The sequence below is a fragment of the Denitromonas ohlonensis genome (assembly GCF_007625205.1).
Classification (GTDB): Bacteria; Pseudomonadota; Gammaproteobacteria; order Burkholderiales; family Rhodocyclaceae; genus Nitrogeniibacter; species Nitrogeniibacter ohlonensis.
On the sequence record NZ_VMNI01000007.1, the window covers coordinates 451,004 to 507,935 of the forward strand.

50 protein-coding genes (1 of these 50 only partly in view) are annotated in these 56,932 nt (G+C 62.6%); 34 read left to right on the forward strand and 16 right to left on the reverse strand.

Annotated elements, in window-relative coordinates:
* Positions 1 to 32 precede the first annotated feature (32 nt).
* Genes smc through galU form a run of 4 tightly spaced genes read left to right on the forward strand, consistent with a single transcriptional unit; the run spans position 33 to position 7,650 of the window.
* Positions 33 to 3,551: a chromosome segregation protein SMC gene (gene smc / locus FHP89_RS09375; RefSeq protein ID WP_144173519.1), complete on the forward strand. Its 3,519-nt coding sequence runs from the start codon at positions 33 to 35 to the stop codon at positions 3,549 to 3,551.
* An 18-nt stretch (positions 3,552 to 3,569) separates the two neighbouring features.
* Entirely contained in the window at positions 3,570 to 4,688 is a 1,119-nt protein-coding gene (locus FHP89_RS09380; protein ID WP_144173521.1) for a cell division protein ZipA C-terminal FtsZ-binding domain-containing protein, read from the forward strand.
* Between the two features lie 5 nt (positions 4,689 to 4,693).
* Positions 4,694 to 6,757, forward strand: coding sequence for an NAD-dependent DNA ligase LigA (gene ligA / locus FHP89_RS09385; protein ID WP_144173523.1), 2,064 nt, complete (start codon positions 4,694 to 4,696; stop codon positions 6,755 to 6,757).
* Complete coding sequence (galU, locus tag FHP89_RS09390; RefSeq protein WP_144173525.1) at positions 6,754 to 7,650, forward strand: UTP--glucose-1-phosphate uridylyltransferase GalU; 897 nt, start codon at positions 6,754 to 6,756, stop codon at positions 7,648 to 7,650. Before ligA ends, galU begins: the two co-directional genes overlap by 4 nt.
* Before the next feature lie 61 nt (positions 7,651 to 7,711).
* Here the strand turns inward: galU and typA are convergent, their stop codons facing one another.
* On the reverse strand, positions 7,712 to 9,526 hold the full coding sequence (typA, locus tag FHP89_RS09395) for a translational GTPase TypA (RefSeq protein WP_144173527.1): 1,815 nt from the start codon (positions 9,524 to 9,526) through the stop codon (positions 7,712 to 7,714).
* Positions 9,527 to 9,674: 148 nt separating this feature from the next.
* Between typA and FHP89_RS09400 the strand changes: the two genes are divergently transcribed.
* A complete protein-coding gene (locus FHP89_RS09400; protein WP_144173530.1) occupies positions 9,675 to 10,418 on the forward strand; it encodes an S-methyl-5'-thioinosine phosphorylase in 744 nt (247 codons plus the stop codon).
* Positions 10,419 to 10,436: 18 nt separating this feature from the next.
* Here the strand turns inward: FHP89_RS09400 and FHP89_RS09405 are convergent, their stop codons facing one another.
* The gene (locus FHP89_RS09405; RefSeq protein ID WP_144173532.1) at positions 10,437 to 13,019 is read right to left on the reverse strand and encodes a [protein-PII] uridylyltransferase; all 2,583 of its coding nucleotides are present in this window, start codon (positions 13,017 to 13,019) and stop codon (positions 10,437 to 10,439) included.
* Complete coding sequence (gene map, locus FHP89_RS09410) at positions 13,016 to 13,831, reverse strand: type I methionyl aminopeptidase (RefSeq protein ID WP_144173534.1); 816 nt, start codon at positions 13,829 to 13,831, stop codon at positions 13,016 to 13,018. The genes FHP89_RS09405 and map overlap by 4 nt, the downstream gene beginning before the upstream one ends.
* 266 nt (positions 13,832 to 14,097) lie before the next feature.
* Here map and rpsB point away from each other — a divergent pair, with 266 nt between their 5' ends.
* From rpsB to FHP89_RS09500, 18 genes are all read left to right on the forward strand, one after another.
* Positions 14,098 to 14,865 carry a 30S ribosomal protein S2 gene (gene rpsB, locus FHP89_RS09415; protein WP_144173536.1) on the forward strand — a complete coding sequence of 256 codons (768 nt, stop codon included), beginning with the start codon at positions 14,098 to 14,100 and terminating at the stop codon, positions 14,863 to 14,865.
* A gap of 43 nt (positions 14,866 to 14,908) precedes the next feature.
* Positions 14,909 to 15,802, forward strand: coding sequence for a translation elongation factor Ts (gene tsf / locus FHP89_RS09420; protein WP_144173538.1), 894 nt, complete (start codon positions 14,909 to 14,911; stop codon positions 15,800 to 15,802).
* 18 nt (positions 15,803 to 15,820) lie between these two features.
* Positions 15,821 to 16,537, forward strand: a complete 717-nt coding sequence (pyrH, locus tag FHP89_RS09425; protein ID WP_144173540.1) for a UMP kinase — start codon at positions 15,821 to 15,823, stop codon at positions 16,535 to 16,537.
* Positions 16,538 to 16,547: 10 nt separating this feature from the next.
* Complete coding sequence (gene frr / locus FHP89_RS09430) at positions 16,548 to 17,105, forward strand: ribosome recycling factor (protein ID WP_144173542.1); 558 nt, start codon at positions 16,548 to 16,550, stop codon at positions 17,103 to 17,105.
* 42 nt (positions 17,106 to 17,147) lie between these two features.
* On the forward strand, positions 17,148 to 17,936 hold the full coding sequence (uppS, locus tag FHP89_RS09435) for a polyprenyl diphosphate synthase (protein WP_144173544.1): 789 nt from the start codon (positions 17,148 to 17,150) through the stop codon (positions 17,934 to 17,936).
* Complete coding sequence (locus tag FHP89_RS09440; protein WP_144173800.1) at positions 17,929 to 18,750, forward strand: phosphatidate cytidylyltransferase; 822 nt, start codon at positions 17,929 to 17,931, stop codon at positions 18,748 to 18,750. Before uppS ends, FHP89_RS09440 begins: the two co-directional genes overlap by 8 nt.
* Before the next feature lie 85 nt (positions 18,751 to 18,835).
* Entirely contained in the window at positions 18,836 to 20,020 is a 1,185-nt protein-coding gene (ispC, locus tag FHP89_RS09445; protein WP_144173546.1) for a 1-deoxy-D-xylulose-5-phosphate reductoisomerase, read from the forward strand.
* A complete protein-coding gene (gene rseP, locus FHP89_RS09450; protein ID WP_144173802.1) occupies positions 20,020 to 21,384 on the forward strand; it encodes an RIP metalloprotease RseP in 1,365 nt (454 codons plus the stop codon). The genes ispC and rseP overlap by 1 nt, the downstream gene beginning before the upstream one ends.
* A 7-nt stretch (positions 21,385 to 21,391) precedes the next feature.
* Complete coding sequence (bamA, locus tag FHP89_RS09455; RefSeq protein ID WP_144173548.1) at positions 21,392 to 23,683, forward strand: outer membrane protein assembly factor BamA; 2,292 nt, start codon at positions 21,392 to 21,394, stop codon at positions 23,681 to 23,683.
* A gap of 32 nt (positions 23,684 to 23,715) precedes the next feature.
* The gene (locus tag FHP89_RS09460) at positions 23,716 to 24,219 is read left to right on the forward strand and encodes an OmpH family outer membrane protein (protein WP_144173550.1); all 504 of its coding nucleotides are present in this window, start codon (positions 23,716 to 23,718) and stop codon (positions 24,217 to 24,219) included.
* Between the two features lie 19 nt (positions 24,220 to 24,238).
* Entirely contained in the window at positions 24,239 to 25,261 is a 1,023-nt protein-coding gene (lpxD, locus tag FHP89_RS09465) for a UDP-3-O-(3-hydroxymyristoyl)glucosamine N-acyltransferase (RefSeq protein WP_391525577.1), read from the forward strand.
* Positions 25,258 to 25,704, forward strand: a complete 447-nt coding sequence (gene fabZ / locus FHP89_RS09470) for a 3-hydroxyacyl-ACP dehydratase FabZ (RefSeq protein WP_144173555.1) — start codon at positions 25,258 to 25,260, stop codon at positions 25,702 to 25,704. Before lpxD ends, fabZ begins: the two co-directional genes overlap by 4 nt.
* Entirely contained in the window at positions 25,701 to 26,471 is a 771-nt protein-coding gene (lpxA, locus tag FHP89_RS09475; protein WP_144173557.1) for an acyl-ACP--UDP-N-acetylglucosamine O-acyltransferase, read from the forward strand. Before fabZ ends, lpxA begins: the two co-directional genes overlap by 4 nt.
* Positions 26,472 to 26,474: 3 nt before the next feature.
* Positions 26,475 to 27,635, forward strand: coding sequence for a lipid-A-disaccharide synthase (lpxB, locus tag FHP89_RS09480; protein ID WP_144173560.1), 1,161 nt, complete (start codon positions 26,475 to 26,477; stop codon positions 27,633 to 27,635).
* The gene (gene rnhB, locus FHP89_RS09485) at positions 27,622 to 28,221 is read left to right on the forward strand and encodes a ribonuclease HII (protein ID WP_144173804.1); all 600 of its coding nucleotides are present in this window, start codon (positions 27,622 to 27,624) and stop codon (positions 28,219 to 28,221) included. The genes lpxB and rnhB overlap by 14 nt, the downstream gene beginning before the upstream one ends.
* Before the next feature lie 4 nt (positions 28,222 to 28,225).
* Complete coding sequence (locus FHP89_RS09490; protein ID WP_144173563.1) at positions 28,226 to 28,681, forward strand: CopD family protein; 456 nt, start codon at positions 28,226 to 28,228, stop codon at positions 28,679 to 28,681.
* The gene (locus FHP89_RS09495) at positions 28,678 to 29,463 is read left to right on the forward strand and encodes a TrmH family RNA methyltransferase (protein WP_144173564.1); all 786 of its coding nucleotides are present in this window, start codon (positions 28,678 to 28,680) and stop codon (positions 29,461 to 29,463) included. The genes FHP89_RS09490 and FHP89_RS09495 overlap by 4 nt, the downstream gene beginning before the upstream one ends.
* Positions 29,464 to 29,664: 201 nt before the next feature.
* Complete coding sequence (locus tag FHP89_RS09500; protein ID WP_144173565.1) at positions 29,665 to 30,168, forward strand: hypothetical protein; 504 nt, start codon at positions 29,665 to 29,667, stop codon at positions 30,166 to 30,168.
* A gap of 155 nt (positions 30,169 to 30,323) precedes the next feature.
* Here the strand turns inward: FHP89_RS09500 and bioD are convergent, their stop codons facing one another.
* The 5 genes from bioD to bioA are packed head-to-tail and all read right to left on the reverse strand — an operon-like array spanning position 30,324 to position 35,007.
* Positions 30,324 to 31,001, reverse strand: a complete 678-nt coding sequence (gene bioD, locus FHP89_RS09505) for a dethiobiotin synthase (RefSeq protein WP_144173566.1) — start codon at positions 30,999 to 31,001, stop codon at positions 30,324 to 30,326.
* Positions 31,001 to 31,786, reverse strand: a complete 786-nt coding sequence (gene bioC, locus FHP89_RS09510) for a malonyl-ACP O-methyltransferase BioC (RefSeq protein ID WP_144173567.1) — start codon at positions 31,784 to 31,786, stop codon at positions 31,001 to 31,003. Before bioC ends, bioD begins: the two co-directional genes overlap by 1 nt.
* Entirely contained in the window at positions 31,779 to 32,522 is a 744-nt protein-coding gene (locus FHP89_RS09515) for an alpha/beta fold hydrolase (RefSeq protein WP_144173568.1), read from the reverse strand. Before FHP89_RS09515 ends, bioC begins: the two co-directional genes overlap by 8 nt.
* Positions 32,519 to 33,688 carry an 8-amino-7-oxononanoate synthase gene (gene bioF / locus FHP89_RS09520; protein WP_222105345.1) on the reverse strand — a complete coding sequence of 390 codons (1,170 nt, stop codon included), beginning with the start codon at positions 33,686 to 33,688 and terminating at the stop codon, positions 32,519 to 32,521. The genes FHP89_RS09515 and bioF overlap by 4 nt, the downstream gene beginning before the upstream one ends.
* Positions 33,688 to 35,007, reverse strand: a complete 1,320-nt coding sequence (gene bioA, locus FHP89_RS09525) for an adenosylmethionine--8-amino-7-oxononanoate transaminase (RefSeq protein WP_144173570.1) — start codon at positions 35,005 to 35,007, stop codon at positions 33,688 to 33,690. The genes bioF and bioA overlap by 1 nt, the downstream gene beginning before the upstream one ends.
* Before the next feature lie 157 nt (positions 35,008 to 35,164).
* Between bioA and yaaA the strand changes: the two genes are divergently transcribed.
* Together yaaA and FHP89_RS09535 are read left to right on the forward strand one after the other, a co-directional pair.
* Complete coding sequence (gene yaaA / locus FHP89_RS09530) at positions 35,165 to 35,947, forward strand: peroxide stress protein YaaA (protein WP_144173571.1); 783 nt, start codon at positions 35,165 to 35,167, stop codon at positions 35,945 to 35,947.
* Positions 35,948 to 35,967: 20 nt separating this feature from the next.
* The gene (locus FHP89_RS09535) at positions 35,968 to 37,101 is read left to right on the forward strand and encodes a M14 family metallopeptidase (RefSeq protein WP_260851542.1); all 1,134 of its coding nucleotides are present in this window, start codon (positions 35,968 to 35,970) and stop codon (positions 37,099 to 37,101) included.
* Between the two features lie 17 nt (positions 37,102 to 37,118).
* Here the strand turns inward: FHP89_RS09535 and FHP89_RS09540 are convergent, their stop codons facing one another.
* A complete protein-coding gene (locus tag FHP89_RS09540; RefSeq protein ID WP_144173573.1) occupies positions 37,119 to 37,304 on the reverse strand; it encodes a hypothetical protein in 186 nt (61 codons plus the stop codon).
* A gap of 141 nt (positions 37,305 to 37,445) precedes the next feature.
* On the opposite strand from FHP89_RS09540, the gene gcvA reads away from it, so the two are divergent.
* Positions 37,446 to 38,369 (forward strand): transcriptional regulator GcvA, encoded by a 924-nt coding sequence (gcvA, locus tag FHP89_RS09545; protein WP_186300185.1) that lies wholly within the window; start codon positions 37,446 to 37,448, stop codon positions 38,367 to 38,369.
* A gap of 7 nt (positions 38,370 to 38,376) precedes the next feature.
* On the opposite strand, the gene FHP89_RS09550 is transcribed toward gcvA, so the two are convergent.
* Positions 38,377 to 39,717: a DUF805 domain-containing protein gene (locus FHP89_RS09550; protein ID WP_144173575.1), complete on the reverse strand. Its 1,341-nt coding sequence runs from the start codon at positions 39,715 to 39,717 to the stop codon at positions 38,377 to 38,379.
* 144 nt (positions 39,718 to 39,861) lie between these two features.
* On the opposite strand from FHP89_RS09550, the gene FHP89_RS09555 reads away from it, so the two are divergent.
* Positions 39,862 to 40,062 (forward strand): SlyX family protein, encoded by a 201-nt coding sequence (locus FHP89_RS09555; protein ID WP_144173576.1) that lies wholly within the window; start codon positions 39,862 to 39,864, stop codon positions 40,060 to 40,062.
* Here the strand turns inward: FHP89_RS09555 and FHP89_RS09560 are convergent.
* Positions 40,056 to 40,724 carry a hypothetical protein gene (locus FHP89_RS09560; RefSeq protein ID WP_144173577.1) on the reverse strand — a complete coding sequence of 223 codons (669 nt, stop codon included), beginning with the start codon at positions 40,722 to 40,724 and terminating at the stop codon, positions 40,056 to 40,058. The genes FHP89_RS09555 and FHP89_RS09560 overlap by 7 nt on opposite strands.
* Before the next feature lie 204 nt (positions 40,725 to 40,928).
* Between FHP89_RS09560 and FHP89_RS09565 the strand changes: the two genes are divergently transcribed.
* A complete protein-coding gene (locus FHP89_RS09565) occupies positions 40,929 to 41,882 on the forward strand; it encodes a restriction endonuclease (protein WP_186300186.1) in 954 nt (317 codons plus the stop codon).
* Positions 41,883 to 42,013: 131 nt separating this feature from the next.
* On the forward strand, positions 42,014 to 43,096 hold the full coding sequence (locus FHP89_RS09570) for a PQQ-dependent sugar dehydrogenase (protein ID WP_260851550.1): 1,083 nt from the start codon (positions 42,014 to 42,016) through the stop codon (positions 43,094 to 43,096).
* On the opposite strand, the gene FHP89_RS09575 is transcribed toward FHP89_RS09570, so the two are convergent.
* A complete protein-coding gene (locus FHP89_RS09575; protein ID WP_144173580.1) occupies positions 43,097 to 44,884 on the reverse strand; it encodes a GspE/PulE family protein in 1,788 nt (595 codons plus the stop codon).
* A gap of 121 nt (positions 44,885 to 45,005) precedes the next feature.
* Between FHP89_RS09575 and FHP89_RS09580 the strand changes: the two genes are divergently transcribed.
* Both FHP89_RS09580 and FHP89_RS09585 read left to right on the forward strand, forming a co-directional pair.
* The gene (locus FHP89_RS09580; RefSeq protein ID WP_144173582.1) at positions 45,006 to 45,473 is read left to right on the forward strand and encodes a CreA family protein; all 468 of its coding nucleotides are present in this window, start codon (positions 45,006 to 45,008) and stop codon (positions 45,471 to 45,473) included.
* A gap of 46 nt (positions 45,474 to 45,519) precedes the next feature.
* Positions 45,520 to 46,338, forward strand: coding sequence for a nitroreductase family protein (locus FHP89_RS09585; protein ID WP_144173584.1), 819 nt, complete (start codon positions 45,520 to 45,522; stop codon positions 46,336 to 46,338).
* Here FHP89_RS09585 and FHP89_RS09590 read toward each other — a convergent pair.
* Positions 46,325 to 48,592, reverse strand: coding sequence for a putative bifunctional diguanylate cyclase/phosphodiesterase (locus tag FHP89_RS09590; RefSeq protein WP_144173586.1), 2,268 nt, complete (start codon positions 48,590 to 48,592; stop codon positions 46,325 to 46,327). The genes FHP89_RS09585 and FHP89_RS09590 overlap by 14 nt on opposite strands.
* A gap of 253 nt (positions 48,593 to 48,845) precedes the next feature.
* Here FHP89_RS09590 and FHP89_RS09595 point away from each other — a divergent pair, with 253 nt between their 5' ends.
* A complete protein-coding gene (locus FHP89_RS09595; RefSeq protein ID WP_144173588.1) occupies positions 48,846 to 49,913 on the forward strand; it encodes a response regulator in 1,068 nt (355 codons plus the stop codon).
* Here FHP89_RS09595 and FHP89_RS09600 read toward each other — a convergent pair.
* Positions 49,895 to 50,434, reverse strand: a complete 540-nt coding sequence (locus FHP89_RS09600) for a hypothetical protein (RefSeq protein ID WP_144173590.1) — start codon at positions 50,432 to 50,434, stop codon at positions 49,895 to 49,897. The two genes, FHP89_RS09595 and FHP89_RS09600, sit on opposite strands and share 19 nt — an antisense overlap.
* Between FHP89_RS09600 and FHP89_RS09605 the strand changes: the two genes are divergently transcribed.
* A complete protein-coding gene (locus FHP89_RS09605) occupies positions 50,424 to 53,381 on the forward strand; it encodes a putative bifunctional diguanylate cyclase/phosphodiesterase (RefSeq protein WP_186300188.1) in 2,958 nt (985 codons plus the stop codon). The two genes, FHP89_RS09600 and FHP89_RS09605, sit on opposite strands and share 11 nt — an antisense overlap.
* Before the next feature lie 82 nt (positions 53,382 to 53,463).
* Here the strand turns inward: FHP89_RS09605 and FHP89_RS09610 are convergent, their stop codons facing one another.
* Complete coding sequence (locus tag FHP89_RS09610; RefSeq protein ID WP_144173594.1) at positions 53,464 to 53,928, reverse strand: tellurite resistance TerB family protein; 465 nt, start codon at positions 53,926 to 53,928, stop codon at positions 53,464 to 53,466.
* 68 nt (positions 53,929 to 53,996) lie between these two features.
* On the reverse strand, positions 53,997 to 55,661 hold the full coding sequence (gene ettA / locus FHP89_RS09615) for an energy-dependent translational throttle protein EttA (RefSeq protein WP_144173596.1): 1,665 nt from the start codon (positions 55,659 to 55,661) through the stop codon (positions 53,997 to 53,999).
* Positions 55,662 to 55,767: 106 nt separating this feature from the next.
* On the opposite strand from ettA, the gene FHP89_RS09620 reads away from it, so the two are divergent.
* On the forward strand, positions 55,768 to 56,932 hold the 5' portion of the coding sequence (locus FHP89_RS09620) for a D-amino acid dehydrogenase (protein ID WP_144173598.1). 80 nt of this gene lie beyond the right edge of the window; only the first 1,165 of its 1,245 coding nucleotides appear in the window; the start codon lies at positions 55,768 to 55,770; its stop codon lies beyond the right edge, outside the window.

A 56,932-nucleotide genomic window follows, 5' to 3' on the forward strand; every position in this document is an offset into this window, starting at 1 on the left:
CGGCCGCGCATTGTCCGCCAGATCGAACCGCCGTGAGACTGTCCCGCCTCAAACTTGCCGGCTTCAAAACCTTTGTCGATCCGACCACGGTGTTGTCCCCCGGACAGCTCGTCGGCGTGGTCGGCCCCAACGGTTGCGGCAAATCCAACATTATCGACGCCGTGCGCTGGGTGCTCGGCGAGACGCGCGCGTCCGCGCTGCGCGGCGCCTCGATGCAGGACGTGATCTTCAACGGCTCGACCACCCGCAAGGCGGTCTCGCGCGCGAGCGTTGAACTGGTCTTCGACAACGCCGATGGCAAGGCCGCCGGGCAGTGGTCGCAATATGCCGAGATCGCGGTCAGGCGGGTGCTCGATCGCAGCGGCGATTCGTCCTACTACATCAATAACATGCTGGTGCGCCGCAAGGACGTGGTCGATCTGTTCCTCGGCACCGGCCTGGGCCCGCGTGCCTACGCCATCATCGAGCAGGGCATGATCTCGCGCATCATCGAGGCGCGCCCCGAAGAGGTGCGCGGCTTTCTCGAAGAGGCCGCGGGCGTCACCAAATACCGTGAGCGCCGACGCGAGACTGAAGGCCGTCTTTCGGACGCGGGTGAAAACCTGCTGCGCCTCGACGACATCTGCCTCGAACTCGGCGATCGCATCACCCGACTCGAAGGCCAGGCCGAGATCGCCGAGCGCTATCGCCGGATGCATCACGATCATGCCCAGAAGCAACAGCTGCTGTGGCTACTCAAACGCAACGAAGCGCGTGCCGAAAGCGAGCGCGTCGTTCAGGCGCTCGAAGGCGTCAGCCGTCAGATGGAGTCCGACAGCACCCGGCTCGGCGAGCTGACTGCGGCCATCGACACCGCGCGCGGGGTGCATCAAGGCGCAAGCGAGGCGGTGCAGGTCGCGCAGAACGACTTCTTCAACGCGTCGGCCGAAGTCAGTCGGCTCGAAGGCGAGCGTCAGCATCTGGCCGACAATCGTCGCCGACTGGCGGCACGGCTTGAACAGCTCGACGGCGAACACACGCATTGGGCGACGCGCCAGGCGCAATTGATCGAAGAACAGGCCCGATGGCAGGCCTTGCTCGAGGCGGCCGATCTGCGTCTGGCGCAGGCCGAAGCACGCCACGAGGCGGCGGGCGATCGTGTGCCCGAGGCCGAGTCGCATTTTCGGACCGCTGAGGCCACGGCCGCGGCGGCGCGTCGCGAGCTGGCGCAGACCGAACAGCAAGCCCGTGTCGAAGAAACCCGCAGCGCCAGCGCCCGACGCGCGCTCGACGCGCTGCAGGTGCGTCAGGCACGGCTCAGCGCCGAAGAAGGACAGATCGCTGCACCGCCCGAGACCGAGGTGGCGCGCTGCGAGATGCAACTGGCGGCCGCCGAAGAAGCCCTGCATCAACTCATCGAAGAAAACGAAACGCTGCAAGCGGCGATGCCGGCACAACAGGCGGCGCTTAAGCGCGCAGCCGATGAAGAGCGCGAGATTCAGCGCCGCCTCACCACCGCACAAGCGCGTCACGAAGCGCTGGTTCAACTCCAGCGCAAGGTAAAGCAGCAGGGCGCGCTGGGTGACTGGCTGCGCCGCCGTGGCCTCGAAGGCGCGACCGCGCTGTGGCAACAGCTGGAAGTGGCCGCGGGCTGGGAGAGCGCCGTCGAGGCGGTGTTGCGAGAGCGCCTGGCTGCGCTGCCGGAGTCGGCCCTGGCCGATCTGTCCGCCTGGCGTGCCGAACCGCCACCCACCACGCTGGCGGTCATGCGCGCATCGACCACGCCGCACGACGATGCGGCGCCCTTGGCCGGGGCAACCCCGCTGATCGCGCATTTGCGCTGCGATGCGTCACTGCACGGCACCCTCGCGCACTGGCTGGCGGGCGTGTATGCCGTGGATGATCTGGCCGGATGGGCGGATCGACGCGACACGCTGGCGCCCGGGCAGGTGCTGGTCGCGCCCGACGGCCAATGCCTGACGCGGGACTGCTTCATCCACTACGTGGCCGATGCGCGCACGCATGGCGTGATCGAGCGCGAACGTGAAATTCACGAACTCGATGCCTTGCTCGATACCCTGGCGACCGGTCACGAGACTGCGCAAGCGGCCGTGACCGAGGCCGATCGTCTCTTTGCGCTGACGCAGGCACGTGCGACCGACTTGCGTCGTCAGCAGCAGGATCGCCAAGGCGCGGTGCATCAAGCCCAGGTGGCACTGCTCAAGCAGACCCAGGCGCGCCAGCGGGCCGAAGAGCAGCAGGCGCGTATTGCTGGCGATCTGTCTGAAATCCAGCGTGCGCTGGCGGTCGAGCAGGAGCACCTGAGCGTTGCCGGCAGCGAGTTGTCACGTTGCGAGGCGCTGGTCGAGGTGCTGCGTGAGCGCCTCGAACATGCCAACACGGTGCGCGCTGACCGCGAAGCGGCCTATCGCGAAGCGCAGAACCAGCTGCAGAGTCTGGCGCGTGACATGAGCGAAGCCGGGTTTTCGCAGCGCGAGTGCGGCGGCAAGCTCGACGACATCGCGCGCAACCTTGCGCTGGCAGCCGAGCAATTGGCGCGCATCGCTCAAGAACGTGCGGCCCGTGCGGCCGAGCATGACGCGACCGATCCACTGGCCGGCGAAGCGGCATTGCAGGCCGCGCTCGAACAGCGCGCCTCGCGCGAAACGGCACTGAGCGCGCGGCGCGATCAACTCGCTGAGGCCGCCGCCCAACTCAAGGCATTGGAAGAAGATCGTCTGCGCGTCGAGCAGGCGGCCGCACCGCTACGCGATCAGGTCGCCGAGTTGCGCCTGGCGCGTCAGGCCGCCGAATTGGCACAAGCTCAGCATCAGAGTCGCCTGGATGAAGTCGAGGCCGATGAGGCGCTGCTGACGCCGCTGCTGGCCGATGTGCGCGAAACCGCCTTGCAACGAGACGTCGCCAGTCTGGCGCGTCAGATTGATGCGCTCGGCGCGGTCAACCTCGCCGCGCTCGACGAGCTGAAAACGGCCAGCGAGCGCAAGGGCTATCTGGATGCACAGCACGCCGACCTGACCGAAGCGATCGCCACACTCGAAGACGCGATTCGCCGTATTGATCGCGAAACCCGCGAGCAGCTTCAGGTCACGTACGATACGGTCAGTGCCCAGTTTTCGACGCTGTTTCCGCAGCTGTTCGGAGGCGGTCAGGCGCGGCTGGTGCTCACAGGGGACGAGATTCTCGACGCGGGCATCCAGATCGTGGCCCAGCCACCGGGCAAAAAGAACGCATCAATCCACCTTCTGTCGGGTGGAGAAAAGGCCTTGACCGCGATTGCGCTGGTGTTTTCGCTGTTCCAGCTCAATCCGGCACCGTTTTGCATGCTTGACGAGGTGGACGCGCCATTGGACGATACCAACACTGGACGCTTCTGCGAGATGGTCAAGCGAATGGCATCACAGACCCAGTTCCTGTTCATCAGTCACAACAAGATCACGATGGAGATCGCCCAGCAGCTGGTGGGGGTGACGATGCAGGAGCAGGGCGTATCGCGTATTGTCGAAGTCGACATGGAAGAAGCATTGCGGATGGCGGATGCCGCCCCCGCGTGAGCAAAGAGCAAGGAAAACATGGCAATCAGTGAGTTGCAACTGGGTTTGATCGGAGCCGGCGTGGCCGCCGTGGTCGGCGTTCTCGCCTATAACAAATGGCAGGAGCGCAAGGCGCAAAAACATCACGAAAAGGCGTTCCGCTCGGAACACCGGGATGTGCTGTTTGAGCCCAGCCTGTCGATCGATCGATCCGACGAGACCGCCGACGCGGTGCCCGACGATGAACTGCCGCGGGAGCCCATCAGCGCACCGGTGGCACAGTCGCGGCCGACGCCATCGGCAGAAGCCGGGCGAAAAGCCCCCGAGGTGCCGGCCGATGTGGACGAACGCGTCGATTGCGTGCTGCGCATCGAGTCGATCGAGCCGCTGGTCGCCAGCCGCGTCTGGCAGGCGCAGCAGGTGGAGCTCGATGGCTTGTCGAAGCCGGTGGGCTGGTTTGCCTTTGATGAAAACAGCAATAAGTGGATCAGCCTCGATCGCAGCAGCGCCGAGGCGCATCACTGGTTCTGCTCCGCCATGCAGATGGTCGATCGGCGCGGCCCGATCAATGACTCGGACTTCACCCGTTTTGTGGACGGCGTCCAGCGTCTCGCGGATCAGTTCATGGCCATCCCGGCCTCGCCCCTGGCGCGTGCCGAGGCGCTCGGTCGTGCCGAAGAGCTGGACCGTTTCTGTGCCAGCGTCGATGTGCAGATCGGTATCAATCTGGTGAGCCGCGGCGCGGCCTTTGCCGGCACCAAGCTGCGCGGTCTGGTGGAAGCGCAAGGCATGGTGCTGCGCGGCGACGGCTTGTTCCATTCCGAAGACGACGAGGGCAACAGCCTGTTTGTGCTCGGCAACCTCGAACCCAAGCTGCTCACCGCCGACGGCATGCGCGAGCTGCAAACCCATGGTCTGACGCTGATTGTCGATGTGCCGCGTGTGGCCCATGGCGCGCAGGTGTTCGACCGTATGATGCTGGTCGCCCGTCAGCTCGCCGATGCGCTGGATGCCGACCTGGTTGACGACAATCGCAGTCCGTTTGGGCCCGATGCGGCCAAAGTCATCCGTGGTCAGATTCAGCACTTCCAGGCGCAGATGAACGAGTACGGCCTGCCCGCCGGTAGCGCGCTGGCCATGCGCCTGTTCGCTGCCTGAGCCCCATGGCTGTCCCCGAGTCAGCGGCGCAGCGCGCCGAAACGCTGCGCGTGGAGTTGTCACGCCATAGCCACGCCTATTACGTGCTCGATGCGCCCACCGTGCCGGACGCCGAGTACGACCGCCTGTTTGAAGAACTCCAGGCCTTGGAGCATGACTACCCCGAGCTTCGCACCGCCGATTCGCCGACCCAGCGGGTGGGTGGCGCGCCCTTGCCCGAGTTGGTGGCGGTCGCCCATGCGGTGCCGATGCTGTCGATCAACACCGAGACCGACAAGAGCGCCCAGGGCGCCTTATCTTTCGATGCCCGCGTGCGGCGCGGTCTTGGGTTGGACGAGAGCGACCCCGCGGTGCGTTATTCAGCCGAGCTGAAATTCGACGGGCTGGCGATCAACCTGCGCTACGAGCACGGCGTTCTGGTTCGGGCCGCCACGCGCGGCGACGGCCAGACGGGCGAGGATGTCACGCATACGGTGCGCACGATCGGCCAGATTCCCCTGCGTTTGCACGGCGACGCGCCGGCCGTGCTGGAGGTGCGCGGTGAGATCTACATGCGCCGCGACGATTTCGAGCGCCTGAACGCGACGCAGCGCGAGCGGGGCGAGAAAACCTTCGTCAATCCGCGCAACACCGCCGCCGGCGCAGTGCGCCAGCTTGACCCGGCGGTCAGCGCGCGGCGGCCGCTATCGTTTTTTGCCTACGGTCTGGGCGAAACCCAAGCCTGGACTGAACCCGCAACGCAAAGCGGCCTGCTCGATGCGCTGGCGGATTTTGGCTTTCCGGTGTGCAGCCACCGCTGTGTGTCTGACGGGCCAGAGGGGCTGATCGCGTTTCACGCCAGAATCGAAGCGATGCGCGATGCCTTGCCCTACGACATCGACGGCGTGGTCTACAAAGTGGATGACCGCAGCCTGCAGCGTGAGCTCGGTTTCGTCAGTCGCGAGCCGCGCTGGGCGGTGGCACACAAGTATCCCGCGCAGGAAGAAATGACGCGTCTGCTGGGCATTGAAATCCAGGTCGGTCGTACCGGCGCGCTGACTCCAGTGGCGCGGCTGGCCCCGGTCTTTGTCGGTGGGGTCACGGTCACCAACGCGACCTTGCACAATGAAGACGAGATCCGCCGCAAGGATGTGCGCATTGGCGATCAGGTGATCGTGCGTCGTGCCGGCGATGTGATCCCGGAAGTTGTCGGGCCTGTCGTGGCGCACCGTGATGGTTCCGAACGTGAATTCGAGATGCCGACGGTGTGCCCGGTGTGTGGCTCGCACGCGGTGCGCGGTGAAGACGAGGCGGTCGCACGTTGTTCCGGCGGGCTGTTCTGTGCAGCACAACGGACGCAGGCGATCATCCACTTTGCGAGTCGTAAAGCCCTGGATATCGAAGGCCTGGGCGACAAGCTGATCGAACAGCTGGTGGAGCAGGGGCTGGTCAAGACCCCGGCCGATCTGTTTTCGCTCACCGTCGACACGCTGGCCGGCCTGGCGCGCATGGCGCAGAAGTCCGCCGCCAATGTGGTGGCCGCGATCGACGCGAGCCGCGAGACGACGCTGCAGCGCTTTATCTACGCGTTGGGCATTCGGAACGTGGGCGAGTCGACCGCGCGTGATCTGGCGCGCCATTTTGGCGGGCTCGACGCGCTGCTCGCGGCCGATGCAGCAGCGCTCGAAGCGGTACCGGATGTCGGGCCGATCGTGGCAAAGTGCATCGTGGAATTTATAACTGAACCGCATAATTGCGAAGTGATCGCCCAACTGCGTGCCGCGGGCATTCACTGGCAGGAACATGCGCCGGCCTTGACCACCAACGGGCCGCTGGCCGGTAAAACGCTCGTCATCACTGGTACCTTACCCTCCTTGTCACGCGATGAAGCACGCGCCTTGATCGAAGCCGCTGGCGGCAAGGTGGCGGGCTCGGTCTCGAAGAAAACTGATTATCTCGTCGCTGGCGAAGCGGCTGGCAGCAAGCTGACCAAGGCCGAGTCGCTGGGCGTGACCGTGCTTGACGAAGCGGCCCTGCATGCCTTGCTGGGCGGCGACGAAACGAATTTGCTTACGGAGTCATCAACATGAAGATTGTTACCAAGGCCGTGTTTCCGGTCGCCGGCATGGGCACCCGCTTTTTGCCGGCGACCAAGGCCAGCCCCAAGGAAATGCTGCCGATCGTCGACAAGCCCTTGATTCAGTACGCGGTGGAGGAGGCTGTTGCCGCCGGCGTGACGGATCTGATCTTCATCACCGGCCGGACCAAGCGGGCCATTGAGGATCACTTCGACAAGGCCTACGAACTGGAAACCGAGCTCGAAGCCCGTGGCAAAAAGGACATGCTCGAACTGGTGCGCAACACCGTGCCGTCGCATGTCAATTGCATCTACATCCGCCAGCCCGAAGCCCTGGGTCTGGGCCATGCCGTGCTGTGCGCGGCGCCGGTGATTGGCGACGAGCCCTTCGCCGTGATTCTGGCCGACGACTTGCTCGACAACCCCGGCGGCGACCCGGTGCTCAAGCAGATGGCCTCGGTGTACAACTATCACCGCTGCTCGGTGCTCGGCACCATGAATGTGCCGCGTGAAGCCACTCGCCAGTACGGCATTGTCAGCACCGAGCGCCAGGACGGCCCGGTGCAGCGCATGACCGGCATCATTGAAAAGCCCAACCCCGCCGATGCACCGACGACGCAGGCGGTAGTCGGGCGCTACATTTTGACTCCCCGCATCTTTGATCACCTGCGCAACGTCACGCCGGGTGCGGGCGGTGAGTTGCAGCTCACCGATGCAATCGCTTCGCTACTCAAGGAAGAGGCGGTGCTGGCGCATCAGTACGACGGCGTGCGCTATGACTGCGGCTCCAAGCTGGGCTATCTGAAGGCGACCGTGGAGTTCGGTCTTCGGCATGCCGAAGTCGGCGCCGGGTTTGCGGAATTCCTTGCGACGCGGGGCGAGCCGGCTCTGGAAGACGCGAAGTAAAAGGGTTCAGCCCAAAGACAAACGGCGCCCGCGGGCGCCGTTTGTCTTTGTTGCGTTAGGCTTAGTCGCCCGACTTGCCGGCACGCTTGCGCTCGTGTTCCTTGAGGTAGCGCTTGCGCAGACGAATCGATTTCGGCGTGATCTCGACCAGTTCGTCATCGGAGATGAATTCGATCGCCGACTCCAGGGTCAGCTTGATCGGCGGCACCAGGCGCACGGCCTCGTCGGTACCCGAGGCGCGCACGTTGGTCAGCTGCTTGCCCTTGATCGGGTTGACCACGAGGTCGTTGTCGCGGGTGTGGATGCCGATGACCATGCCTTCGTACAGCGCGTCGCCCGGGCTGACGAACATCCGGCCGCGGTCTTGCAGGTTCCACAAGGCGTAGGCGACGGCGGCGCCGTCGTTCTGCGAGATCAGCACGCCGTTGCGGCGTTCGGCCATGGCGCCAGCGATCGGGCCGTAGTCGTCGAACACGTGGCTGGCCAGGCCGGTACCGCGGGTCATGGTCAGGAATTCGCCCTGGAAGCCGATCAGGCCGCGGGCGGGAATGCGGTACTCAAGGCGCACACGGCCTTTGCCGTCCGGCTGCATGTCCTGCAACTCGCCGCGACGACGACCGAGTTCTTCCATGACGCCGCCCTGGTGATCTTCTTCCACGTCGACAGTCAGCATTTCGTACGGCTCGCACTTCTGGCCGTCGATCTCACGGAACACCACGCGCGGACGGCCAACGGCCATCTCGTAGCCTTCGCGACGCATGTTCTCGAGCAGGATGGTCAGGTGCAGTTCGCCACGGCCGGACACTTCGAACACTTCGGAGTCTTCGGTGAAATTCACGCGCAGGGCGACGTTCTTGAGGAGTTCTTTTTCCAGGCGCTCGCGGATCTGGCGGCTGGTCACGAACTTGCCTTCGCGGCCGGCCAGCGGTGAGGTGTTGACCAGGAAGTTCATGGTCAGCGTCGGCTCATCGACAGCGATCGGGGGCATCGGGGCAAGCGCTTCGGGCGCACACAGCGTGACGCCGATGTTCACCTGTTCGATACCCGACACCAGAATGATGTCGCCGGCTTCGGCGGATTCGGCGGAGCTGCGGTCGAGGCCCTTGAAGGTCAGCACCTGGCCAACCTTGGCTTTGCCACGGTTCTCGTCGCCGTACATGACGATCACTTCCTGGTTCGGCATGATGCGGCCACGGCGCACACGGCCGATGCCGAGCTGGCCGATGTAGGTGGAGTAATCGAGCGAACAGATCTGGATCTGCAGCGGCGCATCGGGATCCACGTCCGGTTGATCCACATGCTCGAGAATCGCTTCGAACAGCGGCTTCATGTCGGTGCCGGGCTTGTCGGCGTCCAGCATGGCGTAGCCGTTGAGGGCGGACGCGAAAACCACCGGGAAGTCGAGCTGCTCTTCGGTTGCGCCGAGCTTGTCGAACAGGTCGAAGGTGTGGTTGATCACCCAGTCCGGACGCGAACCCGGGCGGTCGATCTTGTTGACCACCACGATCGGCTTGAGGCCCATGGCCAGCGCCTTGCGGGTCACGAAGCGGGTCTGCGGCATCGGGCCTTCGACCGCATCGACCAGCAGCAGCACGCCGTCGACCATCGACAGCACGCGCTCGACTTCGCCGCCGAAGTCGGCGTGTCCCGGGGTGTCAACGATGTTGATGTGGGTGTCGCCGTACTGAATGGCGCAGTTCTTCGACAGAATCGTGATGCCGCGCTCTTTCTCGAGATCGTTGCTGTCCATCACCCGCTCGGACAGGGCCTGGTGGGCTGCGAACGTGCCGGATTGGCGCAGAAGTTGGTCGACCAGGGTGGTTTTGCCGTGGTCAACGTGGGCGATGATGGCAATGTTACGAATGGAGCGGGACATGAAAAGCGCCGGAAGTGTTTGAAAAGGGGCGGATTCTACCATGGCCTGTCGCGTCGCAGCATGCTTCCGTCAGAAGGTGTGCACGAGTTGTTCAGTGGCTGCGTGGTAAAATCGGCGCCCATTTTCATGTGCTGCAGGAGTTCCCTGGATGCTGGCCATCATTGGCGGAAGCGGTTTGACGCAATTGGCGTCTCTTGAAATTACCCGTCGCGAAGTGGTGCGTACGCCCTATGGTGAGCCCTCGGGTGCGCTGACGTTTGGTCGGGTGTGTGATCAGGCGGTGGTGTTTCTGGCGCGTCACGGCTACGGCCACACGATTCCGCCGCATCTGGTGAACTATCGCGCCAATCTCTGGGCCTTGAAGCATGTTGGCGCGCTGGGGGTGATCTCGGTCGCCTCGGTTGGCGGCATTCGCGAAGACTTCGGGCCAGGCGTGCTGGTCGTGCCGGACCAGATCATTGATTACACCTGGGGCCGCAAGAGTACCTATTTCGATGCGCTGGACCAGCCGGTTCATCACGTCGATTTCACGCATCCGTATGATCAGGTGCTGCGTCAGCGCTTGCTGCGTGCCGCGGCGGCAGCGGGGCAGGCGGTGCACGATGGGGGCGTCTATGCCACCACACAGGGCCCACGTCTGGAGACGGCGGCCGAGATCAATCGTTTCGAGCGCGATGGCGCCGATCTGGTCGGCATGACGGGCATGCCCGAGGCCGTGCTGGCGCGGGAACTGGAATTGCCTTATGCCGCGATCAACGTGGTGGCGAACTTTGCTGCGGGTCGCGCATCGAGCGAGCAGGGCATCAGCTTCGACAGTATCGAGGTGGTGTTGCACGAGGCGATGCTGCGAGTGCGTTGCATCCTCGACAGCTTGTGCGTCGAGGATGCCTGATTGGCGACCGGTTGAGGGCTAGATCCTCAGCTTGTCTGCCAGGTCGCGCTCGACTTTCAAGGCGTGGGCGTCATTCGACAGCCCGCGCCCGGTGACCAAAAAGGTGTCTTCAACCCGTTCGCCCAGTGTGGAGATCTTGGCCGCCAGCACCGAGACTTCGTGGAAGGCGAGGGTTTCCGCGATGTCGAACAGCAATCCCGGCCGGTCGGCCGCGGTCAGCGTCAGGATGTAATGCTTGGCGCTGTCGTCGGGGCGCAGCTTGACGGCTGGCGCCACCGGGAAATGCCGCACCTTGCGTGAGAGCCGGGTGTCGGTGGGGCGATCGATCGGCGCGTCGGTGGTGAGACGCGTGATCAGCTCGTGTTCGATCAGTGCAATATGCTCGCGGTAGTGCGAATTGCCGCCGGGGTTTTGCAGCACAAAGCTGTCGAGCGCGAAGTTGTGCCGCGTGGTGTGCACCTTGGCATCAAGAATGGTGTAGCTGAGCTTGCCGAAGAAACCACACAGGCGTTTGAACAGATCGCGCTGGTCATGGGTATAAATCATGACCTGCAGACTTTCGCCGCCTTCGCTCAGGCGCGCCTTGACCACCGGTGCCGGGCTGTCCGGGCGGTGGTAGAGATGGCGCGTATGCCAGGCGATTTCATCGGCTGAGTGGCGCATGAAATACACCGAATCCAGCTTGGCCCAGAGCGCGTCTTCCGTACCGGGGCGCAGGCCGAAGTAACGCAGAATGCGCGCGGCGTCTTGCTGGCGCTCGTCCAGACCCAGTGCTTCGACGGCCGAGGCGCCACGCAACAGGCGTTGGGTGGCATGGAAGAGGTCTTCGAGCAGTCGCGCCTTCCAGCCATTCCAGACCTTCGGGCTGGTGCCACGAATGTCTGCGTGGGTGAGCAGATAGAGCGCAACGAGCCGCTCTTCGGTGCCGACGCGCTCGGCAAAGCGTTCGACCACATCCGGGTCGGTGATGTCTTCCTTTTGCGCCACATGCGACATCACAAGATGGTTTTCGACCAGCCACTCCACGAGTGTCGTATCCGCTGGCGCCAGGCTGTGTTGCTCGCAAAAGTTGCGGGCATCGACCATGCCGAGTTTGGAGTGGTCGCCGCCACGCCCTTTGGCGATATCGTGGAACAGCGAAGCAACATAGAGCAGCCAGTGGTCCGGGTAGCTCAGCATCAGCCGGGTCATGAGCGGGTATTCATGCGCATGCTCGCCCATCGTGAAGCGGCGCAGATTGCGCAACACCATCATGGTGTGCTGATCGACGGTATACACATGAAACAGGTCGTGCTGCATCTGGCAGGAAATCTTGCGCCAGGGCGGCAGGTAGTTGCTCAGGATGCCGTACTGATTCATTCGCCGGAAAGTGTGCACGATGCCGCGCCGGGCCTTGAGCAGCGAAATGAAGCGGGCACGGTTGTCGGGGTCGGCACGGAAGCGGGCGTTGATGCGCCGCCGGTTGATCCAGAGCGCGCGCAGGGTACGCGCGGTCATGCCGGTGAGTTCCGAGCGTTGTTGCAGCAGCGCGAACGCGTCGAACATGGCGCCCGGCGTGTGTTCAAAGAGGTCGTCTTGCCGGATGTCGAGCAGGTCGCGCACGCTCTGAAACTGCTCGTCGATGAAAATTGGTGCGGCCCGGTCGTGCTCAAAGAACTCGTCTCGATAGTTCAGCGAGAGCAGGGTGTTGAGTTGCGTGACCTTCTTGGCCGACAGGTAGTAGCGCTGCATCAGCACTTCGGCAGCGCGCTTGCCTGCGGTGGGCTTGATGTCAAAGGCCTTGGCGAGGTTCTCTTGATGATCAAACAGCAGCCGGTCTTCGGCCCGGCCGGCGAGCAGGTGCAGACGGATGCGCACATGCTGCAAAAAACGCTCGGCCGAGCGCAGATCATTGGCTTCGTCGGCCGTGATCAGCCGCCGACGGGCCAGATCTCGCCAGCTTTTACCCAGCCCCGCCGCTCGCGCCACCCAGCCGAGCACCTGCAGGTCGCGCAGGCCACCGGGGCTTTCCTTGCAATTGGGCTCGAGCGCATAGGGACTGTCCTGGTAGCGTGCGTAGCGTTGCTCTTGCTCACGTTGCTTGGCGGCAAAAAACGTGGCGGCGTCGAGCTCGGAAAACAGTTGCTTGTCTAGTTGTTCGAAGCGAGCGCGCGGGCCGGCCAAGAGTCTTTTTTCAAGCAGATTGGTCTGAATGGTGACGTCATTGCGCGCGGCTTCAACGCACTCTTCAACGGTGCGAACGCTGTGACCGATATGCAGGCCGATGTCCCAAAGCGCACCGACAAAGCCGGTGAGCCGGGATTCGCTTTCGGTCGAGACGGTGTCCGGCAGCAGGATGAGCAGGTCGATATCAGAGTAGGGGTGCAGTTCGCCCCGCCCGTAGCCGCCGGTCGCGATCAGCGCGATGTCGGCGGGCAGGCCGAAGCTTCGCCAGAGCGATTTGATCGCCCCGTCGACCAGGCTCGTGCGGCCCTTCAGGTAGGAGCCGGTCAGCGGGCGCTCAAGGTAATTGTCCGCGAGCTTTTTTTCGCCGTCACGGATGGTGTCGCGAACCGCGTTGATCGCGGCGCGCGTCGGAGCGACGACGGGGCGTGCGCTCATGGCAGCAGCGAATCGACCAGAGCGGGGCGGGCGGGCGTGCCGTCGGATACGGTCAGCACCTCGACGCCGGTTTCGGTCACCAGAATGGTGTGCTCCCACTGCGCCGACAGGCTGCGGTCTTTGGTGACGATGGTCCAGCCGTCGGGCAACTCAGAGATCGCGGCCTTGCCGGCGTTGATCATCGGCTCGATGGTGAAGGTCATGCCGGCCTTCAGTTCCATGCCGGTGCCAGGGCGCCCGTAGTGCAGCACCTGCGGATCTTCGTGAAATTTCTTGCCAATGCCGTGGCCGCAGAATTCGCGCACCACCGAAAAGCCGTTTTCTTCAGCATATTTCTGAATCGCAGCGCCAATGTCACCCAAACGCGCACCCGGTTTGACCATCGCAATGCCCAGCCACATGCACTCGTAGGTGACCTGACAAAGCCGTTTGGCCAGGATGGAAACGCCGGCGCCGACCTCGAACATCCGACTGGTGTCGCCGTGGTAGCCGTTCTTGATGACGGTGATGTCGATATTGACGATGTCGCCTTTTTTTAAGGCCTTGTCACCCGGCACGCCATGGCACACCTGATGGTTGATCGAGGTGCAGATCGACTTGGGATAGGGGGTGTAGCCCGATGGCGCGTAATTCAGCGGTGCCGGAATGGCCTGCTGCACGTCGACAATGTAGTCGTGGCACAGCTTGTCGAGTTCGTCCGTGGTCACGCCGGGTTTGACGTGGGGGGTGATGAAGTCGAGCACCTCTGCGGCCAATCGGCCGGCGACGCGCATGTGCTGGATGTCTTCTGAATTCTTGATGTCGATGGTCATGCTTATATGGCCGTGCTGGGGTCAGTAAAGGCGAAAGGCTATCGCATGGCGGGGCCGCCAGCAATCTTGCGCCAAAAACAGCATGTGGATGCGCTTGAGCGCTGTCATGTTGCACTGCTATACTAGCGAGCTTGCTTGATCGTGGTGATCTTGCAAGACAAATCCACACGCCCGGTTTTACACCGGAAAGGGTCTGTCCGCATGGCGGGCAGTAGCGACCGAGAGGTTGCGTCCGGGCGGAGGTTTAACCCTTTAGGAGCAGCACAATGTCTAACGTTACGATGCGCCAGATGCTTGAAGCAGGCGTTCACTTCGGTCACCAGACCCGTTTCTGGAACCCCCGCATGGCCCCGTACATCTTCGGCCATCGCAACAAGATTCACATCGTCAACCTCGAAAAGACGATGGTCAAGTACCGCGAAGCGATGGACTTCATTCGCAAGCTGTCGGCCAACAAGGGCACCGTTCTGTTTGTCAGCACCAAGCGTCAGGCGCGCGAGATTATCGCCGAAGAAGCTCAGCGTGCCGGTATGCCTTATGTTGATGAGCGCTGGCTCGGCGGCATGCTGACCAACTTCAAGACCGTGCGTCAGTCGATCAAGCGCCTGAAGGACATGGAAGCAATGGTGGAAGATGGTTCCATCGAGCGTCTGTCCAAGAAAGAAGCGCTGATGACCACCCGCGAAATCGAGAAGCTGCGCAAGAGTATCGGCGGCATCAAGGATATGGGCGGTCTGCCGGACGCTATCTTCGTTGTCGACGTTGGCTATCACAAGATTGCCATCACCGAGACCCGCAAGCTGGGTATTCCAATCGTGGCTGTGGTTGATACCAACCACTCGCCCGAAGGTGTCGATTTCGTGATCCCGGGTAACGATGACTCCAGCCGTGCCATTCGTCTGTTCGCCCGCGGCGCTGCTGATGCAGTGATCGAAGGCCGCAGCCAGGCAATGCAGGAAATCGTGGCCGCTGGTGGTGACGAATTTGTCGAAGTGGAAGTGGAAGACGGCGCTGCCGACGAAGCCCAAGGCTGAGTCTCGCACCCCCACTGATCAACTAAAGAATTCAGGAGTAAGCATGGCGGCAATTACCGCAGGCATGGTGAAAGAGCTTCGCGAGAAGACTGACGCGCCGATGATGGAGTGCAAGAAGGCACTGACCGAAGCCGAGGGCGACCTGGCCAAGGCAGAAGAAATCCTGCGCATTAAGTTGGGCAACAAGGCCAGCAAGGCAGCCAGCCGCGTCACCGCGGAAGGCATCGTGGCGACCTGGATTTCGGAAGACGGAAAGCTGGCAGCCATGGTTGAGCTGAACTGCGAAACCGACTTCGTTGCCAAAAACGACGACTTTCTCGCGCTGGGCGCCAGCCTGGCCGAGATGGTGGCCAAGCAGAACCCGGCCGATGTGGCTGCATTGTCGGCACTGGAAATCGGTGGCCAGACGGTGGAAGCCGTTCGTGCCGCGCTGGTGGGCAAGGTCGGCGAAAACATGTCGATCCGTCGTTTCGCCCGCATTCAGACCGAAGGCGCCGTGTCCAGCTACATTCACGGTGGCTCGAAGATTGGCGTGCTGATCGACGTAATCGGCGGTGACGAAGAGCTGGGTCGCGATCTGGCGATGCACATTGCCGCAGGCAAGCCGAAGGCGCTGTCGAGCGACCAGGTGTCTGCCGAGCTGATCGAAACCGAGCGTCGCATCGCAACCGAAAAGGCGGCCGAGTCGGGCAAGCCGGCCGACATCGTCGCCAAGATGGTTGAAGGCACGGTGCAGAAGTTCCTCAAGGAAGTGACGCTGCTCGGTCAGCCGTTCGTCAAGAACGACAAGCTGACCGTCGAGGCGCTGCTGAAGTCGAAGAACGCATCGGTTGGCAGCTTTGTGCTGTTCATCGTCGGTGAAGGCATCGAGAAAAAGGTCGATGACTTCGCTGCCGAAGTGGCAGCTCAGGCTGCTGCGGCCGCTGCCAAGAAGTAATCGCTGGAGAACTGCTGCATGACAACCCCCGCGTATCAGCGCATCCTGCTGAAACTTTCTGGCGAAGCCCTGATGGGTGATGATGCCTATGGCATCAACCCCGATGTGGTCTCCCGGATTGTCGGCGAAGTGGCTGAAGTTGCCCGAATGGGTGTGCAGGTGGGGGTGGTCATCGGCGGAGGCAATATCTTCCGTGGCATGGCGGGCGCAGCATCAGGCATGGATCGGGCAACCGCCGATTACATGGGGATGCTGGCAACGGTCATGAATGCCATGGCGCTGGCTGATGCCATGCGCGCCGCCGGTGTGGTGGCGCGCGTGCAGTCAGCATTGAATATCGAGCAGGTCGTCGAGCCCTATATCCGTGGCAAGGCGATCCGCTACCTCGAAAATGGCCGTGTGGTCATTTTTGGCGCCGGTACCGGCAACCCGTTTTTCACGACAGATACCGCAGCGGCACTGCGCGGCGCCGAAATCGGTGCGCAGATCGTGCTCAAGGCCACCAAGGTGGACGGTATTTATACTGCCGATCCGAAACGTGATCCGAATGCCGAGCGCTTTAGCCGGATCAGCTTCGACGAAGCCATCAGCCGCAATCTGCAGGTGATGGACGCCACGGCTTTTGCGCTTTGCCGCGATCAAAAGCTGCCGCTCAATGTGTTCAGTATCTTCAAGCCCGGTGCGCTCAAACGCGTCGTGATGGGCGAAGATGAAGGCACCCTGGTTTACTGCTGAGGACTTCGACATGATCTCTGAATTGAAATCCACTGCTGAAAAGAAAATGAAGAAGTCGGTGGAAGCGCTGAACAACGATCTCGGAAAAATCCGTACGGGTCGCGCGCACACCGGTTTGCTCGACCACATCATGGTCGATTACTACGGCAGCATGGTGCCGGTGAATCAGGTCGCCAACGTGACCTTGGTCGACGCCCGCACCATCGGTGTTCAGCCATGGGAAAAGAACATGGTGGGCAAGGTCGAGAAGGCCATTCGCGATTCCGATCTGGGTTTGAACCCCGCATCGGTCGGCGAATTGATTCGCGTGCCGATGCCGATGCTCACCGAAGAGCGTCGTCGTGATCTGATCAAGGTGGTCAAGCAGGAAGGCGAGGCCGCCAAGGTGGCGATCCGCAACCTTCGTCGCGATGCCAACAGTTCGATGAAAGACGCGCTGAAGGACAAGCTGATTTCGGAAGATGAAGACCGTCGGGGTCAAGACGAAATTCAGAAGCTGACCGACAAGTACATTGCCGAGGTTGACGCACTCCTGGTGCAAAAAGAACAGGACATGATGCAGGTTTGAGCCTGGCCTTAGCGCCGCTCGAGCCTGGATCACCCGTTCCGGATGGCAACATCCAAATTCGCGAGTTCAACGCGCTCCATTCCTGAGCGCGATGACGGCCCGCGCCATGTCGCCATCATCATGGATGGCAACGGCCGCTGGGCCCGCAAACGCTTTCTGCCGCGCGTGGCGGGTCATGTGCGCGGTGTTGAAACCGTGCGCGCCACCATCCGCAGCTGCATCGAACGAAATATTACCCACCTGACCCTGTTTGCCTTCAGTTCCGAGAACTGGCGGCGGCCTGCGGATGAGGTGTCGTTTCTCATGCAGCTGTTCATGCGCTCGCTCAAGAAAGAGATCGAGCGCATCCACGAGAACGAAATCCGTTTTCGGGTGATCGGTGATCTCAGTCGCTTTGATGACGAATTGGTCGCGATGATTCGCGACGCCGAAGCGCTGACGGCGGGCAATACCCGTTTGAACCTCACCATTGCCGCCAACTACGGCGGGCGTTGGGACATTCTTCAAGGCGTTCGCCGACTGGTTGCTGACGCGGGGCCAAACGCCGACATCACCGAAGAGGCGCTTGAGCCGTATCTGTCGATGGCTTTCGCGCCGGAGCCCGATCTGTTTATTCGCACCGGCGGCGAAAAGCGCATCAGCAATTTCCTGCTGTGGCAGCTTGCCTACACCGAACTCTACTTTACCGATGCCTTGTGGCCCGATTTCGGCGACGAGGCGTTGGATGCCGCTCTCGCGTCCTACCGTCAGCGTGAGCGTCGTTTCGGTAGAACCAGCGAGCAACTCGACGAGACGGCTCAGAAGGGCGCAGAGGGCGGCTCACGTGCTTAAGGCGCGCATTCTGACCGCCATTGTCATGCTGGCGGTGCTGTCTGTCGCTTTGACCTCGTTCTCCACGCAAGCCTGGATCGTTTTTGTGGCCGTGATTGCCGCCTTGGCCGGCTGGGAATGGGGTGGTTTGGCCGGTTGGTCGTCAACGCCACGCATCGCTTATGGGGCGGGTCTCGGCGCATTGCTTGTGCTGGTTTCGGTCATTTCCGATCTTTGGGCTGGCGCGCTCAGTGCGCCGGCCCTGCTTCCGTTTTTGCTGATATCCATCGTTTTCTGGGTGACTTTAGCCTTTCCGTGGCTACTTCGACGCTGGACGCTGGGGCGCGGTCTGGGCGCGTTTGTGCTTGGCTTCGTTGTGGTGTTGCCGACGGCGCTCGCGATGATCATTTTGCGCGAGGTGAATGTTGCGTTGTTGCTGGCGGCGATGGCCGTGGTGTGGGTGGCGGATATCGCCGCTTATTTTTCGGGTCGCGCCTTCGGCCGTCGAAAACTCGCCCCCGCCATCAGCCCAGGCAAGAGCTGGGAAGGCGTTTATGGCGCGATCGTCGGCGTCGAGCTCTATGGACTTGCGCTGGTATTCGCATTCGATTTTGAACTCTCGGTCGGTCTGATCATCCTAGGTGCGTTGGCGCTCGTCGTACTGACGGCTGTCAGTGTGGTGGGTGATCTGTTTGAGTCCTTGTTGAAACGTCAGGCCGGGATCAAGGACAGCAGTGGTTTGCTGCCGGGGCACGGCGGTGTGCTCGACCGAATCGACAGCCTCACCTCAACCTTACCCATGGTGGCGTGCGCGGTATTGCTGCTCTCCGTCTGATGCGAGGTTGGGCGTGCGCTAGAGGTGGCGCACCAACGCGGCACGACAGCAGCCACCGATATCCGAAACTCATCGTAGGCATCGTATGCAAAGCTTGACCGTACTGGGTGCAACGGGTTCGATTGGTGTCAGCACACTTGATGTGGTGGCGCGCCATCCGGATCGCTATCGGATCTTTGCGCTGAGCGGCAAGACCCAGCTGGAGCGCTTGGCGGCGCAGTGCGCACAGTTTTCAGCGCAGTATGCGGTCGTCGACGATGCCGCCGCTGCAACATGTCTCCAGGGCTTGATCGCCGAGCATGGCGCGCGCACCGAAGTACTCCATGGTGCTGATCAGCTGGCCGCGATCGCCGAGGACCCCGAGGTTGATGCCGTGATGGCCGCCATTGTTGGCGCGGCCGGGCTGCGCCCGACATTGGCCGCTGCGCGAGCGGGCAAGCGTGTGCTGCTGGCAAACAAAGAAGCCCTGGTGATGTCCGGTGCCTTGTTCATGGCCGCGGTGGAGGCGGGCGGGGCGACCTTGCTCCCCATCGACAGTGAACACAATGCCGTTTTTCAGGCACTGCCGCCGACCTATCGGCGCGACCCTGCAGCGGCCGGCGTGCGGCGGATTCTGCTTACCGCCTCGGGCGGCCCGTTCCGTGACCGTCATGTCGACACGCTCGCGGGGATCAGCCCCGATGAAGCCTGCGCCCACCCGAACTGGGTCATGGGGCGCAAGATCTCGGTGGACTCCGCCACCATGATGAACAAAGGCCTTGAGGTCATTGAAGCACACTGGCTCTTTGGTGTGCCGCCAGAGCAGATCGATGTGGTGGTTCACCGCCAGAGCGTCATTCACTCGATGGTTGAATACGCAGATGGGTCGGTGCTCGCGCAGTTGGGGAATCCAGACATGCGCACGCCGATTGCGCATGCGCTGGCATTTCCGGATCGCATCAATGCGGGCGTGAGCCCGCTGGATCTGTGCGCGATCGGCCAACTCGATTTCGAGAAGCCGGATCCCCGGCGTTTTCCGTGTTTGCCGCTGGCCTATGCCGCCTTGAGAGCCGGGCGGGGCGTGCCGGCCGTCATGAACGCGGCAAACGAGGCCGCGGTCGATGCGTTTCTTTCCGGCCGCCTCGCTTATCTGGCGATCGCCCGTGTCGTTGAATCGGTCATGGCCCGTTTGGCCAGTGCCGGTGATGGCAGTATCGAAGAACTGGAGTCGGTCGATGCCGAAGCGCGTGCGCTGGCATGTGAGTGGGTGGCCTCGGCGGAGGCTGCGTAATGTCGATTTTCGAGTACATCATTCCGTTCGTTGTCGGTTTGGGGCTGCTGATCCTCATCCATGAACTGGGGCATTACTCCGTCGCGCGCTGGTGCGACGTCAAGGTGCTGCGCTTTTCCGTCGGCTTTGGCCGCCCATTGTTCAAATGGCGCGCCGGCAAGGATGGTACCGAGTGGGTGTTGGCGCTGTTTCCGCTCGGAGGCTACGTCAAGATGCTCGATGAGCGTGAAGGCGAGGTCGCCGCGGCTGAGCTTCCCCGCGCCTTTACCCAGCAGAGTGTGTGGCGGCGGTTCGCGATTGTCGCGGCCGGACCCTTGGCCAATCTGTTGCTGGCCGTACTGCTTTACTGGGTGGTGTTTGTCGGCGGCGTCGATGAACTGCGCGCGCGGGTCGAAGTGACCTCCCCGGAAAGCGTTGCCGCGCAAGCCGGGTTCTCAAGCGGCGACGAGATCATTCAGGTCGGCGATGTGCCGATCCGTTCCTGGCAGGACTGGCGCTGGCGACTGCTCAAGGCGGTGCTGGACGAACCAACGATTGACGTGGTGGTTGTCAGTGCCGACGGCGTGCGTGTGACGCGCCGCCTCTCCCTGAACGGCATCACGATTGATGAAGCAAAGAACGACCCGGTGGCGCAACTCGGCTTTCGCCCCTACCGGCCGATGATTCCGCCGGTGGTTGGTGATATCGTCGCGGGCGGTGCGGCCGATCGCGCCGGATTGCGCGTGGGGGATCGTGTTGTTGCGATCGACCAAAAGCGCATTGAGGATTGGTCTGATCTGGTCGAGCGGGTGAGTGCCGCCCCGGGGCAGCCGATGCAGTTTGAATGGTTGCGTGACGGCGCTCGCAGCGAGGGCGTACTGACACCCGAGCCTGTCGACCGCGACGGCAAACTCGTCGGGCGCGTGGGCATTATGGTGGCGCCCTTGGCCGAAGGGCGCGAAGCGATGTTCGTGACTGTCTCGCACGGGCCGATCGAGGGCTTGGTCAAAGCGGTCGCCCAGACCTGGGAAATGAGTACCTTCAGCCTGGCCATGATCGGCCGTATGGTGACGGGCGAGTTGTCCTGGAAAAACCTGAGCGGCCCCGTCACCATCGCGGACTATGCCGGCCAAAGTGCGAAGATGGGACTCGACCATTATCTGAAGTTTCTGGCGCTGATCAGTATCAGTCTCGGCGTCCTGAACCTGCTTCCCATCCCGGTGCTGGATGGTGGGCATTTGCTGTATTATGTGATCGAAATGCTGCGAGGCGGCCCCGTCCCGGAACGCGTGATGGAGATCGGACAACAAGTCGGTTTTGCCTTACTCGTCATGCTCATGGCTTTCGCCTTTTACAACGACATCAACCGCCTGATTTCTGGCTGATTCCTCAATGAAACTGAAGCTTCTTTCCGGGCTGCTTGCCGCCCTGTACGTGGCCGCACCCGCGTTCGCGTTTGACACCTTTGTCGTCAAGGATATTCGCGTTGAAGGCATTCAGCGAACCGAAGCCGGCACGGTGTTTACCTATCTGCCGGTCAAAGTCGGCGACCGCTTTTCCGAAGGCCAGGCCAAGGAATCGATCCGTGCGCTGTTTGCGACCGGCTTCTTCGACGATGTCCGCATCGAAGTTGAAAACGATGTGCTCGTTGTCGTTGTCGACGAACGCCCCGCAGTGGCGCAAATCGATTTCTCCGGCGTCAAGGAGTTCGACAAGGAGGCTCTGAAAAAGGGTCTGAAAGACGTTGGCTTGGGCGAGTCGAGAATTTTCGATCGATCCGTGCTTGAGCGTGCCGAGCAAGAGCTCAAGCGGCAGTATCTGACGCGCGGCAAATACGCCGCGACGGTGCAAACCACGGTCACGCCACTGGAGCGCAATCGTGTGGCGGTCCGCTTCGATGTGGAAGAAGGCGATGTCGCCAAAATCCGCCAGATCAAGATTGTTGGTGCAAGCTTGTTCGAGGAAGAGGACCTGGTTGATCTCTTCGAACAGACCACGCCTGGCTGGCTGACCTGGTACACCAAGTCCGACCAGTACTCGAAGCAGAAGCTGTCTGGCGACCTTGAAACACTTCGCTCGTTCTATCTGAACCAGGGTTACCTGGATTTCAGCATCGATTCGACGCAGGTATCGATCACGCCCGACAAAAAGGACATTTACATCACCATCGCGATTACCGAAGGGGCGAAGTACTCCGTTTCCGCGGTGACCCTGACGGGCGATCTGATCCTGCCGGACGAGGTTTACAAAGACATCGTGACCGTCAAGGCGGGCGATGTGTTTTCGCGCGAAGCGCTGACCAACACCAACAAGGCCATCACCGACCGCCTGGGTAACGAGGGCTACGCCTTTGCCAACGTGAACGCAGCCCCGGAAGTGGATCGCGAGAAGCACGAGGTCGCCTTCACGATTTTTGTTGATCCGGGCAAGCGGGTCTATGTTCGCCGCATCAACGTGGAAGGCAACGATCGCACGCGCGACGAAGTCGCTCGACGTGAAATGCGCCAGATGGAAGGCGCCTGGTACGACGGCGAAAAGATCAACAAATCCAAGGTTCGCCTGGATCGTCTCGGCTTCTTCGAAGAAGTTGCCGTGCAGACGCCGGCGGTGCCGGGCACGACTGACCAGGTGGATGTGAACTTCAAGGTCAAGGAACGCCAGACCGGCAACCTGTCCTTGGGTGTCGGCTTTTCGAGTTCGGACAGCGTGGTGTTGTCAGCCGCGGTGGCGCAGCAGAACCTGTTTGGTTCGGGCAACGCGTTGAATCTGCAACTCAACACCAGTGCCAGCACGCGGACCTACTCGCTGTCCTATACCAATCCGTATTACACAGTGGATGGCATCAGTCGTGGTTTCGATGTCTATCACCGCACCTATGATGCCGACACGCTGGATCTGGCGCGCTACAAGACCGCATCGACCGGTTTGGGTCTTCGGTATGGCTTCCCGATCGCCGAAGACGATCGCATCAACGTTGGCCTGACGGTTGACCGTACCGAGGTGACCACGTTTGATGACAGCCCGGTGCAATACAAGGAATTCGTGACCGCCTTCGGGAATGAGGCAACCAGTTTGCTGGGGTCTATCAGTTGGTCGCGCGATGGTCGTGACAGCCTGATTTACCCGCGTAAAGGTATGTATCAGCGTGCCTTCATGGAAGTCGCCATTCCGCCGGCTGAGCTGCGCTATGTCAAAGCGTCGTACCAGCATCAGTACTGGCTGCCGATTGGTCAGGATTCGGCCTTCATGCTGAACGGCGAAGTAGGTTGGGCGGTTGGCTACGGCGGCAAGCCCTTGCCCTTCTTCAAGAACTTCTACGCGGGCGGCATCGGATCGGTGCGTGGCTTCAAGCAAAGCTCGCTCGGTCCGAGAATCCTCAACACCGATGGCGACCTCGATTCGGTCGGCGGCAATCGACGCCTGATCGCAAATGCGGAATACTATTTCCCCTTGCCGGGCACCGGTCGAGATCGTAGTTTCCGACTGTCGGCTTTCGTTGATGTCGGTAATGTCTGGGGTCAAGATGAGAAGCTCGAATTCACCGAGCTGCGCTATAGTGCCGGCCTTGGATTCTCCTGGAGTTCGCCGATCGGGCCGCTGAAGCTCAGCGTAGGCTTCCCGCTCAAGAAGGAAGAAGACGACAAGATCCAGCGGTTCCAGTTCCAGTTGGGTTCGGTGTTTTAACCCGGACTCCCGGTCATGATTCGGAGGTTTGCGTGAAGGTTTCCCGTTTTTCAGTCTTTGTGTTTGCAGCCCTGATGCTGGGTGCCGGTTCTGCCATGGCGCAGGCGCGGATTGGGTTCGTCAATTCCGAGCGCGTCATGCGCGAGGCGGGGCCTGCCGTCCAGGCACAGCAGCGCCTTGAAAAGGAATTCGCCAAGCGTGATGGCGAATTGCAAAGTATCTCCAAGGAGCTGCAGGCGATGCAGAGCAACCTGGAGAAGAACAGTCTGACCATGCCTGAGGCTGAGCGCCGCAAAAAAGAGCGTGAGTTCGGCGAGCTCAGTCGTGATTTTCAGCGTCGTCAGCGCGAGTTTCGTGAAGACCTGAACCAGCGCCGCAACGAGGAGCTGGCAACCGTGCTCGATCGTGCCAACAAGGTGGTCAAGAAGATCGCCGAGGCCGAAAAGTACGACATCATTTTCCAGGAAGCGGTCTACGCCAGCCCAAGCATCGACATCACCGACAAAGTGATCAAGGCGCTTGCTGAGAATCAGTGAGCGTGAGCTCATGGCGTCAATGCGTATTGATGAGATTGTCGGCCGCCTTGGCGGAGAATTGCTGGGCGCGCCCGATACACTGATCCGGGCGCTGGCGCCGCTTGAATCCGCCGGGCCGGAAGACATCAGTTTTCTGGCCAATCCGAAGTACCGCAAACAACTCGATACGACCGCCGCTGCCGCCGTTATCGTGAGCGGCGGTTTGACGCCACCCTCTGGCAAGACGTATATCGTCTGCGAATCGCCGTATCTCTATTTTGCACGTGTGGCCCAGCTGTTACACCCCGAGTCGCTACCGGTGCCTGGCGTCGCGGCGTCTGCCAGTGTTCAGAGTGTTATCCCGGCTTCGACCTGTGTCGAGGCGGGCGCGCATATCGCAGAATCGGTGGTGCTGGGCGAGCATGTTTTTGTCGGCGCCGGGACGGTTGTCGGTCGCGGCGTGCGGATTGGCAAGGGCACGCGACTGCACGCCAATGTCACCATCTATGCGGACTGCGAAATCGGCTCTGATTGCCGGATTCATTCCGGCGCCGTGATTGGTGCCGATGGTTTCGGTTATGCCCGTGAGAAAGACGGCCGCTGGGTCAAGATTCCGCAAAGCGGTCGTGTGGTCATTGGCAATGAGGTTGAAATCGGAGCCAACACCACGATTGACCGCGGCGCGATGGACGATACCGTGATCGCCGACGGCGTCAAGCTGGACAATCAGATCCAGATCGCCCACAACGTGAAGATCGGTGCCATGACAGCCATCGCGGGTTGCGTGGGCATTGCAGGCAGCACTCGCATTGGCGCGCGGTGCATGATTGGCGGTCAGGCGGGCATCATCGGCCATCTCGACATTACCGATGATGTGGTGGTGTCTGCCGGCACGCTCGTGACAAAATCAATTCGAAAACCCGGCGTTTATACCGCGAATCTGCCCCTGCAACCGCATGGTGACTGGGTGCGAGAGTTTTCGCATCTGCGCCATCTCGACGCTATGGCAGCACGGATTCGCGAACTTGAAAAACGACTGGACAAGGGAGACACCTCGTCGTGACCACACTCGATATCAATGAAATTGTGAAGTATCTACCACACCGCTATCCGTTCCTGCTGGTGGACCGGGTGATTGAACTGGAGGAGGGCAAGCGCGTGGTGGCGATCAAGAATGTCACCATAAACGAGCCGTTTTTCCCCGGTCACTTCCCGAACCACCCGGTCATGCCCGGCGTGTTGATCGTCGAAGCCATGGCGCAGGCGGCCGCCGTGTTGTCATTCAAGACCATGGGCGTCATGCCCGATGAAAACTCGCTGGTGCTGTTTGCCGGCATCGACAATGTCCGCTTCAAGCGGCCGGTGACGCCGGGTGACCAGCTGGTGATGGAAGTCGAGATCGTCAACAGCAAGCGCAACATCTACAAATACCATGGTGTCGCCCGGGTCGATGGCCTGGTCGCCGCCGAGGCCGACCTGATGTGCGCGCTCAAGACCAAGTCATGATCCATTCGACGGCAATCATTCATCCTGACGCGAAGCTGGCGGATGGGGTCAGTGTTGGCGCGTACAGCATCATCGGTCCCCATGTGGAGGTCGGTGCGGATACGCGAATCGGCCCGCATGTCGTCATCGAAGGTCACACTCGTATTGGACGAGAGAACGAGATCTTCCAGTTCTGTTCGATCGGTGGAAGCCCGCAGGACAAGAAGTACGACGACGAGCCCACACGGCTTGAAATCGGCGACCGGAACACCATCCGTGAGTACTGCTCTTTCAATGTCGGCACCTCGCAAGACGTCGGCGTGACGCGCATTGGCAGCGACAACTGGATCATGGCCTACGTGCATGTTGCCCATGATTGTCAGGTCGGTGACCACACCATTTTTGCCAACAATGCGACGCTGGCCGGTCATGTTCATGTCGGTGATTGGGCGATTCTTGGCGGCTTTACCGGCGTGCATCAGTTTGTGCGCGTCGGCGCTCACTCGTTCTGTGGTGTCAGCACCGTGTTGCTGCAGGATCTGCCGCCGTATGTGACGGTGTCCGGCAATCCCTCGCGCCCGCATGGGATCAACAGCGAAGGCTTGAAACGACGCGGGTATTCGTCCGAGTCCATCATGGCGATCAAGCGCGCGTATCGTGCGCTCTATCGTTCTGGTCTGAGCCTGGAAGAGGCGCGTAAAGTCATTGCCGAGGCCGCGGTAGAACACGAGGCGGTCAAACCATTTTCGGACTTTATCGCGGTCTCCAGCCGCGGGATTGTGCGCTGAGTCATGGGCCCTCGCATCGCCCTGGTCGCGGGCGAAGCCTCTGGTGACCTGCTTGCCAGTCATCTGATCGCCGCGCTGACGTCACGCCAGCCCGAGTTGCGCTGTGAAGGCATCGGCGGCCCAAAGATGGAGGCTGTCGGTTTCGATGCCTGGTGGCCGTACGACCGCCTTGCCGTGCATGGCTATGTCGACGCGCTGAAGCGCTATCGCGAATTGTCCCGAATGCGCCGAGCCTTGCTCGCTCGACTGCTCAAGGATCCGCCAGATGTGTTCATCGGTGTGGATGCCCCGGACTTCAACCTCTGGCTTGAACAGCAGTTGCGTCGCCGCGGTGTTCACACCGTGCACTTTGTCAGCCCCTCGATCTGGGCCTGGCGTGGCGGACGCATCAAACGGATCCGGGCGGCGATTGATCACATGCTCTGTCTGTTTCCGTTCGAGCCCGCCATCTACGAAGCGGCCGATGTGCCGGCGACCTATGTCGGGCATCCACTCGCGGACACCTTCCCGCTCGTGCCGAACAAGCAGGAAGCCCGGGAGCGCCTTCATCTGCCCCATGCAGCACCCGTCTTCGCGCTCCTCCCTGGCAGCCGGGAGTCGGAGGTGGCCAATCTCGCCCCCTTGTTCATCGATACCGCCAAGTACTTGCTGTCGCGCTATCCTGACGCCCGTTTTCTCGTGCCTTTGGCGACACGCGAAACGCGGGTGATTTTCGAGCAGGCGCAATACGCGGCCGACGCGCGTGACTTGCCGCTGAGCCTGTTGTTCGGTCACGCGGTCGATGCCATGACCGCGGCTGACGTCGTCCTCGTGGCCAGTGGCACCGCGTCACTGGAGGCCGCGTTACTCAAGCGCCCGATGGTGATTGCTTATCGCATGGGCGATTTCCAGTACCGCATGATGAAGCGCATGGCCTATCTGCCGTGGGTCGGTTTGCCCAACATTCTATGCAACGAAGGTGTCGTTCCAGAGATGCTGCAAGACAACGCGACACCCGAGGCGCTGGGCGAAGCGCTTGCGCGCTGGTACGACGACACCGACGCGCGGCATGCGCTCGCTGATCGATTTACCGCTTTGCACCACCGGCTGCGCCAGGACACCGCACAGCGTGCCGCCGACATCATTCTGCCGCTGCTCGGATCGCGCCATCATGACAACCCCTGACCCTCGCTTGATCTGCGGTGTTGATGAAGCGGGGCGTGGCCCCTTGTGTGGCTCGGTGGTCGCGGCCGCGGTCATTCTCGATCCGGCCCGACCGATCGACGGCTTGGCAGACTCAAAGAAATTGACCGAGAAGCGGCGCGAACAGCTTGCGCCGATCATCCGTGAACGTGCGCTGGCCTGGGCCGTGGCGGAGGCGAGTGTCGAAGAAATTGACCGCCTCAATATCCTTCATGCCACCATGTTGGCCATGAAGCGCGCGGTCGAAGCGCTTCAGATCGCGCCGGACGAGGTGCTGATCGACGGGAATCGCTGCCCGCAGATTGCCTATCCGGTGCAGGCGATTGTCAAGGGCGACTCGCTGGTGGCTGCGATCTCTGCGGCATCGATCCTCGCCAAGACCGGGCGCGATGCGCAAATGCTCGCGCTCGATGCGCTTCATCCGCAGTATGGGCTGGCCTCGCACAAAGGTTATCCCACCGCAGCGCATCTGGCGGCGATCCGTCAACACGGGGTGAAAGACTTTTACCGTAAAAGCTTCGGGCCGGTCCGGGCGGTCTGGTTGAATCCTCCTTTGTTCGAGACCTGACACCATGAATGTGCCGCACGTTTTCCTCTTCTTCCATTTGTTGGCCGTCATCATCTGGGTTGGCGGCATGGCCTTTGCCTACCTGTGTTTGCGCCCGGCGGCCGGTATCTTGTCCCCACCGGATCGGCTGCGTTTATGGCAGGGCGTGTTTTCTCGCTTTTTTCCGATGGTCTGGGTCGCGGTTGCAGCCATCCTCGTAACCGGCTTTGGCGGCCTGATCAATGTGGGTTTTGCAAACGCCCCGCGGGCCTGGCACATCATGATGAGTGTCGGCTTGGTGATGATCCTCATCTACGCCTACGTCTGGTTTGTGCCGTGGCAGGCGCTCAAGCGTGCCGTCGCCGCCGAGCGCTGGCCCGACGGCGCCGCGGCACTGGGACGAATTCGCCAGGCTGTGGCCGTCAATACCAGTCTGGGGCTGCTCAACGTGGCGGTCGCGACGCTCGGCTTGGCCGCATGATCGCGATTCAGTCGCGCGACAATCCGCTGGTCAAGCGCATTCATGCGCTGTCGACCTCGGGTCGCGAGCGACGAAAAACCGGCTTGACCGTTCTCGACGGCGCGCATCTGATGGCGGCCGCGCTTGATGCGGGCATCGTGTTCACCCAGATCGTGGTGAGCGAAACCGGCCTGGCGAGAGAAGAGCATCAGGCGCTGATCGCGCGGGTGGGCGCGCAGTGCCCGGTCGCCTGTCTGCCCGATCCGCTTTTCGCACATGTCAGCGCGGTAGAATCTCCCTCCGGCCTGCTGGCCCTCATGGCTATGCCCGCGCTTGATGTGTCGCCGGCCATGGTCAATGGTTCGCTGATCGTGCTCGACACGGTGCAGGACGCAGGCAATCTGGGGACCTTGCTGCGAACCGCGTCCGCCGCGGGCATCCGCCTCGCGTTGTTGACCGAGGGCTGCGCGCAGGCGTGGTCGCCGCGTGTTTTGCGCGCCGGCATGGGCGCGCATTTTCAGATGCAGGTGCTCGAACACGTCGACGTTGAAACCGCACTGGCCGGCTACACCGGAAGGATTGCGGCGACGGTGCTGGGCGCCAACAGCCAGTCGCTTTTCGCTCTCGACCTTGGCGGCCCGACCGCCTGGCTGTTCGGCGCCGAGGGGCAGGGGCTGTCCGATGCACTGAAAAGTCTGGCCACCACCCATGTGCACATCCCGATGCCGGGACAGCTTGAATCGCTCAATGTCGCGGCGGCGGCAGCGATCTGCTTGTTCGAGCAGGTGCGCCAAAACGGCTGATCTGCTGGTGGACGTGTGAGATGTGTCACATCGCCGGGCGCGATTGCGGCGTGATGTGTCAGGTTTTGTGACGAACTGCCGTGAATGTCTGTGTAGAGTTGAAGATCCTTACGAAAGTACTAGTAGAAGCTTTTACTGTGGCACGCCAATAGACGGAAGAATCCGCGCGGCGTGCAGCAGATCCACACCTGGAGACAAACGATGATGCAAGCCTATGCCAAGACGGCAAAAGGCGTGGCGGAGGTCGAAACGCGCGCCGACCGCCTCAAGCCCGCGCTCCGACGACTATTGATTCTGGTCGACGGAAAAAAACCCCTGGATGCACTCAAATCGATGATCGGCAACGATGCGATCGATGAACCACTGACACAGCTCGTGGAAGGTGGCTACATCGAGGCGATCGAGGCCGCCAATGACGCGGCGGCGGATCTGCCGGGGAGCAGCCCGCCGGCGTTTGATGTGGCCATGCTGCCGGCCGAGCGCGATGCCAAGGCGCTGGACAAGGCCCGGAATTACATGATCAACACGCTCAAGCATTTTCACGGCCCCTACACCAAACTGGACCTGATGCGCTTGGTTCAAGCCAGTGAAACCCATGCGCAGTTGCGCACGCACTACGCCGATTGGTTGCGCTGCATGCATGAATCGACCATGGCCGAGCGCCGGCTGAATGATCTGAACCGGGAGCTGTTCGAGGTTCTCTAGGTGAGTAGGCAGGCCTGTGGATCGGCCCGGCCGACGGTGGTGGCGTGAGGGGTGCCATCCGACGCTCGTGAGCGCGGCCAGCGTGCGCTGCCGATCACATCATGTCGAGGTCTGCGCCTGATGTCGCGCGGTTGCAGGTTGCGGCGAGCGGTGTGTCAGCGCGAAGGCGCTGGCAAAACCAGCGCTTGAACCGTCGCGGCGTCGCCGTCGCGATGGAACGGGACATGACCGAGACAGGGCGCGCCCAGATGCTGCTGTAGGGCATAGAGATTCTCGGTTATGCGCTGCATGTCCGGATCAATCTGGTTGGCAACCCACCCGGCCAGGCTCAGGCCGCGTGCGGCGATCGCCTCGGCGGTCAGCAGGGCGTGGTTGATGCAGCCCAGACGCATGCCCACGACGAGAATGATCGGCAGCCCCAGCGCGACCGCCAGATCGGCCGTGTCGAAGGTGTCGGTCAGCGGCACCCGAAAGCCGCCCACGCCTTCGATCAGCACCAGATCGGCTTGTGTCGAGAGTCGGCCAAACGCGTCGAGAATCTTGTCGGGTTCGATCCGAACGCCTTCGCTGGCCGCCGCAATATGCGGCGCGACGGCGGTGCGCAGGCAAATCGGATTGAGATCGGCGAGGCCCGGGTCGAAGCTCCCCGCGGCACGCAACTGCGCCGCATCCTCATTGAGCCATTCGTCTCCCACGCGCTCGGCCCCGGCAGCAACCGGCTTCATCGCGATGGCGCTCAGGCCGGCGCGGCGGGCGGTGTGGAGCAGGGCACAGGTGATGAAGGTCTTGCCAATCTCGGTGTCAGTGCCGGCAATAAAATAGGCGGTGGCCATCAGGCAGTCCTTTGCAACGCGAGCAGAATCACATCATAGGTGGCGGGCAAGCACGCGTCTGCACGGCGATGTTGTTCATAGGTGCGCTCCAGTTGCCGCCACGCCGACTTGCCCAGCGGTTTGCGCCGGCGCCCGCTGCCCACTTGATGTGCGCCGATGGCTTTGATGTCTTTCAGTAGCTGGCGGAGGCTGTCAGCCGTCGCCGCGGTGGGCGATTGCCGCGTCGCGCAGATCTGAAAACCGGCCTGAATGGCGGACTGTCGCCAGGTATCAATCGTGTGAAAGCCAATGACATGTTCGGCGTCGTCGATGCCGCGAAAGGCGTCGCGCAGCTCCCACAGCGTATGGGGTCCGAGCGTGGTGATCCATGCCAGACCCCCCGGCTTGAGAACGCGGCCAAGCTCCGCCAGCGCGCGGCCCGGATTGCACCATTGCACGGCGAGGCTGGACCAGACGACATCGATCGATTCGCTGGCCAGCGGCAGTGATTCGAGATCGCCGCACACCCGGTGTTGGCGGGGATGACACGGATGGCGCGCGAGCATGCCGGGGGCGAAATCGAGTGCCAGTGTGTTGGCGGGCTTGAGCCAGTCAATCAGTTCGACGGCGCCTGTGCCCGTGCCGCAGCCCGCGTCGAGCAGGCAGCCGACCGGGCCTTGGGGCGAATGGGTTTTGGCCAGCGCGAGGAGTTGGGCGCAGATGTCGCGTTGCACCGCGGCGGCAGCATCGTAGGTGGGCGCGGCGCGGTCGAATGCTGCGCGAACGTGGCGCTTGCGCTCAGTCATTGGCGAAGCTGTCGAGCAGGCAAGCGCAGTCGGCGGTACGCGATAAAAACGGTGCGTGCCCGGCGTCGGCAAACTCGGAGTAGCGTGCGTCGGGCAGCGATTCGGCCATCAGGCGAGCGGCGTCGGCGGGCATCAGCGCGTCGTTCGCGCCATGGAGCAGGCGCACGGGACAGGTGATCCCGGCGAGTGAGTCGCGCAGGTCGGTTTGCGCCAGAATGGCCAGGCCATCGGCGAGTCGGGCGGCATTCTCGGCGTTGACGGCGACCAGCGCAGCATTGAGCTGCCGCGTCACCTCGCGGCGCGCGGCATCGCCCAGCGCCTGCAGCGCGACAAAGCGGCGCTGAGTCTTGTCGGGCTCGGCGGCGAAGTCAGCGCAAAAACCATCGACCACCTCGGCGCTCAGGGCGCTCGGCCAGTCGGGCCGCTGCACGAAGCACGGGCTGGCGCCGATCAGGGCGATGCGCTCGACCTTGGCGGGATGGCGACGCGCCAGATCCAGCGCCACCAGTGCACCCAGCGACCAGCCGCAGACCAGCGCACCATCGGGCAAGTCGGCGACGAGGGCATCGGTCCACGCGGCAAGCGTGGCGTTTTCGGGCGTGGGCGCGGTGTCGGCGTGACCGGGGAGCGCGGGGGTAAAACACGGCCAGGCGGGGTCGAGCTGCGCGCGAAGCGGCTGCCACACCGAGGGGGTCAAGCCCCAGCCGTGGAGCAGTACAAGGGGCGGGCGACTCATTGCAAGGCTTCGATCCGGAGGAGGTTGTCAGTCAATCGGGTGATGTCGCCGGTCGTATGGGCGGCGCTGAGCGAGATGCGCAGCCGTGCTGTGCGTGGCGGGACGGTCGGCGGGCGGATCGCAGGCACCCACAGGCCTGTGTCCCACAAGGCCGTGGCGGCGCCAAGCGCGGCGGCATTATCGCCGATTTTGATCGGCTGGATGGGCGTGGATGAGGGCATCAGCTGCCACCGGCGCAGGGGCAGGGCGCCTCGCAGTTGGTGTTGAAGCGCGACGAGGCGGGCGCGCAAGGCGTCGCCGTGTTCGATCAGGTCGATGGCGGTGAGCAGCGCATGCGCCAGAGCCGGCGGCGAGCCGGTGGTGAAGATGTAGGTGCGCATGGTCTGCATCAGCCACTCGACCACGTCGGCGTGCCCTGCCACAAAAGCGCCCGATAGGCCCGCGGCCTTGCCGAGTGTGCCGACCACCAGCAAACGCCAGTGCGCCAGCCCGGCAGCGGCCAGGGCGCCCCGGCCTTGCGGGCCGAGCACACCGAAACCGTGGGCGTCGTCGACCAGCAGCCAGGCGTCGTGTGCTTCTGCCAGCGCGAGCAGTTCGGTCAGCGGGGCGATGTCGCCGTCCATGCTGAACACACTGTCGGTAATGATGAGTTTTCGGCGGGCGGTGCTGTTGGTGAGCAGGCGGGCCAGGGCCTCGGTGTCGCCATGTGCGTAGCGGTGGTGCTCGGCGCGGCTGAGCAGGGCACCGTCGACCAGTGAGGCGTGGTTGAGGCGATCGGCAAAAATGGCATCGCCACGGCCAACCAGCGCGGCGGCCACGCCCATGTTCACCATGTAGCCGGTCGAAAACACCAGCGCGCGTTCGCAGCCGGTGAACTCGGCCAGCCGGGCTTCGAGGCGCTCGTGTACCGAGTAGTGGCCGCTGACCAGATGCGAGGCGCCCGAGCCGCCGCCCCAACGCGCGGTGCCTTCGGCAATGGCGGCGGCGAGCGCAGGATGCGCGGCAAGGCCGAGGTAGTCGTTGCTGCAAAACGACAGCATCTCGCGGCCATCGACCACTGCGTGGGGGCCGCAAGGCGTGTCCAGCGTGCGACGACGGCGGATGAGTGCGCGCGAGTCGCGATCGGCCAGCTCGCCGCGCAGATGTTCCAGCAAACTCATCGCCATCAACCGATGCAGTGTTTCAGCGCCGCGGCGGCGCCGCCGACCAGGTGGGCGATGTCGTCGGCTTCGACGATGTAGGGCGGCATGAAATACACGGTGTTGCCGATCGGGCGCAGCAACACGCCCTGATCGAGCCCGGCGGCGAAAAAGCGTTGGCTGAACTCGCGTTCGACGGTATCGACATCAAAGGCGACGATCATGCCGCGCTGACGCAAATGGCGCACCGCCGGATGCTCGGCAAAGGCCTCGCGCGTGGCATCGCCCAGCAGCTCGGCGCGGGCCTTGTTGGTGTGGATGACATCGTCGGCCTTGAAGATGTCGAGCGTGGCCAGCGCGGCGCGGCAGGCCAGCGGGTTGCCGGTGTAGGAGTGCGAGTGCAGGAAGCCGCGGTGCACATCGTCATCGTAAAAGCAGTCGTAGATCGCATCGGTGCTGAGCACCAGCGACAGCGGCAGGTAGCCGCCCGAAATGCCTTTGGACAGGCACATCATGTCCGGCCAGATGCCGGCCTGCTCGCAGGCAAAAAAGCTTCCGGTGCGGCCACAGCCGACGGCGATTTCGTCGGCGATGAGGTGCACCCGATAGGTGTCGCACAGCTCACGGGCGCGGCGCAGGTAGTGCGGGTGATACATCGCCATGCCGACGGCGCCCTGCACCAGCGGCTCGACAATCAGCGCGGCGATTTCGTCATGGTGCTCGGCCAGATAGTGCTCCAGCGCCAGCGCGGCGCGTTCGGCCACGTCGGCGTCGGTCTCGCCGGGCTCGGCGTGGCGGGCGTCGGGGCTGGGCACCACGGTGCCGGCGCGCACCAGCGGGGCGTAGGCATCGCGGAAGAGGGCCACATCGGTGACTGCCAGCGCGCCCACCGTTTCGCCGTGATAGCTGCCGGCCAGGCTGATGAAGCGATCCTTGCCCGTCTCACCCTGGTTTCGCCAGGCATGCATGCTCATCTTGAGGGCGATTTCGGTGGCCGAAGCGCCGTCGGAGGCGTAGAACGCGTGGCCGAGCTGATGCCCGGTCAGCGCCGACAATCGCTCTGAGAGCTCGACCACCGGGGCATGGGTAAAGCCGGCGAGCATCACATGTTCTAGGGTTTCGAGCTGCTCGCAGATCGCGTCGTTGATGCGCGGGTTGCAGTGGCCGAACAGATTCACCCACCAGGCGCTCACGCCATCGAGAAAACGCCGGCCGGTGTCGTCGTACAGCCACACGCCTTCGCCACGGGTGATCGGCACCAGCGGCAAGGCTTCGTGGCTCTTCATCTGGGTGCACGGATGCCACACGGCGCGGCGTGAGCGGTCAAGCAGGCGGGATTGCGTCATGGGGATGGGCCGGAAGCTGCGGAATCGTTCAATACTCTGAAATCGCCGGGGCGCTGTCAAACCGGGTTTTGCGGCGGCACCGACAGGGCGTCGGCAGACAGCGCGTTGGCCGGGGCTTTTGCTACCATGAGCGCTTCCAAAGCACGACAGGCACGCCATGTATTTCGTTATTTCGCCCGCCAAATCGCTGGACTATGAAACGCCCGCGCCAAGCATCAAGCCGACCCAGCCCGCTTTTCTGGATGCGGCCGAGTCCCTCGTCGGGGTGATGCGCGATGTCACGCCTGCCGCGCTGGGCGAATTGATGCGCATCTCGGACAAGCTGGCCGCGCTGAACGTTGCCCGGTTCGCCGAGTGGTCACGCCCGTTCAACGCCAAGAACGCCAAGCCCTGCGTCTTCGCCTTCAATGGCGACGTCTATGACGGTCTTGACGCCGCCTCGCTGGACGCCGAGGGCGTGGCCTATGCGCAGCAACATTTGCGGATTCTGTCCGGCCTGTATGGCGTGCTGCGGCCGCTGGACCTGATGCAGGCCTATCGACTCGAAATGGGCACCCGATTGAAAACGCCCGCGGGCAAGAACCTCTACGAATTCTGGGGCGATCGGCCCACTGAAGCGATCAATGCGCTGCTCAAGAAGTCGTCCGATGCTGTGCTGATCAATCTCGCCTCGGAGGAGTATTTCAAGGTGATCCGGCCTGCCGCGCTCAAAGGGCGGCTGGTGACACCGGTGTTTGAAGACTGGAAGGGCGGGCGCTACAAGATCATCAGCTTCCATGCCAAGCGCGCGCGGGGTCAGATGGTGCGCTACGCAATCGACCATCGCTTGAGCGAGGTGGACGGGCTCAAGCAGTTTGATACCGACGGCTATGCGTTTGATGCCGCGGCGTCAGATGCGGATCGATGGGTGTTCCGCCGCCGCCAGGACGGCGTGCGCTGACAATCGGCAGGAGACAGAACGTGGGCGTACACATTAGCCAGGGTTTCGACAGTGGCAGTATCGAGGTGCTGAGCGCGGTGGCGCCGGACGCCATCCGTTTGCGCTTGCGCCCGGACAACGCGGCGAGCTTCTGCCAGTGGTTTCACTTTCGGGTGCATGACGTGGCCGGCGTGCCGCTGCGCATGGTGTTCGAAAACACCGCCGACGCAGCCTATCCCGAGGGCTGGCCGGATTACCACGCGGTGGCCTCATATGATCGCCGTGAATGGTTCCGGGTGCCCGGCACGCGCTTTGAAGATGGCCGTCTGATCATTGAGCACACGCCCGAACACAGCAACATCTACTACGCCTACTTCGAGCCCTACGCGCACGAGCGGCATCTCGATCTGCTCGGGCAGGCAGAGATGTCGCCCTATGCGCGGGTGCACACCCTGGGCGCGACGGTGGATGGCCGAAGTGTCGATTGTGTGGTCGTCGGAGCGCCGTCGCCTGAGCGCAAGCCGGTCTGGATCATCGCCCGACAGCACCCCGGCGAGACCATGGCCGAATGGTTTGTCGAAGGCTTGCTGGCGCGCTTGCTCGACAGCGCCGACCCGCTGGCGCGCAGGCTGCGTGAGCGAGCTTGTTTGTATATCGTGCCGAACATGAATCCGGACGGCGCGTCGCGCGGCAATTTGCGCACCAATGCGGCGGGGGCGAATCTCAACCGCGAATGGATGACGCCCACGGCCGCGCGCAGCCCCGAAGTGCTGTGCGTGCGCGAGCACATGGAAGCGACCGGCTGCGCGCTCTTCCTCGATATCCACGGGGATGAGTCCTTGCCCTACGTCTTTGTCGACGGCTCGGAGATGGTGCCCGGTGTGCCGCACAACATGGCGGCGCGGCAGGCGGTGTTTTTGTCAGCGCTTGCTGAGGCGAGCCCGGATTTCCAGACCGACGTGGGCTACACGCCCGACCGCTTTGGCGAGGAGATGCTGACGCTGGCCAGCAAATGGGTCGCGCACCGCTTCGGGTGTTTGTCGCTCACGCTCGAAATGCCGTTCAAGGACAACTGCTTGCTGCCCGATGCCCGGGTCGGCTGGAACGGTGAGCGCAGCAAGCGGCTGGGTGCCGCCATGCTGCAACCCATTCTGCGCGATTTACGAAGCGACTAGCAGCGCCGCTGGCAGGCTCAGGAGAACGCCGGGTGGCTGTTCAGCCACTGGACGGCGCGGGTGACGCTGCCGTTGATGCGGCTCACGGTGACGTCAATGTATTTTGCGAAGGTGGCGCTACGCAGTTCATGCGCCATCGCGATGTACTGCTGGGACGTGATCTTGGTGTTACTTGAACTGCCGGGGTTGGCGGTGCGTTTCATTTGTGCTGCTCCAGTTGCGTCTTCCGCTCTGAGTCGGTTGCAGACGATGAAACGCACTCTACGCAGCGTTGTGCAGCGCAACAAACGATCATTTGTGATGTGACGGATAAGTTTGACTAAACTGTACGCATGTCACTATCCATGCCACCGCTCCAGTCGCTGCGTGTTTTTGAAACGGCTGCCCGGCATCTGAGCTTCAAGCAGGCGGCCGAGGAGTTGCATGTAACACCGGCCGCCGTCAGCCAGCAGATCAAGGCGCTGGAGGCGCATCTCGGTGTGCCGCTTTTTTACCGCCTGACCCGCGCCTTGGAACTGACCGAGGCGGGTGAACGCATGTTGCCGCAGGTGAGTGACGGCCTCGCCCAACTGGCTGCAGCGGTGGAAAAGGTGGTGTTGCAGACCCCGTCGCGGAACTTGCGGATCACCGTGCCACCGGCCTTCGCCGGGCGCTGGCTGGTGCATCGACTGCAGCGTTTCACCGAAGCTCATCCCGACATTGATCTGGTGCTTGGCACCGAAGCCAACACCGTCGACGCCCCCGATCTCGAAGACGTGGAGTCGGATCTGGTCGCGCTGCGCGAAGGCGAGATCGATGTGGAAATCCGCTTTGGCCGCGGCGCCTATCCGGGCATGCGGACGGATCTGGTGATGGAGGTGTCTTATGTGCCGGTGTGCCACCCCGACCTGCTCAAAGGCAAGCGTCGCCTCAAGAAAGCGTCTGACCTGAGCTTTCATACCTTACTGCATGACGACACGGCAGCGGGGCGGTCTGAGCGGGTCAGCTGGCAGGACTGGCTGCGGGCGGCGAAAGTGAGTGGTGTCGACCCGAGTCGCGGGCCACATTTTTCGAACTCGAGCCTCGCCCTCGAAGCGGCCATGGATGGATTTGGCGTGATGCTCGGCCTCTATCCGATGGTGCAGCGGGACATCGACGCGGGGCGGCTGGTGCGCCCCTTCGATCTGGCCATCCCGTCGCGCTACGCTTACTACCTGGTCTCGCCAGAAACGACAGTCGACCGGCCGGTGATTGCCCGTTTCCGCCAGTGGTTGATGGCGGAGATTTAGGCCGCGCTCAACTTGACCGCCGGCTGCGGCTGAGAAAATGCTGGCTCATCTGTTTGAGCGAGGGATTGTTCGGCAACATCACGCCATTGACCTCCAGCGTCGGGGTGCCCACGCCGCCGTCCTTCCAGCCACTGGCGCGCAATTTGGACCACATGAGTTTTTGTGCTGAGGGGTCCGTGTCGATGAACACCTCGCGATACCGGATACCCAAATCATCGAACTGGGCGCGCTTCTGGTCGCAATAGCCGCAGGTCGTCAGCGAATACATGGTGATGTGATCACGTTCCGGGTCGTAGCCGTGTAACGCGGTGCTCTGCATGCCGCTGACGGCCGGCGCGCGCTCGATGCTTGAGGTCTGGTTGTAACGTGTTGCCGTTTCGTAAACGTCGTCGGCGAAAAAATTGAAGGCCAGAGACGACGACACCGCAACAAACACGATCGAACCAATGGCACCGATCCAGCTGGTGGGTGTGGGCTGCGGGCCGAAATTGTTGTCGCCCTTGCTGCCGGGGAGGAACATCAGCAGCAGGCTGAACAGACCGCCCACGTAGGGAATTGCGGTAATCAACACCCACCAGCCTCGCCAGTCGAAGTCATGGCAGCGCAAAATGCTCAGGCGTGCGCCGAAGAACACCGCGACCACCGCGCATAGCCCGAGCACCAGCAGACTCTCCAGACGGATACCGAGAATGGCGAGCCATATCAGTGCGCTGGTCAGGAGCATGCTGCCCGCAAAATAAGAGCGTCGGCTGATTCGGCCGCCGAAATCGGTACCGAAAAGAGGCACCGCTTCGGTCTCGACCACGGCCGCGTCACCGGCATGAATACGCAATGAACTGTGCTGCGTTGTCGACACGCCCGCTTGCGCCTCCTGTGCCTGATGTTCACGCGCCGCCAGCACTCGCGGCATGTCGCAACCGCAGTTCAGGCAGAGTGTGCGCCGGGGCTGGCGATGGCCGCATTCGGGGCAATCCATGTCGCCAGCAGGTTCGTCAGAGGTGGGCACCAGATCCAGCGCGGCAGGGGTTGCGCGAGTCGGTGGCGGGGGCGTGTCGGGCGCCATCGTCGACACGTCGGTCGCGGGGGTGGTAGCCGACGGCGGCGTGATCACCGGTTCCGGCACGTCGGCCTCGACCCGGATGCCTACGCCCATGGCCGCGAGCTTGCGACGATAGGCTTGCGCTTTTTCGGTATCCAGTCCCTTTCGGAGCGTGACACGCTTGCCGGAAAAGAGCCGCGGTGTTTGTTCTGGCGCAACTTTGAGCATCGCGGCCAACTGTGCCTTGACGACCTCAGGATCGTGGCCAGGCAGGATGTCGCCAGAAAAAACGAGTTTGTATTGAGTCATGATGTGCGCGTGCGTGTCGGCGGTGAGCGCCAGTTTAATGCATATCGAATTCCGCCAAAGCGACCGGCGTGCATCTTTTGTTCCAGATCCCGGCACAACGACACGAATGCGTACAATGCCGGCTGCCCGAGTCAGGAGAAAACGATGGAATCACGTCTGGATGCTCTGGAGTGCAAGCTCATGGCCGCCGAGGATTTGCTCGACGGTCTGAACATGACGCTATTCCGACAGCAGGAGGCGATTGCGCTGCTGCAATCGCAGGTGTTGGACCTCAAGCGCCAGCTGCAATCCGCGCAGCCCGGCAGCGCCGGCCGTCCTGAGGATGAGATCCCGCCGCACTACTGAGCGACCGCCGCCCGCAGGGGCGTATGCACACGCGCAAAGCTTCGCGGTGCGACGTATTGCAGGATTTCCTTGCCCTCGGTGTCGACAATCAGATCGAGCCCTTTGTCGGGGTAGAGCAGATGCGTCTGATGCGCGTTGGTCGCGACGCGCTCGCTCGGCGCGCCAAAGCGCGACAGCACGGCCTCTTCGTCAAGGTTCACCGAGGGAATGAAGACGATACTGTCGATCGGGCGTGTCATGGCGGTGGCTAGGTCGGCTGCACTGAGCGTGGCCTTGCGCGTGGTCGATTCCATGTATTCGGTTTTGACCGCGCGCTGACGCATGCGGTCGAGTTCGTCGCCGGCCACGGCAATGGTCAAAACCAGTTTGCCGGTGACAAACCCCAGCTGCGCACTGCTGAGATAGGCTTCGAGCGCCCCCGTTTCGCCGGGGGCGGTCACGATGGCCACCGTGAGGTCCAGGCCAAAGCGTTCGCGCGCCTCGCCAAGCGTACTTTGCTCCAGCGTGAGCCCGAATACCTTGCTGCGTCCCTGCGCATCCACCTCGATCTGCCACGGTAAGGCCGACTGTTGACTATGGATGTCATCGGCCGAGGGCATGAAGGCCAAGGGGGCCAGAATGGCCAGCACGATGAGAGACAAAATGGCGACGATCAACTTCATTTTCTGGCGGGTGCTCCGGCTGGGCTCAAGGCTTCGGATTGTCGCCTGCCCGGTCGGGTGGCGCAATCTTGCGCTGCGCATCCGGTTTTGCGAATGACATCAGCAAGTGCTGTTTGTTTGATGCGTGCCGCTATGCCAAAATCAGCGTTTTCCGCACCCAAATGAGGCGGAAAGGCAGGTCATGGTCATGCCATGGGAGAGCACATGAATCAGGCGAAAGCACGTCGGCGTGACATGCCCCCTTCGCCGCGCAAGGCGCGGACGCTGTGGCTGCTCGCGCTGGCATTGGTCGTACTTGCCGCGTTTGCCTTCTGGCAACTGGACGGTTCGTACGATGGTGCCACGATGATTGTGCCCGTCATGGCCCTGTTGGTGTCCCTGGTGCTCGGCGGCGCGGCCCTGAGCGCGCACTGGCGCAGCTCGGCAGACAAGGCGCGCAAGCGGGCCGACAAACGCCGTACGGCGGCCAGCCTGCCAAGCCAGAAGCAAGGCGGCGATGCGCCGCCCACGATGCACTCCGCGCCCACCGAGTTCGACCCCGCCGCCATGGAGGCTGCGGATCTGTCTGATTTCGACCCCGAAATGGTGCCTGCCGCCGCCCGCGTATGGACCTTGAGCCTGCTCGAGAGTCTGGAGTGGCAGCGCTTTGAAGCCTTGTGTGTCGCGTACTACTCCCGCAAGGCAATCTCACACCGCTCTGCTTCTTTGCCGCACGCGGCCGGACGCGACGTCTTTCTGTACCAGGACAAGGAACGTCTGGAGCAGGCCACCGGCCTGGTCCACGTGCGCACCCGTGGGGTGAGCTATCTCGATGTGACCCCGGTGCGAGAATTGATTGGCGCCATGACCCACGAGGCCATCGAGCGCGGCTTTCTGATGACCAACGGTTGCTTTACGCCGCAGGCCCGCACACTCGGCCGTGAGCACGGCATCGTCCTTGTGGATGGGCGCGTGTTGCTGGCCATGATCGAGCGTCTGCCGGCCGACGCACGCGATCGCCTCCATGCCATTGCGACCGAAGGCAAGTACACCACGCCGACCTGCCCCGAATGCGGCGAAAAAATGGTCTCGGCGACCGGCTCCCATGGCGATTATTGGGGGTGCCGCAATTTTCCCGATTGCACCGCGCTATTGCCTCGACTCCCGGCATTGAACTGAGCCGACGACAAACACCGCCTCACTTGCCATACTGAAACCGGGTTTTCAACGGGAGTGACGAGGTGGCTGGTTTTCGATTTCCAATACCTGCCGGCATCGCGCTGGTACTCGTTTTGCTGGCGAGCAGCCGGGTGTTTGCCGATGCGCTCCGGCTCGACTCATCCGCCGGGCCGCTGGCGGCCAGCACCGTCGCAAGCGGCCTCGACACGCCATGGTCGCTCGCATTCCTGCCTGATGGGCGCCTGCTGGTCAGCGAGCGACCCGGTCGCCTGCGTGTGGTGGCGGCGGACGGACGTCTTTCAACCCCGGTCGCCGGGGTGCCGACAGTACATGCCGAGGGGCAGGGCGGTCTGCTGGATGTGATCCTGAGTCCGGGGTTTGCGCAGGATGGGCTCATTTACTTCAGCTTCGCTCAGCCGACTTCAAACGGCGCACGAACCGCCGTGGCGCGGGCGCAACTTGAACTGTCGTCCACGCCACCTCGATTAAGCGACGTACGCGTCATTTTCGCGCAGCGGGACGACCCGGCGGGGCGTCACCATTTTGGCTCGCGCCTGGTGTTCGACGCCGCCGGCAATCTCTTTGCCACACTTGGCGAGCGGTATCACGAGCGCGATCGCGCCCAGGCGCTCGATAGTCATCTCGGCAAGATCGTTCGCATTCGGCCGGACGGCAGCGTGCCGACCGACAATCCCTTGGTGGGGCACAGCACCGCATTGCCGGAGATCTGGTCTTACGGGCACCGCAATGTGCAAGGTGCGGCCTTGCATCCGGTCACCGGGGCGCTGTGGACGCATGAGCATGGCCCGCAAGGCGGCGACGAAATCAATGTGCCGCGTGCCGGCGCCAATCACGGCTGGCCGGTAATTACCTATGGGCGCGAATATGTCACCGGATGGCGCATTGGCGACGGCACGCAACGCGCCGATGTGGCGCCGCCGGTGCATCAATGGACGCCGTCGATTGCGCCGTCCGGCATGGCCTTTTATACCGGCGACCTGTTTCCCGCCTGGCGGGGCAATCTGTTTGTCGGCTCCTTGAAGTTCGGCCTGCTGCTGCGCGTCGAACTTGACGGTGACACGGTGGTGCGTGAAGAGCGACTGCTAACCGAGATCGGTCACCGCATTCGCGATGTGCGGCAGGGGCCGGACGGCGCGCTGTATGTGCTGGACGAAACCGAGGGGCGCATCTTGCGCATCGCCCCGGCGAACTGATTATTGCGCTTCGCCGCTGGCCGGCGGGGTGGAACGCGCGATCTCTTCGATGGTGGTGGTGCCGGCGGCGATCTGTCGGGCGCCGGCGAGGCGCAGCGGGGTCATGTGCTCACGCACGGCCTGGGCACGAAAACGTGCCAGATCCATGTCGGGGCTGATGAGCTGGCGCAGCGTGGGGGTGAGCGTCATGAGTTCATACAAGCCCACCCGGCCGTGATAGCCGGTCATGCGGCATTCCAGACAACCCACCGGACCACAGGCGGTGGTTGGCAGCGCGGACTTCCACGGCGCGACCAGATCGCACCAGTCGGGCTCGTCGATCGGGTGTGGCTTGCGGCAGTGCGGGCAGAGCGTGCGCACCAGACGCTGCGCCAGTACACCAAGCAGCGTCGAACGGATAAGGTAGGGCGGCACGCCGAGATCGAGCAGACGGGTAATGGCGGAGGGGGCGTCGTTGGTGTGCAGGGTGGATAGCACCAGATGGCCGGTGAGCGCCGACTGAATGGCCATCTCGGCGGTCTCAAGGTCGCGGATCTCGCCGACCATGATCACATCCGGGTCCTGCCGCAGCAGGGTGCGCACGCCGGTGGCGAAGTCGAGCCCGATGTTGTGCTGCACCTGCATCTGGTTGAGGTGTGGATAGACCATCTCGATCGGATCTTCGATGGTGCATACGTTCACTTCGGGCGTCGCCAACTCCTTGAGCGTCGAGTACAGCGTGGTGGTTTTCCCCGAGCCGGTCGGCCCGGTCACCAGGATGATGCCGTTGGGCTGGGAGAACATCTCGCGCCAGCGCACGCCTTCGCCCTGGCTGAAGCCGAGGTCATTGAATGACTTGAGCAGCACGTCCGGATTGAAGATGCGTAGCACCAGCTTTTCGCCGAAGGCGGTCGGCATGGTCGATAGGCGCAACTCGATTTCTTCGCCATTGCCCGACTGGGTTTTGATCCGGCCATCCTGTGGCCGGCGTTTCTCGACCACATCCATGCGGCCCATCAGCTTGATGCGGTTGGTGATGGCGGCCGCGACGGGCACGGGCGTCTGATAGACGAGGTGCATCACGCCGTCGATGCGGAAGCGCACATTACACACCTCGCGTCGCGGCTCGATGTGGATGTCGCTGGCGCGCTGCTCGAAGGCGTACTGCAAGAGCCAGTCGACGATGTGGATGACCGCCTGGTCGTTGGCGTCCAGCGATTTTCGCGAGCCGAGCTGTACCAGCTGCTCGAAGTTGCCAATCCCGGTTTGCGCGCCCTCGTGCTGTGCGACCGCGTGTTTTAGCGAGCGGGCCAGGCTGTAGAACTCGGCCAGGTAGCGCACGATGTCGGTCGGGTTGGCGAGCACGCGATGGATGCGGATCTTGAGCGCCTGCTCGAGCACTGACAGCCATTCACCCTCGTAGGGCTCAGCGGTGGCGATGGTGACATCGTTGTCGCGGATCGCCACCGGCAAAATACGGAAGCGTGTGGCATAGGCATGCGAGACCAGATTGCACACCGAGGACACATCGATTTTCAGCGGGTCGATGTGGAAGTAGGTCAGCCCGGCGTCTTCGGCCAGCCACTCGGTCAGCGACTCGACGCTGAGGGTGTCGTGGGGTGCGCAGGCACGGGTGAGCCGTCGTTCGCCCACCTGCGCCAGCGGATGCTGCTCATTGCGTCCACGCATGCGCAGGGCGGTGACGGTTTCATCATGGTCGCGGCGGCTGATCTGGCCGGCGTCGAGGAGGCGGGTGAGCAAAGTGTCGACGGTGAGTCGGCCGGTGGTCGGCGTGCGTGAACGTGTCATATCATCAGGCTATCTGAAGCGGCGATTGGCGGCAATTGGCGCGTTCAGCCTTGAGAGTCGCTGAAGCGTCCCCATCTTCTACACGTTTGATTGCCTTGTTTTCAACAAAAAGGACTGGCCGATGAAAGCCGTGCTGCTCATGCTCGCCTCTGTGCTCTGGATGTCTGCGTCGTTTGCCGAAGACGTCGGCAGCGTCAACACCGAATGGAAGCTCACCGGCTCGCACAAGCTGGTGGTCGAGGCGTTTGATGACCCCAAGGTTGATGGTGTGGCCTGTTACGTGGCCAAGCCGGAGCGCGGCGGCATTGCAGGCGCGTTTGGCGTTGCCGAGGAGTTGTCGGATGTGTCGATCGCCTGCCGGCAGGTCGGCCCGATCACCTTCCGCGAGCCGCTCCCCAGGCAGGAAGACGCTTTCAGCGAGCGGCGCTCGATCATCTTCAAGGTGTTGCATGTGGTGCGCATTGTCGATGTGAGCCGCAACACGCTGGTCTATCTGACCTATACCGACAAAGTCATCTCCGGTAGTCCGCAGAACTCGGTGACGGCCGTGACGGTCGACCGGTCCCTGCCGATTCCGGTAAAAAAATAATGCCATCCACGACCTCACCTCACGCTTTGAATGGATTTTCCCCGAGATGACCGCACATCAGCCTTTGTACGACAGCCGCTACGGCGGTATGGCGCAAGCCGTTCCCGACATCAGCACCCCGGTGATTGATCAATTGATGACGCACCGCTCGGTGCGCGCGTTCCGCCCCGACGCGGTCAGCGATGCGCAGCTGAGTGCGATGATCGCCGCCGCGCAATCGGCTGCCAGCTCGTCCAATCTGCAGGTGTGGAGTGTGGTGGCGGTGCGTGATCAGGCGGTTCGCGACCAATTGGCCGAGTTTGCCGGCAACCAAGCCCATATCCGTCAGGCGCCGCTGCAACTGGTGTGGCTGGCCGACTTGTCTCGCCTTGAGCGGGTGGCTACGGCCGAGGGGCGGCCCAGCGAGGCGCTGGACTACACCGAGATGTTTCTGACGGCAGTGATCGACGCGGCACTCGCCGCGCAAAACGCGGTCGCCGCGGCCGAATCCATGGGTTTGTCGACGGTGTATATCGGCGGCATGCGCAATCGGCCCGAAGACGTGGCGCGTGTGCTCAAGCTGCCGCCCAAGACCTTTGCCGTGTTCGGCATGTGCGTGGGCCATGAAGACGATGCCCGGCCCGCCAGCGTCAAGCCGCGCCTGCCGCAGTCGGCCGTGCTACACCACGAAAGCTATTCAACCGAACAGGACGACGCGGTTGCGGCCTACAACACCGCCATGGCGCGCTTTTATGAGGCGCAGAAAATGGATGTGAAAGGCAACTGGTCCATCCACTCGGCCAAGCGCGTCGCGGGGCCGGCATCGCTGTCGGGTCGTGATCGCCTGGTGGACGCGCTGAAGGCGCTGGGCTTCAGTCTGAAATAGCGGCTGAGGGTTGGCCGAGGCGATCGGCCGCCCAGCACGCAAAGGCGTCGGCGGGCATGGGTCGCGCGTAGTGGTAGCCCTGCACCTCAGTGCAGCCGAGCGCTTTCAGGGCGTCGTGATGATGCGCCTCTTCGACCCCCTCGGCCGTCGTGCGCAGGCCCAGCCCGGCTGCCATCTGGACAATGGCGCGAACGATGCTCGCGTCGTCGGCATCCTGGCTCATGTCTGCCACGAAGGATCGATCGATTTTGAGCCGGTCGACCGGCAGGCGCCGCAGATAGGCGAGGCACGAATAACCCGTACCAAAGTCATCAATGGCAAGGCGGATTCCTTGCGCTTTGAGGTTGGCCAGCTGGCCAACCAGCGTCGCGGTATCGCCGATCAGCGTTGATTCGGTAATTTCGAGTTCGAGGCAGCGCGCACTCAGCCCGGCCTCGGCCAGCGCTGCCGATACATGCGCTTCGAGCGTTCCGTGACGAAACTGAAGTGGCGACAAATTGACCGACACGGTCAGTTCGCCCAGGCCCCGTCGCGACCAGTTTGCCGCTTCACGGCAGGCTTCGCCGAGGACCCACTCCCCAATGCCGACAATGTGTCCGGTCAGTTCGGCGACTGGAATGAAACGGTCGGGGGGCACGTTACCGAGTGTCGGGTGCTGCCAGCGGAGCAAGGCTTCGGCGCCGATCAGTGCGCCGCTGTCGAGAGTGAGGATGGGTTGATAGTGCAGCGAGAACTCGTTGCGTTCCAGGGCAGGGCGGAGACCGTTGCGGATCACCAGATCGTTCAAGACGTCGGTTGAGACGTCCAGGTGATGGCTGCGGAAGGTGTTCCGACCCGCTTCCTTGGCCTGGTACATTGCCGCGTCTGCCTTGCGCAGCAGGGCATTGAAGTCTTCGCCATCGTCAGGAAAAACCGAGATACCGATGGAGACCGACGTGACCAGTTCGCCGCTGTCGGTGTGATAGGGGGCGCCCAGGCGCTCATTGATTCGCTGCGCCACGGTTGCTGCGATCTCGAAGGCGGGCAGCTCATCGAGCAGGACAATGAATTCATCGCCGCCCTGGCGGCAGACCAGGTCCTTGTCCCCGACGCAGTGACGCAGTCGTTGCGCCACCGACTGCAAGAGCACGTCACCGGCGGCATGCCCCAGCGAGTCATTGACGAGCTTGAGGTTGTCGACGTCGACAAACAGCAGGGCGACGCGATGATTGGCTTTGCGGGCCCACGTAATGATCTGGCCGCAGCGCTCTTCGAGCACCATCCGGTTCGGCAACTCGGTGAGTGAGTCATGCGTGGCGAGAAAGCGGATCCGGTTTTGCGAGGCGTGCTGTTCGGTCAGGTCGGAAAAAATGCCGACATGCTGCACGATCTCGCCGCTTTGATCGCGGATGGCGGAGATCACCAGCCATTCGGGATAGATCTCGCCATTCTTGCGCCGATTCCAGATCTCGCCCTGCCAGTGGCCGGTGCGCTGGAGCTTCTCCCACAGCGCCACATAGAAAGCCTTGTCGTGACGCCCCGACGACAGCATGGATGGGCGTTTGCCGAGGCACTCGTCAGGGGCATAGCCTGTCGCGCGCGTGAAGGCCGGATTCACTGCCTGAATGCGATTTTCGGCATCGGTGATCACCATGCCTTCTTCGCTCGTTTCGAATAGCCGGGCGGCCAGGCGCAGTTGGGTATCCTTGGCTTTTCGCTCAAGCACGATGCCGACCAGATGTGCACCGATCGCCAACAGTTTTCGGTGAAAAGCCGTTGGCGATCGGTGCTCGAAACTGGACAGCGCAAACGAACCAATGACCTTCCCGCCGGCGCCCAGAATGGGCATGGACCAGCATGCGCAGATGTTGAAGTCTTCAGCGACCGAGCGCAGTTCTTTCCAGCGCGCATCGGTGTAGGTGTTGCTGACAAACACCGGCTCTTCACGAAACACCGCATTGCCGCAGGAACCGGCTTCCGGGCCGGGGCGTAAATTCTGGAGCTGATCGCGCGCCTCGACCGGGATGCTGGGTGCCGCCAGCACATTGAGCGCTTGAGTGTCGGCGTCCATCGTCATGACGCTGGCCACGGCATTGGGTACCAACTGCTCTTCGAGCAGGCAAAGGCGATCGATCACCTCGTGTGCCGCATCGCCACGCGCCACGGCCGCCAGCAGCGTCTGCTGGAGGGACAAGATGCCGTTTTGCTCCTGCATCGACAGTTGGATATCGTCGGTCGCGCTATCGGTGCAGGTGTGGGGCACATGCTGCGTCATGCGTGAAATCCTGTTCTCGGGGGGGGCAATGAAACGCTGTGGCGATTCTTGCACGTCCGGTCAAAAAGAGGCACTCACTGTGCCGATTAACGGCATCTGCGTCCTTGATCTAAAGCGGATCTTTGAGAACTAACAATGACTTGCTTGCGCTGGATGCGTCTGGCCTCCTCGTGCCGTTTGAAATTGGTGCTTCAGTGAAGCAGGCGCGGTGTCGTAAGTCCACGGGTATGTTGCCACTGTGCGCGGGGTCCCGATGTTTATCGACGATTTCTTGAAATCCGCTTCTGTTCTGGTGTGCGATGACCCGACAGGAAGCGACCCGGCTTTCCGGCAAGCGCTTGATGCGGCCGGGATCACCTCCGTGCAATCTGTTGCCGATCCGCAGGCCGCTCAGGCGCTGCTGCGCGACGCGCGTTTTGACCTCATTGTGCTTGATCTCGATAGCGCGCAGTCTCCCGCGCTTGATTTTCTGGCCCAACGCCAGCACGCATCCATCGAGACGCCCGACCCACCGATTCTGGTGGTGATTCACCCCAATGACACGGCTTTGCGTCACCGGGCGCTGGCGCTCGGTGCGGTCGATTATGTGGAACGGCCTTTTGATATGGAGGCCTTGCAGGTCCGGATCTGCAACGCCTTGCGCATTCGTCAGGCGCAACGCCGCCAAAGCCATTTCGATGAAGAGCTTGAGCATCGGGTGGCGGCACGCACCGCCGAGCTGATCAACGCCACCGATGCGATTGTCCATCGCCTGGCGATGGTCTGCGAGAAAGCCGATGTCAACGCGGCGACGCACATCGTTCGCGTCGGCAAGATGGCACATCTCCTTGCCAAGACAGCTGGGCTGGGGGCCGAACGGTGCTTCATGATCGAGCGTGCCGCGCCGCTCCACGATGTGGGAATGCTCAGCGTCTCCGACGACATTCTGCGCAAGGCGGGTCGTCTGTCAGATGAAGAACTCGCGCAGGTGAGGTGCCACGCGCAGATCGGCGAGGACCTCCTCGGCAATCATCAATCGGCGCTGATTCAGATGGCGGCCAGCATCGCCAGCAACCATCACGAACGATGGGATGGCACGGGTTATCCCAATGGCTTGCAAGGCGAGTCGATCCCGATTGAAGGCCGGATTACGGCGATCTGCGATGTCTTTGATGCCCTGACGTCCAAACGCCCGTACAAAGACCCGTGGTCAGTTCAGAACGCGGTGGACTATCTGGTGGCGCAAGCCGGGCATTGCTTCGATCCGACACTGGTTGCGCATTTCGTGGCGCATCTGGACGCGGTTGAAGCGGTGCTGGCGCGTTACCCTGATACGCACTGAGTCGCCGCCCACGCAGATTGCAGCGCATCGCGGTGTGGCGCCATGTGGGTGACATCAACGGCCAGCACGGGGCCGCTCAAGGTGTGCCCGGACAGCTTTGCCGGCAAGATGATTTGCGGTTCACCGAGGGTCACGTGGACTGTCGACTGGTCGGTTTTCAGCCGTGTCTTGCGATGCGCTTCATCAACCAGCACACCGCCGTTCGTGAGATTGAGTTTGGCGCCCAGCGTGACGATGGCACCGTTGTTCATTGCCGCCTGCACGGCGCACGGAACCAGGCGATAGTCGTTTGCCACGGCAAGGGCCTGGCGGCGCAGATAGGCGCGTAAGGCGTCGGCGCCGGTGGGCGCCTTGGCTGCCGCACGGACAGAAAGCTGCTGCACCTCCAGATCCGTCAGGTGCGGCGCGATTCTGGCAAGCAGTGCGGCATCAATGCTCGGCGCGTCGACCCGGTTCGCTTCGACGCGATGGCGATATGCCTGCACCTGAATGTCGGCTTTGCCCAGCTGCTTGCTGCTCACGGTGCGCATTCCGGCGAACACGGTGTCGCCCAGGGCGAGTGTGAGCTGTTTCTGGAGTGCGGCCGCATCCAGTGCGGCAAATGAGTCCGGCACATCCAGATCAAACTCGAACTGTACAAGCAGGCGGGCTTTGGATCGTGTCATCGGGACAACCGGTCTGGGCACATGGTTTGTGTATCAACGGGAAAAGCTCGGCCAACTTTACAGACGCCCGTCAGAATTCGCGCTTGAAGCGCGAATCTGGATCTGCGCTGCAGGCTGTCGGTGTCATACGCAAGCGCGCCACCGGGCAGACGGGTCTGCCTGTCGATCCCCGGTGGGCGGGCGTTTCCAACCATTCGAAGGATTTTTCTGCCGGATGCTTGATTTTTTAGAACGCTTGTACCAAATTCCCATCTTTCATTTTTCTACGCAATTGGAATGGCTCGCGGGCGGTCCCTCGTGCGCCATTCCATCTTCGATACACCGGCGACCGGCGGGTGTGTTGCAGAGCGCGTGTGTTCGACAACCGAACAGGTGGTCCCCCTTGAAAGAAGCGCTTGCCCGAGATACCGCTTACCTCCATCCGTACTGGTGCGAGTTGAATCAGGAAGAGGTGATCGACGGTAGCGACGAATTTTTTCGCATTCACGGCGCCTCTGCCGGCATCGATGCCCTCTGGCCCCATGCACCCGCACTTCGGCTCGCCATCGATACGGTTCGTCGCGAAGGGCGACCGAGTCAGTTGGCGCATGCCGCCGTCGCCCACGATCACACGCGCGTGAGCCGTGTGCTGGTTCTGCCTGGCACCGCCCAAAGCGTATTCATTGCTGGCGTCCCGGCCGCGCAAACACGATCGCAGGGCCGCGCCTTGTCGCGGTGGCGAAGTGATTTCGCCGATGTGGTGTCTGCACCGCGCCCGCAGCAGCAACGAATCGGCGACTGCCTCGCACTGTTGGTCGCGCATAGCGGCGCGAGCCATGCATCGATTGTCGAGTCTGTGTCGACGGGTTATCGGTCGGTCCACTGCGCGTGCGCGACGGTGGGGCGCTGTGACGATTGCATTGCACCGGTCACGCTGCCCCTTGAGCGCTTTTCTTCTGCCGGCGAGACCTCCGTGACCTCGCTTGCCGATGGCACGCAGGCGCTGATCCATCCGCTGGGCGGTCCCAAGGAGCCGCTCTGCGCACGCGCGCTGGTGCTGCACCCGCTGGACGTCTCGCGGCGTGCTGCCATTGAACGCATGGCCAGTATGGTGGGGAACTGGATCGGCAACATTCTTCGCGCCGCCGATGCCATGCGCGCCGCGCAGCAGCGTGATCGGTTGTATGCCGAAGTGGTGCGAGCGATGTCTGACGCCGTACTCGTCATCGACGATGATTTTCGGGTGCGCCAAAGCAACGCGGCAGCAGCGAACTTGCTGGGGGCTCGCCCGGAGACCATCACTGGCGCGGATGTGCGCGACCTGATTCAGGTGAGCGCCAATGATGGCGAAATCGTCGCATGGGCGTCATTGGCGCGGCCCGGGGACACGAGCCGCATCGAGCCGATCGCATGCGCGCTGCCGCATCGCGGTGGTGTCGCCATGATCAAGGGCTCCTGCGCACGTCTGGGAGAGGCCAACGACAGCGATGCGTCGGCTGGCACGCTCGTGTTGGTCCTGCGCGACGTCAGTCACGAGGTCGAGACCATGCGCCGCGCCGAGTGGGCGGCGACGCACGACGCGCTGACCGGCTTGCACAACCGGGTCGGCTTCGAGCGCCGGATGAGCCCGGTCGACACATCCGGCCAACTCATCTGCCTCGATCTTGACCGGTTCAAAGTCATCAACGATAGCTGCGGTCACGCGGCGGGCGATCAGGTGCTTCGCGCCATCGCCACCATCATTCGCCGTCATATCCGGCGCCTGGACGTACCTGCGCGGATCGGTGGCGACGAGTTTTTTGTGGCCTTGCCACAGTGCCCCGAGAATGTCGCGTTGAAAATTGCCGAGGCGATTCGAGCGGACGTCGAGCAATACGCGTATCACGACGAGCGTGGCGAGGCCTACCGTGTGAGTTGCTCGATCGGCATCTGCGCCTACCACGATCACGACTCTTTGCAGCGGGCGCGCGCCGATGCCGATGCGGCCATGTACAGCGCCAAGCGTAGCGGCAAGAACCGGGTGGTTGCCTTTGAACGCAGCCCGCAGGCCATGGCCCGTTCAAGCGATGTGCATTGGGCGCACCGCATCGAGCGTGCCATTGATGAAGATCGTATCGAGTTGTGGCGGCAACCGATTTTCGATCTGCAGGACAACCGCGCAAAAGGCTACGAAGTGCTGGTGCGCATGCGCGATGACAACGGCGCGCTGGTGCTGCCGTCGGAGTTCATCCCGCCGGCAGAGCGCTTCGATCTGATCGGCGCACTGGACCGGCACATCGTGTCGCGCATTGCGCGGCATTTTTCGGACGTGCTCAACGGCGGACGCTATGTGTCGATCAACCTCTCCGGCCGATCGGCCGCCGATCTCGGGCTGGCGGCCTGGATCACCAACTGCTTTGAGCAAGCCGATGTCCATCCCCACCAGATTTGCATCGAACTGACTGAAACCGCTACCGCTGTCGACCCCACGGACGTGCTGACGCTGATGCAGACGCTACGCCGAGCCGGCTTCTGCATTGCGCTGGACGATCTGGGTAGCGGGGTGGCCAGCTTTGCCACCTTGCGTGACCTGCCGGTCGATATCGTCAAGCTCGATGGGGGGTATGTGCGCGGTGTGGCGCAAGACAAACGTGCACAGGAAATTGTTCAGGCGGTGGTGCAGGTGGCGCGCAGCCACGGTATCGAGACCGTGGCGGAATGGATCGAGGATGAGGCAACGCTCTCGTGGGTCAGCCAGGCGGGCATTACGCGTGGGCAGGGCTTTTATCTGGGCGTGCCGGAGCCCATCATCCTAGAAAACGCAGTTGACCGCTTGTGCCCGTGAGCCAGGTATTGAACATGCGAAGCTTTTCGGCTTCGAGGTCAATCACCCGGTGGGTGATCGCGCTACGCGTCCGATCGCGCGGCTAGCGGCGGTGCCCGAGCGCGGCTTGTGCCCGGGCTTTGGCGGCGACCAGGTCGCCGCGCGAGATGTACAGCAAGTCGCCCAGCTTGCGCATCAAATGGCTCTCGTGCGCGCAGACATGTCCGTCGGCCAGGGCAATGGCCCACAGATACTCGACGACGCGCAGCTTCTGAGCGGCATCCAGCGCCTGATTCAGGCGCGATGTAAAGGGATGAAAGCCGGGCGCTTCGCGGGACTCGGCCGTGGCCGCGTCGAGCAGCTGATCGACTTCATTGGTGTCGAGCTGAAACTCGGCCGCCAGGACTTTGCGTAGATGCGACATCTCGGCCGGCGAGCTTTCGCTGTCGGCGCGCATCATTTCGACCAATAGCGCCGCGGTGGCCAAGGGGAGGGATGGCGGCGCGTCGTCGGCGTTTGCCGACGCATTGGTCAGCGTGCTGAAAAAAGCCTGAAGTGATTGAATCATCGCGGAAACCCTTCTGAATCAGACGGCGGGGGCGTGCCGCGCACAGCCCCCGTCGAGCCCATGACAGATCAGCGCGAGATCGGCTTGTAGCGAATCCGCTTCGGCTTGGCGCCTTCTTCGCCCAGACGCTTCTTCTTGTCGGCTTCGTATTCCTGATAGTTGCCTTCAAAGAAGGACCACTGGGAATTGCCTTCTGCCGCCAGAATGTGGGTGCAGATACGGTCCAGGAACCAGCGATCGTGGCTGATGATCAGCGCGCAGCCTGAGAACTCCAGCAAGGCGTCTTCGAGCGCGCGCAGGGTTTCGACGTCAAGATCGTTGGACGGTTCATCGAGCAGCAGCACGTTGCCGCCGGCGATCAGCGTTTTGGCCAGATGCAGACGCCCGCGTTCACCGCCCGACAGGTTGCCGACGATCTTCTGCTGGTCTCCGCCCTTGAAGTTGAAGCGGCCGATGTAGGCGCGGCTGGGGCATTCGAACTTGCCCACGGTGAGGATGTCCGCACCGCCAGAGATGACATCGAACACCGTCTTGTCGTTCTCGAGGCCCTCGCGGGACTGATCGACCGCGGCCAGCTGTACCGTGCTGCCAATATCGATGCTGCCCGAATCCGGCTGCTCCTTGCCCATGATCATCTTGAACAGCGTGGATTTACCCGCGCCGTTCGGGCCGATGATGCCGACGATGGCACCGGCCGGCAGGCTGAAGCTGAGGTTGTCCATCAGCAGCTTGTCGCCGAACGCCTTGGATACGCCTTCGAAATTGATGACCTTGTCGCCCAAACGCTCGCCGGGCGGAATGAAGATTTCCTGGGTTTCGTTGCGGCGCTGGTACTCGACGCTCGACATTTCCTCGTAGCGCGCCAGACGCGACTTGCTCTTGGCCTGACGGGCCTTGGGGTTGGAGCGCACCCACTCCAGCTCCTTCTTCATGGCCTTCATGCGGGCCGCTTCCTGCTTGGCTTCCTGCTCCAGGCGCTCTTCCTTCTGCTCAAGCCAGCTCGAGTAGTTGCCTTTCCAGGGAATGCCGTGGCCGCGGTCGAGTTCGAGGATCCACTCGGCCGCATTGTCGAGGAAGTAGCGATCGTGGGTGACGGCCACCACGGTGCCCGGGAAGCGGACCAGGAACTGCTCGAGCCACTCGACCGATTCGGCGTCAAGGTGGTTGGTCGGTTCATCGAGCAGCAGCATGTCGGGCTTGGCCAGCAACAGCTTGCACAGCGCCACGCGGCGCTTCTCACCACCGGATAGCGTGCTGATCCTGGCCTCCCAGGCGGGCAGGCGCAGCGCATCGGCAGCGATTTCCATCTGGGTTTCGACGTCGGCGCCGGCGGCCGAGATGATGTTCTCGTAGCGCGCCTGATCTTCGGCCAACTTGTCGAAATCGGCATCCGGCTCCGCGTAGGCCGCATAGACCGCTTCGAGCTTCTGCTTGGCTTCCATCAGCTCGCCGAGCGCGGACTCCACCTCATCCTTGACCGTCTTGGCCGGATCGAGCTCGGGCTCCTGCGGCAGGTAACCGATGGAGATTCTCGGCTGGTGCTGCACTTCGCCTTCAAATTCGGTATCCACGCCCGCCATGATCTTCAGCACCGTCGACTTGCCCGAGCCGTTCAGGCCGAGCAGACCGATCTTGGCGCCGGGGAAAAAGGACAGCGAGATGTCCTTGATGATCTGGCGCTTCGGGGGGACAACTTTGCTCACGCGGAGCATCGACATTACATATTGGGCCATTGGGTACGCTGCCGGGTTACGATCAGGGAAAACGAAACTTTACCCGAAGCCGCGTTCGCCCGTCTGCCTGCGCGCACTTGGTTTTGGGCAAGTGAGAGCGAACAACATGCAGATTTGTGTCCTCGGCGCCGGTCTGGCCGGCGTGACCGCCGCGCATGCGCTGGCCCGTGAAGGGCACGCCGTGACGGTGATTGATCGCGCGGCCAGCCCCGCGCAGGAAACCAGCTTTGCCAATGCCGGCCTGATTTCGCCGGGGCATGCGTTTAGCTGGGCGTCGCCCGGCGCACCGGTGGCTTTGCTCAAGTCGCTGTTCGACCGCCAGCAAGCCTTGCGGATCAAGCCGCGCTTCGACCCGGCACTGATGCGCTGGGGCTGGCGCTTTGTGCGCAACTGCCAAACCGATGCCTGGGAGCGCAATTCGCTCCTGCTGATGCGCCTGGCCGCCTACGCCCAGCAACAGCTCGACACCATCATCGACGAAACCGGTGTGGACTTTGCGCATACGCGTGGCGGGCTGATCTATCTCTACGACACCGATGTCGCGCTGGCGCAGGCGATCTCGACGCTGAACGTGTTGCGAGAAGCGCAGATCGAGGCCCATGTCCTCTCGCCTGACGATGTGGTTCGTCTCGAACCCGCCTTGGCAACCCGCGCCCGCAGCATTGCTGGCGCCGTTCATTGCCCGAGTGATGCCAGCGGCGACGCCCATCGCTTTACGGTTGAACTGGCCACTCGCTGCCAGCAGCGCGGTGTGCGCTTTTGTTTCAATGAAACCATTCAAGCTTGGCGGGTTCAGGGTGAGCAGATTGACGCGGTCGTGACTGAGCACGGCGAGCACCGCGCGGATGCGTTCGTGCTGGCGCTCGGCAGCTTTTCGCCCGTGCTTGCGCGGCAACTCGGTCTGCGCTTGCCGATTTATCCGGTACGCGGAAATTCCGTGTCTTTTCCGATCGGTGTCGGGCACACGCCGCCAACGCTGGCTGGCGTCGACGATGGCACGCTGACCGCCTGGTCTCGGCTCGGCGCGGTGCTCCGGATGACGACTACGGCCGAATTTTCGGGCTACGCCAACCGACTGCCGGACAAGGATGTGGCCATGCTGGTCGCACGTGCCGAAGCCTTGTTTCCAAATGGTGCCGACTTCAGCCAGCCCACACCGTGGTCAGGCCTGCGGCCCATGACGCCGGAAGGTCCGCCCTTGGTGGGCCAGGCCGGGCCCCGCAATCTATGGCTGAACACCGGCCACGGCGCGATGGGTTGGACCACCGCGG

Bases quoted from the DNA above. Each gene is read 5' to 3' on its own strand.
- typA (WP_144173527.1), bottom strand. From the start codon at position 9,526: ATGTCCCGCTCCATTCGTAACATTGCCATCATCGCCCACGTTGACCAC.
- FHP89_RS09590 (WP_144173586.1), bottom strand. From the start codon at position 48,592: ATGACGCAGCATGTGCCCCACACCTGCACCGATAGCGCGACCGACGAT.
- pyrH (WP_144173540.1), top strand. From the start codon at position 15,821: ATGACAACCCCCGCGTATCAGCGCATCCTGCTGAAACTTTCTGGCGAA.
- FHP89_RS09405 (WP_144173532.1), bottom strand. From the start codon at position 13,019: ATGAGCGCACGCCCCGTCGTCGCTCCGACGCGCGCCGCGATCAACGCG.
- galU (WP_144173525.1), top strand. From the start codon at position 6,754: ATGAAGATTGTTACCAAGGCCGTGTTTCCGGTCGCCGGCATGGGCACC.
- FHP89_RS09490 (WP_144173563.1), top strand. From the start codon at position 28,226: ATGAATGTGCCGCACGTTTTCCTCTTCTTCCATTTGTTGGCCGTCATC.
- FHP89_RS09610 (WP_144173594.1), bottom strand. From the start codon at position 53,928: ATGATTCAATCACTTCAGGCTTTTTTCAGCACGCTGACCAATGCGTCG.
- FHP89_RS09550 (WP_144173575.1), bottom strand. From the start codon at position 39,717: ATGACTCAATACAAACTCGTTTTTTCTGGCGACATCCTGCCTGGCCAC.
- FHP89_RS09500 (WP_144173565.1), top strand. From the start codon at position 29,665: ATGATGCAAGCCTATGCCAAGACGGCAAAAGGCGTGGCGGAGGTCGAA.
- rseP (WP_144173802.1), top strand. From the start codon at position 20,020: ATGTCGATTTTCGAGTACATCATTCCGTTCGTTGTCGGTTTGGGGCTG.
- FHP89_RS09400 (WP_144173530.1), top strand. From the start codon at position 9,675: ATGCTGGCCATCATTGGCGGAAGCGGTTTGACGCAATTGGCGTCTCTT.
- FHP89_RS09555 (WP_144173576.1), top strand. From the start codon at position 39,862: ATGGAATCACGTCTGGATGCTCTGGAGTGCAAGCTCATGGCCGCCGAG.
- ispC (WP_144173546.1), top strand. From the start codon at position 18,836: ATGCAAAGCTTGACCGTACTGGGTGCAACGGGTTCGATTGGTGTCAGC.
- FHP89_RS09495 (WP_144173564.1), top strand. From the start codon at position 28,678: ATGATCGCGATTCAGTCGCGCGACAATCCGCTGGTCAAGCGCATTCAT.
- lpxD (WP_391525577.1), top strand. From the start codon at position 24,239: ATGCGTATTGATGAGATTGTCGGCCGCCTTGGCGGAGAATTGCTGGGC.
- FHP89_RS09540 (WP_144173573.1), bottom strand. From the start codon at position 37,304: ATGAAACGCACCGCCAACCCCGGCAGTTCAAGTAACACCAAGATCACG.
- FHP89_RS09515 (WP_144173568.1), bottom strand. From the start codon at position 32,522: ATGAGTCGCCCGCCCCTTGTACTGCTCCACGGCTGGGGCTTGACCCCC.
- lpxB (WP_144173560.1), top strand. From the start codon at position 26,475: ATGGGCCCTCGCATCGCCCTGGTCGCGGGCGAAGCCTCTGGTGACCTG.
- gcvA (WP_186300185.1), top strand. From the start codon at position 37,446: ATGCCACCGCTCCAGTCGCTGCGTGTTTTTGAAACGGCTGCCCGGCAT.
- uppS (WP_144173544.1), top strand. From the start codon at position 17,148: ATGGCAACATCCAAATTCGCGAGTTCAACGCGCTCCATTCCTGAGCGC.
- FHP89_RS09560 (WP_144173577.1), bottom strand. From the start codon at position 40,724: ATGAAGTTGATCGTCGCCATTTTGTCTCTCATCGTGCTGGCCATTCTG.
- bioA (WP_144173570.1), bottom strand. From the start codon at position 35,007: ATGACGCAATCCCGCCTGCTTGACCGCTCACGCCGCGCCGTGTGGCAT.
- rnhB (WP_144173804.1), top strand. From the start codon at position 27,622: ATGACAACCCCTGACCCTCGCTTGATCTGCGGTGTTGATGAAGCGGGG.
- frr (WP_144173542.1), top strand. From the start codon at position 16,548: ATGATCTCTGAATTGAAATCCACTGCTGAAAAGAAAATGAAGAAGTCG.
- FHP89_RS09585 (WP_144173584.1), top strand. From the start codon at position 45,520: ATGACCGCACATCAGCCTTTGTACGACAGCCGCTACGGCGGTATGGCG.
- rpsB (WP_144173536.1), top strand. From the start codon at position 14,098: ATGTCTAACGTTACGATGCGCCAGATGCTTGAAGCAGGCGTTCACTTC.
- tsf (WP_144173538.1), top strand. From the start codon at position 14,909: ATGGCGGCAATTACCGCAGGCATGGTGAAAGAGCTTCGCGAGAAGACT.
- bioD (WP_144173566.1), bottom strand. From the start codon at position 31,001: ATGGCCACCGCCTATTTTATTGCCGGCACTGACACCGAGATTGGCAAG.
- bamA (WP_144173548.1), top strand. From the start codon at position 21,392: ATGAAACTGAAGCTTCTTTCCGGGCTGCTTGCCGCCCTGTACGTGGCC.
- yaaA (WP_144173571.1), top strand. From the start codon at position 35,165: ATGTATTTCGTTATTTCGCCCGCCAAATCGCTGGACTATGAAACGCCC.
- map (WP_144173534.1), bottom strand. From the start codon at position 13,831: ATGACCATCGACATCAAGAATTCAGAAGACATCCAGCACATGCGCGTC.
- ettA (WP_144173596.1), bottom strand. From the start codon at position 55,661: ATGGCCCAATATGTAATGTCGATGCTCCGCGTGAGCAAAGTTGTCCCC.
- lpxA (WP_144173557.1), top strand. From the start codon at position 25,701: ATGATCCATTCGACGGCAATCATTCATCCTGACGCGAAGCTGGCGGAT.
- bioC (WP_144173567.1), bottom strand. From the start codon at position 31,786: ATGACTGAGCGCAAGCGCCACGTTCGCGCAGCATTCGACCGCGCCGCG.
- FHP89_RS09595 (WP_144173588.1), top strand. From the start codon at position 48,846: ATGTTTATCGACGATTTCTTGAAATCCGCTTCTGTTCTGGTGTGCGAT.
- bioF (WP_222105345.1), bottom strand. From the start codon at position 33,688: ATGGCGATGAGTTTGCTGGAACATCTGCGCGGCGAGCTGGCCGATCGC.
- FHP89_RS09380 (WP_144173521.1), top strand. From the start codon at position 3,570: ATGGCAATCAGTGAGTTGCAACTGGGTTTGATCGGAGCCGGCGTGGCC.
- ligA (WP_144173523.1), top strand. From the start codon at position 4,694: ATGGCTGTCCCCGAGTCAGCGGCGCAGCGCGCCGAAACGCTGCGCGTG.
- FHP89_RS09575 (WP_144173580.1), bottom strand. From the start codon at position 44,884: ATGACACGTTCACGCACGCCGACCACCGGCCGACTCACCGTCGACACT.
- FHP89_RS09565 (WP_186300186.1), top strand. From the start codon at position 40,929: ATGAATCAGGCGAAAGCACGTCGGCGTGACATGCCCCCTTCGCCGCGC.
- FHP89_RS09580 (WP_144173582.1), top strand. From the start codon at position 45,006: ATGAAAGCCGTGCTGCTCATGCTCGCCTCTGTGCTCTGGATGTCTGCG.